We start from the raw sequence: 56398 nt of genomic DNA, 5'->3' as shown, positions 1-56398 counted from the left end.
GAGCCGGACGGCGTGGTCCTGGAGAGCCGCCTGGCCAGGGCGCTGCTGGCCGAGCCCGGTGACACTCTCGTCCTGCCCGGCACCGGGCGCACGCTCAGCGTGGTGGGCATCGCCGACAGCGCCGAGCCCCGCTACGGCCCCGGCGAGCAGCCGGGGCTGGTGTGGGCGCGGCCGTCCGCCGTGCGCGAGCCCGGCGGACGGGTGGTCGGACTGCGGCTGACCGATCCCGACGACACGGACTACGCCGTGCAGCGCGCCGTCACCGTGCTGGGCGCCGGCGTGGTCGGCGAGGTGTCCACCTGGCAGCAGGCGCGGGCCGAGGCGCAGGGCGACAACCGGCTGCTCGGGCAGGTGCTGGGCCTGTTCGGGCTGGGCGCCCTGATCGCGGCCGGGCTGGCGGTGCACGGCGCGATCGGCACTCGCATCCGGGGGCATCTGCGGGACATCTCGGTGCTCAAGGCGATCGGTTTCACACCCGCCCAGGTGGTCCGGATCTTCCTGCTCCAGCATGTGGCGTACGCCCTGCTGGGCGCCGTGGCCGCGGTGGTGCTCACCGAGGGGCTGGGCGCGCGGATACCGGGCCGGCTCGGCGACGCGGTCGGCGTGTGGCAGGGCCTGCCGGACCACACGGTGGCGATGGTCGCGGTCCCGGTGGGAGCGGTGCTGTTCATCGGCGCGGTGACCGGGCTCGCGGCGTGGCGGGCGGGACGGGTGCCGCCGGTCCCGGTGCCGCGCCCCACGGCGGTGCCGGGCGGCAGGCTGACCGCGGCCGCCCGCAGGGCGCTGGGCCTGCGCCTGCCGCCCGCGCTCGTCCTGGGCTGGCACCGGGCCTTCACCCGCCGTCCGCGCACCTTCGCCACGGTGGGACGGCTGGCGCTGCCGCTGCTGCTGATGGTGGTGGCGATGAGTGCCTGGACCACGATCGACCGCTTCCACAGCAGGCCGGAGGAGCTGGGGCTGCCGGCCGCGCTCACCGTCCGTCCCGACAGCACCCTGGACGACCGCGGGGCGCGGGAGCTGCTGGCGCGGGAGCCCGGGGTCGCCGCCGTCTACCCCGGGGTGGAGGTGGCCGCCCTGGTCCCCGGCCAGACGGCCACGATCGCCCTGCGGGGCCTGGGCACCCGCGAGGCCCCCTACCCGTTCGCCCTCGCCGAGGGCCGCCGCGCGAACGGCCCCGACGAGGCGGTGGCCGGGCAGGGCCTGCTGGACCTGCTCGACGTCACGGTCGGCGACTGGGTGCGCATGACGGTGGGCGACCAGCCGCAGATCCTGCACATCGTCGGCCGCAGCATCGAGCCGGAGAACGCCGGCCGGGTCATCTCCACGTCCCTGGACACCCTGCACGAGAACGACCCGAACCTCAGCCCCACCTTCTACCAGCTCCGCCTGGACCCGGGCGCCGATCCGCGCCACGTCGCCACGGCCCTGTCCGCCACCGCCCACGGCCACCTGGACGTCCATCCGGTGACCAACCCGGCCGACGGCCTGTCGTCGATGCGCGCGGTCATCGTGGGCCTGATCTGCGTCCTGGCCCTGATCGGTCTGATCGAGCTCCTCTCCGCGATCGGCGGCACGATCCGCGAGGGCGAACGGGATCTTCTGGCTCTCAAAGCCATCGGTCTCTCGCCCCGCCAGATCACCGCGATCACGGTGACCTCGACCAGCTGCACCGCCCTGGCCGCGGCGGCCGCCGCAACCGTCCTGGCCCTCCCCCTGTCCGACTGGCTGATCAACGCCCAGGGCCACTCCAGCGGCATCGGCGCCGGGATCGCCAGACCCCCTTCCCCGCTCCTGCTCCTCCTCTTCGTCACCGCGGCCACCCTCGGCGCCGCTGCCCTCTCCACCCTCCCCGCCACACGAGCCTCCCATCGCCGCCAGGCAGACACCCTGTCGGCGGTGGCCTGAGCACGCGGGGGGCGGGGGCCGGGCCGGAGCCCCCGGGCCTCGGAGGTTCCGGGCCCGGGGCTCCGCTCCGGCGTGACGGGGTGGGTGGGAGGAGGGGTCACCGGGAGCGAAGGGCGCGGTACTTGGCGACCAGGGTTGTCGTGGAGGGGTCCAGTCCCTCCACCTGCGCCCCCTCCGTCAGCGCCGGTTCCACCCGCTTCGCCAGGACCTTGCCCAGCTCGACTCCCCACTGGTCGAAGGAGTCGATGTTCCAGACGGCGCCCTGGACGAACACCTTGTGCTCGTACAGGGCGATCAGCTGACCCAGCACCGACGGAGTCAGCTCGCGCGCGAGGATCGTGGTCGTGGGGTGGTTCCCGCGGAAGGTCTTGTGCGGCACCAGCTCGGCGGGCACCCCCTCCGCTCGAACCTCCTCCGGCGTCTTGCCGAAGGCCAGCGCCTGGGTCTGCGCGAAGAAGTTGGCCATCAGCAGATCGTGCTGCGCCCGGAGTTCACCGCTCAGCTCGGCCACCGGCTCGGCGAAGCCGATGAAGTCCGCCGGGATCAGCTTCGTACCCTGGTGGATCAACTGGTAGTACGCGTGCTGCCCGTTCGTGCCGGGCGTCCCCCACACCACCGGCCCGGTCTGCCACCCCACCGGCTCCCCGTCCCGCTGCACGGACTTCCCGTTGGACTCCATGTCCAGCTGCTGGAGATACGCGGTGAACTTCGACAGATAGTGGGAGTACGGCAGCACCGCATGCGACTGCGCGTCATGGAAGTTGCCGTACCAGATTCCCAACAGCCCCAGCAGCAGCGGCACGTTGGACTCGGGCGGCGCGGTCCTGAAGTGCTCGTCGACGAGACGGAAGCCGTCCAGCATCTCCCGGAACCGGTCCGGCCCGATCGCGATCATCAGGGACAGGCCGATCGCGGAGTCGTACGAGTACCGCCCCCCGACCCAGTCCCAGAACTCGAACATGTTCTCGACATCGATGCCGAACCCGGACACCTTCTCCGTGTTCGTGGACAGCGCCACGAAGTGCCGGGCGACCGCCTCCGGGCCGGCCTTCAGCTCGCTCAGCAGCCAGTTGCGCGCCGACGTGGCGTTGGTGATCGTCTCGATGGTGGTGAACGTCTTGGAGGCGATGACGAACAGCGTCTCCGACGCGTCCAGATCCCGTACGGCCTCGTGCAGGTCCGCGCCGTCGACGTTCGACACGAACCGCACCGTCAGACCGCGGTCGGTATAGGCCCGCAGCGCCTCGTACGCCATCGCGGGCCCCAGGTCGGAGCCGCCGATGCCGACGTTGACCACATTGCGGATCCGCTTGCCGGTGTGCCCGGTCCACTCCCCCGACCGCACCCGGTGGGCGAAGTCGCTCATCTTGTCGAGGACCGCGTGCACCCCCGGCACGACGTTCTCCCCGTCGACCTCGATCACCGCGTCCCGCGGCGCGCGCAACGCCGTGTGCAACACGGCCCGGTCCTCGGTGACGTTGATCCTCGCACCGCGGAACATGGCGTCCCGCAGTCCGGACACGTCCGTCGCGGCGGCCAGCTCCCGCAACAGCCGCAGCGTCTCGTCGGTGACGAGATGCTTGGAGTAGTCGACGTACAGATCACCGACCTGGAGGGCGTACGCCTCGCCGCGCTCCGGGTGGGCCGCGAACAGATCGCGCAGACCGGTGTCGGCGAGCTCCTCACGGTGCTTGGCCAGAGCGGTCCACTCCGGCCTCTGGTTGAGCCTGGTACGGGCGTCTGCGTTCATTCGGACCTCAGCCTTCTTTCCTAGCTGTCCTGCGTCCTTGCCCCGCTGCCGCTCCAACCTAGTTGATCAGCGGGTGACATGAGTCGTCGTCACGCCGTCGTCCGGCGCAACAACGAGTACGTCGGCACGGCGCACGGGTATCAGCGCGGCCACGGAAAGGACGAAGAAGCCGGCCGTGAGCAGCATCGGCCGGTTCGGCCCCCACACCGCGGCGACGGCCCCGCCGAGCACCGCCCCGAGCGGCGCCCCGGCCACCGCCAGGGTGCGGAAGGCCGCGCTGACCCGTCCCAGCATCCCGGCGGGGCTGCGCTGCTGCATCAGCGTCGTCGTGTTGACGTTCCACACCATGCCCATCAGCCCGAACACGGCCAGCGCGGCCACCGCGACGGCCAGGCTGCGCACCAGTCCCACGACCGCCAGGGCGGCGATCTGCACCCCGCCGGCCAGCAGTACGGCCCGTATCCGCCCGAGCCGGGCGACGATCGGCCGGTTGGCCGCTCCACCGGCCAGGCTGCCCAGCGTGTACGCCGTCAGCACCATGGCGTACCCCTTGGTGCCCGCGCCGAGCCAGCCGGTCACGACGACCACCAGGGTGGCGATGAGCGCGCCCATCCCGACGTTGCACAGCGCGGTGGCCGCGCACAGCGCGCGCAGGGCCCTGTCCCGCCCGAGGGCGCGCAGTCCGTCGGCGATCTCCCGCCGCAGCGTGCTCCCCGCGGGTCTCGGCTTCCGCTCGGGCGCGGCGACCCGCAGGGAGGCCACGAGCGCGGCGGCGGCCAGGAAGGTGACCGCGTCGGCCGCGAAGGGGGCGGCGGCCCCCGCGGCGATCAGCAGGGGCACGACCGGGCCGCCCAGCAGCCCGCCCGCGAGGCGCTGTCCGGTCATCAGACGGGCGTTGGCGGTGCCCAGCGCCTCGGGCCCCACCAGGACGGGCAGCAGGGCCGTGGCGGCGTTGTCGAAGAGTGTCTGGAGCGTGGTCAGCGCGAAGGCCAGGGCGATCAGCAGGCCGATCGAGGCATGCCCGAGGGCCACGGCCAGCGCGAACCCGGCGACCAGCAGGCCCCGTACCGTGTCCGCCGCCCACATCGCGCGCCGCTGGTCCACCCGGTCCGCGACGGCGCCACCGAGCAGCCCGAAGACGATCCAGGGCAGATACCCGCAAGCCGTGACGGAGGCGATGAGCAGCGGGTCGTCGGTCAGGGACAGGGCGAGCAGCGGCAGCGCGACCGTACGCAGCGCGTCGCCGAAGCTGGAGAGCACAGCGGCGCTCCACAGCCGTCCGAATCCGCCGCGCCACTCCGGCACACCCGCGCCGACGGCCTCACGCCCGGCCTCAACCCCCGTCATGGCTCCCCCTCCACTCACGATTCGCCGATGCACAAACCGTAGAGGGCACCACTGACAATCGGTCCGCGACGGCCGGTCCGCCCGGATACGCAGCAGGTCCGGCCCCGCACCCGTGGGCGGCCGACCGGACCTCAAGTCCTAGATTTCGCCCCGCAGTTTGGCGAGCGCCTCGGCGAGGATCGCCTCGCCGTCCGCGTCGCTGCGCCGCTCCCGCACATAGGCCAGGTGCGTCTTGTAGGGCTCGGTGCGCGGCGGGGCCGGCGGGTTGTCCTGGTCCTGACCGGCCGGGAAACCACAGCGCGGGCAGTCCCAGGTGTCGGGAACCTGCGCGTCGCTGGCGAAGCTCGGCTGGGTCTCGTGTCCGTTGGAGCACCAGAAGGAGATGCGCAGACGCGGCGCGGACTCGCCACGCTCGGCCTCGCCCATCGGCCCCGCCCCGACCCGGCTTCCTCGGATCGCGTTGCCACTTGCCACGGTCGTAACTCCCTGCGTGATGGTGCCGCGAAGCGGGTCGGCCTGCCGCTCCGCCGCGAGCGCCTCAGTCTACGTAAGGCCCAACGCGCGTCCAGTGATGGGAGTTACCGCTCCCACACAGACGCAAGCCCCATGATAGGCCGCGCCCGGGAGCGCGTACCGACCATGGGGCCTTACGTACGGAATGTGCGGTACCGGCGCAGCCGCTCGTCAGCTGCTCGTCTTCATCAGGATGCCGAGCACGATGATGCAGGCGAGCCACAGCAGGCCGATCACCACGGTGATGCGGTCGAGGTTGCGCTCGGCGACCGAGGAGCCACCGACGGACGACTGCATGCCGCCGCCGAACATGTCGGAGAGGCCGCCGCCCTTCCCCTTGTGCATCAGCACCAGCAGCATCAGCAGCAGGCTGAAGACGATCAGGGCGATCGAGAACCCCAAAACCACGGCTGGACCAACTTCCTCGGATTCGGATGGACGACAGGGTGTGGCAGGTCGTGCCTACCACGCCCCCGCAAGAGTACGACGGATCGCCGCCCGCGCATACTCACGGCCCGGCCCGCCGTACGCGGCGGGCCGGGCTCACCGCCTGCGGCGGCCCCGGCTCACTGCTCGCCGAAGCGGACGATCTTGACGAACTCGTCCGTGTCCAGCGAGGCACCGCCGACCAGGGCGCCGTCGATGTCCTCCTGCGCCATGATCTCGGCGACGTTGCCCGACTTCACCGAGCCGCCGTACTGGATGCGCACCTGGTCGGCGACCTCCTGCGAGTACAGCTCGGCGAGCTTGCCGCGGATGGCGCCGCAGACCTCCTGGGCATCCGCCGCACCGCAGACCTTGCCGGTGCCGATGGCCCAGACGGGCTCGTAGGCGATCACGATCGACTCGGCCTGCTCGGCCGGGAGGTCCTTCAGGCCCCCCTCGACCTGGGCGAGCGTGTGCGCGACGTGGTTGCCCGCGTCACGGACGTCCAGCTCCTCGCCGACACACAGGATCGGGGTCAGGCCGTGCTTGTAGGCGGCCTTGACCTTGGCGTTCACCAGCTCGTCGGTCTCGTTGTGGTACTGCCGGCGCTCGGAGTGGCCGATCACCACGAAGGTGCACTTCAGCTTGGCCAGCATCGGTCCGGAGATCTCTCCGGTGTAGGCACCCGAGTCGTGCGCCGAGACGTCCTGGGCGCCGTACTTGATCTTGAGCTTGTCACCGTCGACCAGCGTCTGCACGGAGCGCAGGTCGGTGAAGGGCGGCAGGACGGCGACCTCGACGGCGTCGTAGTCCTTGTCGGCCAGGGCGAAGGCGAGCTTCTGGACGTGTGCGATGGCCTCGAGGTGGTTGAGGTTCATCTTCCAGTTGCCCGCCATCAGCGGCGTGCGCGTGCTCATACGGTTTCAGTCCTCCAGTGCGGCGAGGCCGGGGAGCGTCTTGCCCTCGAGGTATTCGAGGGAGGCGCCGCCGCCGGTCGAGATGTGGCCGAATGCCGACTCGTCGAAGCCCAGCGTACGGACGGCCGCGGCGGAGTCGCCGCCGCCCACGACGGTGAAGCCGTCCGAGTCGGCCAGGGCCTGGGCGACGGCCCTGGTGCCCTCGGCGAAGTCGGGGTGCTCGAAGACGCCCATCGGGCCGTTCCAGAAGACGGTGGCGGCGTCGGCGAGCTTCGCGGCGTACAGCTTGCGGGACTCCGGGCCGATGTCCAGGCCCAGCTGGTCGGCCGGCATGGCGTCAGCGGCGACCGCGGTGGGGTGGACGGGGGCCTTGGCCTTCAGGTCCGGGAATTCGGGCGAGACCAGCGCGTCCACCGGCAGGATCAGCTCGACGCCGGTCTTCTCGGCGCGCTCGATGTACTCCCTGACGACCGGGAGCTGGTCCTCCTGCACGAGGGACTTGCCGATCTCGTGGCCCTGGGCCTTGAGGAAGGTGTACGCCATGCCGCCGCCGATGAGCAGGCGGTCGGCCCTGCCGAGCAGCTCGTCGATGACGGCGAGCTTGTCGGAGACCTTGGCGCCGCCGAGCGCGACGACGTAGGGCCGCCGGACGTCCTCGGTGAGCTTCTTCAGGACGCCGACCTCGGTGGTGATGAGGTAGCCGGCGTAGTGCGGGAGGCGGGCCGGCAGGTCGTAGACGGAGGCGTGCTTGCGGTGCACGGCGCCGAATCCGTCGCCGACGTAGACGTCCGCGAGGGCGGCGAGCCGGTCGGCGAACTCGCCGCGCTCGGTGTCGTCCTTGGCCGTCTCGCCGGGGTTGAACCGCAGGTTCTCGATGACCGCGACCTGGCCTGGCTGCAGGCCGTCCACGGCGTCGTGGGCGGCCGGGCCGACGGTGTCCTGGGCGAACGCCACGGGAGCGCCCAGGAGTTCACCGAGCCGCTCGGCGGCGGGCAGCAGTGAGAAGGCCGGGTCCGGGGCGCCCTTGGGGCGGCCCAGGTGAGAGGCGACGACCACCTTGGCGCCGGCCTCGGCGAGGGCCTTGACGGTGGGCAGGACGGCGCGGATGCGGCCGTCGTCGGTGATGACACCGTCGGCCAGCGGCACGTTGAGGTCGGCGCGGACGAAGACCCGCTTGCCGTCCACGCCTTCGGTGAGAAGTTCGTCGATCGTCTTCATTGGGTTGGGACTCCTGAAGAGGGGGCTCTTGATCGTACGAGGGCTGATCGATCCGCACGTGGGCGGGTTGTGGTCGTTCGGCCCGCTGTACGTGCGTCAGGGCCCGGTCGGCGCGTTGGCGCGCCGACCGGGCCCTGCGCTCACATCGAGGTGCCTGCCCTGCCGGTCAGAGCTGGTTGCCGACGAAGACCGTGAGGTCGACGAGGCGGTTGGAGTAGCCCCACTCGTTGTCGTACCAGCCGATGACCTTCACGTTCTTGCCGTCCTGAACCATGGTCAGGGAGGAGTCGAAGGTGCAGGACGCCGGGGCGTTGACGATGTCCGAGGAGACGATCGGGTCCTCGGTGTAGTCCAGCAGGCCCTTCAGCTCGCCCTCGGCGGCCTTCTGGAAGGCGGCGTTGACCTCTTCCTTGGTGACCTCGCGGGAGAGCTCGATGACGAGGTCGGTGACCGAGCCGGTGGGCACCGGGACGCGCATGGCGATGCCGTCCAGCTTGCCCTTGAGCTGCGGCAGGACCAGGGCGGTGGCCTTGGCGGCGCCGGTGGTGGTCGGGATGATGTTCTCGGCGGCGGCACGGGCGCGGCGCAGGTCCTTGTGCGGGAAGTCCAGGATGCGCTGGTCGTTCGTGTACGCGTGCACGGTGGTCATCAGACCCTTGACGATGCCGAAGTTCTCGTCGAGGACCTTCGCCATCGGCGCCACGCAGTTGGTGGTGCAGGAGGCGTTGGAGATGACGTGGTGGTTGGCCGGGTCGTACTGGTCCTGGTTGACGCCCATCACGATCGTGACGTCTTCGTTCTTCGCCGGGGCGGAGATGATGACCTTCTTGGCGCCGCCGGCGATGTGCTTCTCGGCGTCTTCCTTCTTGGTGAAGATGCCGGTGGACTCGATGACGATGTCGACGCCGAGTTCGCCCCAGGGGATGTCGGCGGGGTTGCGCTCGGACAGCACCTTGATGGTGTGGCCGTCGACGGTGATGGTGTCGGCGGTGTGGGAGACCTCCTGCTTGAGGCGGCCCAGGATGGTGTCGTACTTCAGCAGGTGAGCGGTGGTCGCGGTGTCACCCAGGTCATTGACAGCCACGATCTCGATGTCCGCACCCTGCTCAAGGAGCGCGCGGAAGTAGTTACGACCGATGCGGCCAAAGCCGTTGATGCCTACGCGGATCGTCACGAACCGATCTCCTCGTTGGTACGCCGGTTTCGACGCCGGCGAGCTGTATTGGGATGTCCCCGACCACCCACGACCCTACCCCTCCAAGGCCCCCGAAGTGACATCCGGACGCGTCCTGGACAGCACGGCTTCGCCAAAGGTCCGAACCCCTTGCTCCGGGCGCCTGGATCACCCGATTTCGCTATGGATTGCCCATACCAATTGACCACGTTGGTCACTCGTTCGTGAGCCCCCCAGCTCACTTGTGAAATACCCTGATCTCACCCCAATCCGGACTTCCGGCAATCCAGGCAATTCGCCCACGGGGGCGCGGCTGCGGCGGGCCGGCCCATCGCCCCGTCCGCGCCTCCGTGCCACGGCCCGCGACGGTCCCGCGACGCACGGCGCGGCCTGTCAAGCACCGGCGTCGACCGGCGTCGGTCGACGGGTGTCGGTCACTGTCGGTAGTCCTCCATCAAACCGAGCGGCCACCACCGGCCAACCAGCCGATGCTGGTTGGCCGGTGGTGGCCGGTCGGGGTGGGCGAGTCCGGGCGGTCGGCCCGTGGCGGTCAGCCCGCCAGGTTGTCCGCCAGGTCGTCGGAGAGGTTCGCCTCGGTGCCGGGGATGCCGAGGTCGGAGGCCCGCTTGTCGGCCATGGCCAGCAGGCGGCGGATCCGGCCGGCGACGGCGTCCTTGGTCAGCGGGGGGTCGGCGAGGGCGCCGAGTTCCTCCAGGGAGGCCTGCTTGTGCTCCATGCGCAGGCGCCCCGCGGCGGCGAGGTGCTCGGGGACGTCGTCGGCGAGGATCTCCAGCGCGCGGGCCACCCGCGCACCGGCCGCGACCGCCGCGCGCGCCGAGCGGCGCAGGTTGGCGTCGTCGAAGTTGGCGAGCCGGTTGGCCGTGGCGCGGACCTCGCGGCGCATCCGCCGCTCCTCCCAGGCCAGCACGGACTCATGGGCGCCCAGGCGGGTCAGCAGGGCGCCGATCGCGTCGCCGTCGCGGACCACCACCCGGTCCACGCCCCGCACCTCGCGGGCCTTCGCGGCGATGGACAGCCGGCGCGCTGCACCGACCAGCGCGAGTGCCGCCTCCGGGCCCGGACAGGTCACCTCCAGGGAGGAGGAGCGCCCCGGCTCGGTGAGCGAGCCGTGGGCCAGGAAGGCACCGCGCCAGGCGGCCTCGGCGTCACAGGTGGCACCCGAGACCACTTGCGGCGGCAGGCCGCGGATCGGCCGGCCCCGCCCGTCGACCAGACCGGTCTGGCGGGCAAGCTGGTCCCCGCCCGCGACGACGCGCACGACGTAGCGGGAACCGCGGCGCAGCCCGCCCGGCGCCATCACGATCAGCTCGGAGCTGTGACCGAAGATCTCCAGGATGTCCCGCTTCAGGCGCCGCGCCGCCATGGCGGTGTCCAGCTCCGCCTCGATCACGATCCGCCCGCTGACCAGGTGGAGGCCGCCGGCGAACCGCAGAAGGGCGGAGACCTCCGCCTTCCTGCAGCAGGTCCGGGTGACGGGGAGCCGGGAGATCTCGTCCTTCACCGCTGCCGTCATCGCCATGGGCCGATCCTTCCATGCATCCGAAAAATACGGTCGTACGCGGCGGCCAGCAGCTCCGGGTCGTGCCGCGGAGTTCCGTCCCTCCGGGCCACCGGCGCTAGCTCGACCGCGGCGCCGAACCGCTTGGCGGCCTCGGTGAGCACTTCGCGGTCGGGCACGGCGGCCTCGTCGGCCAGCACCACGTCCAGGGCGAGTTTAGGGGCGTGTCGTCCCAAAACCTCCAAATGACGCTGCGGGGAGAAGCCCTCGGTTTCTCCCGGCTGCGGCGCGAGGTTCAGGGACAGGACCCGGCGCGCCCTGGTCTCGGTGAGCGCGTCGAGCAGTTCGGGCACCAGCAGGTGCGGGATGACCGAGGAGAACCAGGAGCCGGGTCCGAGCACCACCCAGTCCGCGTCCAGGACGGCGTCGACGGCCTCGGGCACGGCGGGCGGGTCGTGCGGCACCAGGTGCACGGACTGCACCTCGCCCGGGGTGAGCGCGACGGTGGCCTGCCCGCGCACGGTGTCGACGTGCTCGGGCCGCTCCGGGTCGTGCCCCTTGACCAGCGCCTGGAGCTCCAGGGGCACGGCGGACATGGGCAGCACGCGTCCGTGCGCGCCCAGCAGCTTGCCCACCAGGTCCAGCGCCTGGACGTGGTCGCCGAGCTGTTCCCACAGGGCGACGATCAGCAGATTGCCCACCGCGTGGTCGTGCAGGTCGCCCTGGGAGGTGAAGCGGTGCTGGATCACTCGGGCCCAGGTCTGACCCCAGTCGTCGTCGCCGCACAGCGCGGCCAGCGCCTTGCGCAGGTCGCCGGGCGGCAGCACGCCCAGCTCGTCGCGAAGGCGCCCGCTGGAGCCCCCGTCGTCGGCCACGGTGACGACGGCGGTGAGGTCGCCGGTGATCCGGCGCAGCGCGGCGAGCGAGGCGGACAGGCCCATGCCGCCGCCGAGGGCGACCACCTTGGGCTGGGCGCCGCGGCGGCGCGGACGGCCGCCCCGGGACTCGGCCGGGCGCCCGGCGCGCGCCGCGAGCGCCTGCCGCGCCGAACGCCCCTCCGGCACCACCCGGCGCAGGCTGCTCAGCCGCGGAGTACGTCCTCTCACTCGCGCCCCATGTCCCGGTGGACGACGACGGTCTCCACGCCCTCGGCCGCGAGCCGCGCGGCGAGCTTCTCCGACACGGCCACCGAGCGGTGCTTGCCGCCCGTGCAGCCGATCGCGATGGTCACGTACCGCTTGCCCTCGCGCCGGTAGCCGGCCGAGATGAGCCGCAGCAGCTCGGCGTAGCGGTCGAGGAACTCCTTGGCTCCGGGCTGGTTGAAGACGTAGGCGGCGACCTCGTCGTTCAGGCCGGTGTACGGGCGCAGTTCTGGGACCCAGTGCGGGTTGGGGAGGAACCGCATGTCGGCGACCAGGTCGGCGTCGACCGGCAGGCCGTACTTGAAGCCGAACGACATCACGGTGGCCCGCAGTTCGGGCTCCTCCTCGCCGGCGAACTGGGCGTCCATCTTGGCCCGCAGTTCGTGCACGTTGAGGCTGGAGGTGTCGATCACCAGGTCGGCGTCGCCGCGCAGTTCGCGCAGCAGCGTGCGCTCGGCGGCGATGCCGTCGACGATGCGGCCGTCGCCCTGGAGCGGGTGGGGCCTGCGCACCGACTCGAAGCGGCGCACCAGGGCGTCGTCGGAGGACTCCAGGAAGACGATCCGGCGGGTGACGTTCTTGGCCTCCAGGCCGGCCAGGGACTCGCGCAGGTTGTCGAAGAAGCGGCGGCCGCGGACGTCGACGACGACCGCGATGCGGGCCACGTTGCCCTGCGAACGTGCACCGAGTTCCACCATGGTGGGGATCAGCGCCGGCGGCAGGTTGTCGACGACGAACCAGCCGAGGTCCTCCAGACACTTGGCGGCCGTGGACCGGCCGGCCCCGGACATGCCGGAGATGATCACCAGCTCGGGAATGGCCGTGTCGGGGACGCCGGCCGTGTCGATGCCCGTACTCACCTGTGCTCCGTTTTCCGTGGACGCGCGCTCGTGCTGTTCCTCGCGCGGTCCTTCATGGGACTGATCTCGCTCGGCGCTTCGCCGTGCGTCGTGCTCGGTCATGTCTCCTGCCCCCGTCGGTCGTCCGGGACGCTCGTGGGCACGGGCGTCTCCGCGTCACCCGCCGTCGTCGCCGGTGGCGCCACTTCCACGTCTTCCATGATCTCTCCAGTCGCCGTGTTGACGGCGGGTGCGGCCGGGGCCGCCTGGGCGAGGGCCGCCGCGATGGTCTCGGCCGTTTTGCGGCCTATGCCGGGTACCCCGCAGATCTGGTCGATTGTCGCGGACCGCAGCCGCTTCACCGAGCCGAAATGCTTGATCAGCGCCTGTTTGCGCGTCTCGCCGAGGCCCGGCACTTCGTCCAGGGGCCCGGACCGGAAGCGCTTGGCCCGTCTGGTGCGCTGGTAGGTGATCGCGAACCGGTGGGCCTCGTCGCGCACCCGCTGCAGCAGGTACAGGCCCTCGCTGCTGCGGGGCAGGACCACCGGGTCGTCCTCGCCGGGCAGCCAGATCTCCTCCAGGCGCTTGGCCAGTCCGCACACGGCGATGTCGTCGATGCCGAGTTCGTCCAGGGCCCGCTGCGCGGCCGCCACCTGGGGCTGCCCGCCGTCGACGACGACGAGCTGGGGCGGATAGGCGAAGCGCTTGGGGCGGCCGTCGTCCTCGACGAGGGCGCCGACCGGGCCGTCGGGTGCGCCATCGGGCAAGCCGTCGGGTGATCCGTCCACAGGGACGTCCTCGCCGTCGGCCCACTCGCCGGTCCTCTCCTTCTCGGCGAGGTAGCGCTTGAACCGGCGGGTGATCACCTCGTGCATGGAGCGGACGTCGTCCTGGCCCTCGCCGTGCCAGAGCCGTGTGTCCCCGGCGCGGCCCTTGATCTGGAAGCGGCGGTACTCGCTCTTGCGCTGGAGGCCGTCCTCGAAGACGACCATGGAGGCCACCACGTCGTCGCCCTGGAGGTGGGAGATGTCGTAGCACTCGATCCTCAGGGGGGCGCTGTCCAGGTCGAGGGCCTCGGCGATCTCCTCCAGGGCACGCGAGCGCGTGGTGAGGTCGGAGGCGCGCCTGGTCTTGTGCAGGACGAGCCCCTGCTGGGCATTGCGCTGCACGGTCTCCATGAGGGCCTTCTTGTCGCCGCGCTGCGGGATGCGCAACGAGACGTTCGACCCGCGGCGCTTGGCGAGCCACTCCTGGACCGGCTCGAGCGGGTCGGGCAGGGCCGGGACGAGGACCTCCTTGGGGACGGCGTCCCCGCTCTCCTCGCCGTACAGCTGCTGCAGGGCGTGCTCGACGAGGGCGCCGGTGGTGACGTCCTCCACCTTGTCGGTCACCCAGCCGCGCTGGCCGCGCACCCGTCCGCCGCGCACGTGGAAGATCTGCACCGCGGCCTCCAGCTCGTCCTCGGCGACGGCGACGAGGTCGGCGTCGGTCGCGTCGGCGAGCACGACCGCGTTCTTCTCCATGGCCTTCTTCAGGGCCTCGATGTCGTCGCGCAGGCGGGCGGCCCGCTCGTACTCCATCTCCTCGGCCGCCTCCGTCATCTGCTTCTCCAGGCGGCGCAGATACGTGCCGGTGCGGCCGGCCATGAAGTCGCTGAAGTCCTCGGCCAGTTCGCGGTGCTCCTCGGCGGAGACGCGGCCGACGCAGGGCGCGGAGCACTTGCCGATGTAGCCCAGCAGGCAGGGGCGGCCGGTGCGGGCGGCGTTCTTGAAGACACCTGCCGAGCAGGTGCGCACCGGGAAGACGCGCAGCAGCAGGTCGACGGTGTCGCGGATGGCCCACGCGTGCCCGTACGGCCCGAAGTAGCGCACGCCCTTCTTCTTGTGGCCGCGCATCACCTGCACGCGGGGGAACTCCTCGTTCATCGTCACCGCGAGGTACGGGTAGCTCTTGTCGTCGCGGTACTTGACGTTGAACCGGGGGTCGAACTCCTTGATCCAGGAGTACTCCAGCTGCAGCGCCTCGACCTCCGTGGACACCACCGTCCACTCCACGGACGCGGCCGTGGTGACCATGCTGCGGGTGCGCGGGTGGAGGTTCGCGAGGTCCTGGAAGTAGTTCGCCAGGCGCTGGCGCAGGCTCTTGGCCTTTCCGACGTAGATGACCCGGCGGTGCTCGTCACGGAAGCGGTAGACCCCGGGGCAGTCCGGGATGTCTCCCGGCTTGGGGCGGTAGCTGGAGGGGTCGGCCATGACTCAACCCTACTGTCGAGCACTGACACCGCGGCGGCCCTCCACCACCCCGGCCCCGGCGCGCCCCGGCGAGGGGTGCCTCCACGGCCGGGAACGCACGCCTGTCCGTCCCAGGTGTTGTCGGGGCTTGGTCAACACGCTTCAATGCGGGGGAACTCGGGGCCGCGGACGACGGCGTCCGGACGTGCAGAACCCTGCCTTCGCGCGGGGGCGGCCCCGACGACCCGCGTGAAGGGCCCGCCGAGCCGCTCGCACCTTCACAGAAAGGCCCGCGCATGCCGCACGCCCCACAGCAGGCGGAGGTCGCCACCGCGGAACTGGACACGGCCCTGCGGGGCGGCCCCTTCCACGTGGCGCTGCGCGCCGCGATCGCCGCCCGCGGACTGCCGCTGCAGCGTGTGCAGCACCATCTGACGCGCTACGGGGTGAGGGTCGGCGTCACCAGCCTCAGCTACTGGCAGCAGGGCGCCCGGCGCCCGCAGCGCCCGGAGTCGCTGCGGGCCGTGCGGGCGCTGGAGGAGATCCTGCGGCTGCCGGACGAGTCTTTGATCCGGCTGCTGGCCGAGGCCGACGAGCACGCGTCGGCCGGGCGGCCCGGCGTCCGCTCCTACCGCTCCCTGGTCCGGGCCTCGGACGTGCTGCGCGGGCTGCTGGCCGAGCTGGACTGCCCGCCCGGCGGCGGGCCGCATGTGCTCGGGCACCACGAGCGGGTGCTGATCGGGCCGCGGCGCGAGCTCGCGGGCCGTGAGTCCGAGCACATCGTGCGCGCGCACCGGGACGGCGTGGACCGTTTCGTGGCCGTCCACCACGGCGATCCGGGGTGCGCGCCGGAGCGGATGACCGTGCACGCCCTGGAGAACTGCCGCACCGGGCGGATACGCCGGCACCACGACACCGGGGTGCTGGTCGCCGAGCTGCTCTTCGACACCCGGCTGCGAGCCGGTGACACGTTCCTGTTCCGGCACGCCGTGGAGGACGGAACGGCGGGGACGACGTGCGAGTACATCCGGGAGTTCGCCTCCCCCGGCGGCCAGTACGCGCTTCAGGTGCGGTTCGACGCCGGCACCCTGCCGATGCGCTGCCACCGGTTCACCCAGGCGTCGGCGGCGGCGCCGCGCGGTGGCCGCCGGGAACTGCCGGTGAGTGAACGGCACCGTTCGGTGCACCTGGTGGAGCCGCGTGTGCGCTCGGGGACCGTAGGGGTCGCCTGGGAATGGGAGTGACCAGGGGGAGCGAGCGGGCCGGGCGGACGGCGGCCGTCAGGCGCCGGGTCCGGCGACGAGCCTGCCGCCCTCGGCGCGCACGGGCAGGCCGGGCAGCGGGGTACTGGCCGGGGAGCGTACGACCTCGCCGGTCGTGGCGTCGAACTCGCTGCCGTGGCAGGGGCAGATCAGCTTCGTCCCCTCGAGCTTGTTGATCGGGCACTGCGCGTGCGTGCAGATCGTGCTGAAAGCCTTGAGGGCGCCGTCCGCGTCACGGCTGACCGCCACGTTGTGGTCCCGGTACAGCCTGGCGCCGCCCTTGGGGACGTCGCTCTCGGCGCCGAGGTCGACCGGCGCGGTGGGCGTGGCCGGAGCCGTGGTGCCGCCGCCGATCGGTCCGCAGGCGGTGAGCCCGAGCGCGACGGCGGGGGTGAGGGCCGCTCCCCGCAGGATCGTTCGGCGGCTCGCGGAGGGGCGGCCGGACATGAGGTCCTCCACTGGTCAAGGGGCTGGACGAGGCCGACGATACCCACCGGGCCCGAACCGGGCGGCGGCGGGTCGGCGGACGCGGACGACCCGGGCCGGCGTTTTACCTCCGGCGCGCAATGGGATAGCTTCCCGGCCCGAGCTGTCCGAGAGAGGAACCGACTCGTGATCGTCGTCGCCGGTGAGGCCCTGATCGACCTGGTACCGCGGGAGAGGGGCGCCCTCGCGGATCTCAGACCGGCACTCGGCGGCGGCCCGTACAACACGGCCGTCGCGCTGGGCCGCCTCGGCTCGCCCACCACGTTCTGTTCCCGTACGTCGTACGACGCCTTCGGCGAGGCCCTGCTCGACGGGCTGCGGGGGGCCGGGGTGGACGTGTCCGGAGTGCAGCGCGGCGCCGAGCCGACCACCCTGGCGGTCGCCACGGTCGGCACCGACGGCTCCGCCGCGTACTCGTTCTACGTCGACGGCACCGCCGACCGTCTGTTCACGGCGCCCGCCGCGCTTCCCGCCGGAACCCGCGCTGTGTCCTTCGGTACCTGCTCGCTGGTGCTGGAGCCGGGCGCGAGCGCCTACGAGGAGCTGATGCGGACGGCGTCCGCGCAGGGTGTGTTCACCGCGCTGGACCCGAACATCCGGCCAGGACTGATAGCTGACGCGGACGCCTACCGGGCGCGCTTCGCGAGCTGGCTGCCCTCGGTGTCGCTGCTGAAGCTCTCCGAGGAGGACGCGGGGTGGCTGGGCGGCACTCCGCGCGAGTGGCTGGCCGCCGGACCCGCGGCGGTGGTGATCACCCACGGCGGTGACGGGCTCACCGCGTACACCCGGCACGGTGCGGAGCACTCCGTGCCGGGCGAGAAGGTCGACGTCGTCGACACCATCGGCGCGGGCGACACCGTGAACGCGGCCCTGCTGCACGGGCTGTCCGCCCAGGACGCCCTGTCCCCCGAGGCCCTGGCGGACCTCGGCGCCTCGGGCTGGACCCGGCTGCTGCGATTCGCGGCACGCGCGGCGGCAATCACCTGCTCACGGGCGGGAGCGGAACCGCCGTACGCGTCGGAGGTCGGCGCACCGTAGCGCAGGGCGCGCCAGGCCTTCGGCCTCTGTGTGCCTCAGGTACGAGCGGCGCCCCGCGGAGTGTCCGCGGGGCGCCGCTCGTACTACTGGACGGTGTCTCAGGCCTTGCGGGCCCGGGTCGTCTTCTTTGCGGGCGTCGTCTTCTTGCCCGCCGTGCTGTTGGCGGCCCTGGCCGTCGTCCTGCGGGTCGCGGACGTGGCCGCGACGGCCTTCTTGGCGGCGGTCGCACGCGGGGCCTTGGCCGAGGAGGCGGCGTCGCTGATCCGGTCGGGCTGGAGGATCTCGCGCAGGAACTTGCCGGTGTGGCTGGTCGGGACGCCGGCGACCTGCTCGGGCGTGCCCTCGGCGATGACCAGACCACCGCCGGCGCCGCCCTCGGGGCCCATGTCGACGACCCAGTCGGCGGTCTTGATCACATCGAGGTTGTGCTCGATGACGATGACCGTGTTGCCCTTGTCGACCAGTCCGGACAGCACCTTCAGCAGCTTGCTGATGTCCTCGAAGTGCAGACCGGTGGTGGGCTCGTCCAGGACGTAGACCGTGCGTCCGGTGGAACGGCGCTGCAGCTCGCTGGCGAGCTTCACGCGCTGCGCCTCACCGCCGGACAGGGTGGTCGCGGACTGGCCCAGCCGGACATAGCCGAGGCCGACGTCCTTGAGGGTCCTGAGGTGCCGGGCGATCGCCGGGACCGCCTCGAAGAACTCGGTCGCCTCCTCGATCGGCATGTTGAGCACCTCGGCGATGGACTTGCCCTTGTAGTGCACCTCCAGCGTCTCCCGGTTGTAGCGGGCGCCGTGGCAGACCTCGCAGGGGACGTAGACGTCCGGCAGGAAGTTCATCTCGATCTTGATGGTGCCGTCGCCCGCGCAGTTCTCGCAGCGGCCGCCCTTGACGTTGAAGGAGAAGCGGCCGGGCTGGTAGCCCCGGACCTTCGCCTCGGTGGTCTCGGCGAACAGCTTGCGGATGTGGTCGAAGACGCCGGTGTACGTCGCCGGGTTGGACCGCGGGGTGCGGCCGATGGGCGACTGGTCGACGTGCACCACCTTGTCCACGAGGTCGTCGCCGTCCACGCGCGTGTGCCGGCCGGGCACGTTGCGCGCGCCGTTCAGCTCGCGGGCCAGGTGGGTGTACAGGATGTCGTTGACCAGCGTCGACTTGCCGGAGCCGGAGACTCCGGTGACCGCTGTGAACAGGCCGAGCGGGAAGGACACGTCGATGTCCTTCAGGTTGTTCTCCCGGGCGCCGTGCACGGTGAGCTGCCGGGACGGGTCCAGCGGGCGCCGGATGCCGGGCAGCGGGATCGCCTTCTTGCCGGACAGGTACTGCCCGGTCTGCGACTCGGCGTTGGCGAGCAGTTCCTTCAAAGAGCCGCTGTGCACGACCTTGCCGCCGTGCTCGCCCGCGCCGGGGCCGATGTCGACGATCCAGTCGGCGGTCTTGATGGTGTCCTCGTCGTGCTCCACGACGATGAGCGTGTTGCCCATGTCGCGCAGCCGGACCAGGGTCTCGATCAGCCGGTGGTTGTCGCGCTGGTGCAGGCCGATGGACGGCTCGTCGAGGACGTACAGGACGCCGACGAGGCCGGAGCCGATCTGGGTGGCCAGACGGATGCGCTGGGCCTCGCCGCCGGAGAGAGTGCCGGCCGCGCGGTTCAGCGAGAGGTAGTCGAGGCCGACGTCGACCAGGAACCGCAGCCGCTCGTTGACCTCCTTGAGGACCCGCTCGGCGATCTTCTTGTCGCGGGCGTCGAGCTTCAGCCCGCGCAGGAATTCCGCGCAGTCGCTGATGGACATCGCGGAGATCTCGGCGATCGACCTGCCCATGAGCGTGACCGCGAGGACGACCGGCTTCAGGCGCGTGCCCTCACAGGTGGGGCAGGGCACCTCGCGCATGTACCCCTCGAAGCGCTCACGGCTGGCGTCGCTCTCGGCCTCGCTGTGCCGGCGCTTGACGAACGGCACGGCGCCCTCGAAGGGCGTGGTGTAGACGCGCTCGCGCCCGTACCGGTTGCGGTAGCGGACCTCGATCTGCGTCCTGTGGCCGTAGAGCAGGGCCTTCTTGGCGCGCTGCGGCAGGCCCGCGAAGGGGATGTCGGTGCGGAAGCCCAGGGCGTCGGCGAGGGCGCCGACCAGCCGGCCGAAGTAGTCCTTGGTGTGCCCGTGCGACCAGGGGTGGATGGCGCCCTCGTCGAGGCTCTTCTCCTCGTCCGGGACGATCAGCTCCGGGTCGACCTCCATGCGGGTGCCGATGCCGGTGCACTCGGGGCAGGCGCCGAAGGGCGAGTTGAAGGAGAAGGAGCGCGGCTCCATCTCCTCGAAGGACAGGTCGTCGTACGGGCAGTACAGGTGCTCCGAGTACATCCGCTCGCGCTCGGGGTCGTCCTCGGGCAGGTCGACGAAGTCGAGCACGATCATGCCGCCGGACAGGCCGAGCGCGGTCTCGACGGAGTCGGTGAGGCGGCGCTTGGCGCTGTCCTTCACCGTGAGACGGTCGACGACCACCTCGATGGTGTGCTTCTCCTGCTTCTTCAGCGTGGGCGGCTGCGAGAGCTGGATGGTCTCGCCGTCCACGCGGGCACGGGAGTAGCCCTTGGTCTGCAGGTCGGCGAAGAGGTCGACGAACTCGCCCTTGCGTTCGCGCACCAGCGGCGAGAGGACCTGGAAGCGGCTGCCCTCCGGCAGCTCCAGCACCTTGTCGACGATGGCCTGCGGCGACTGCCGCGAGATCGGCCGGCCGCACTCGGGGCAGTGCGGCTTGCCGATGCGGGCGAAGAGCAGGCGCAGGTAGTCGTAGACCTCGGTGATGGTGCCGACCGTCGAGCGCGGGTTGCGCGAGGTCGACTTCTGGTCGATGGAGACCGCCGGGGAGAGACCCTCGATGAAGTCGACGTCCGGCTTGTCCATCTGGCCGAGGAACTGGCGGGCGTACGAGGAGAGCGACTCCACGTAGCGCCGCTGGCCCTCGGCGAAGATGGTGTCGAAGGCCAGGGAGGACTTGCCCGACCCGGACAGGCCCGTGAAGACGATGAGCGAGTCCCGAGGCAGGTCGAGCGAGACGTTCTTCAGGTTGTGCTCGCGCGCGCCACGGACGATGAGACGGTCGGCCACGCCGGTCCGCACCTTTCTTGAGAGAAGTGACAGGGGCGGGGCCCCCGTGCTTACTCAGACTAGGGGGAGCCACTGACAACGCCGGGCGGGATTCCAGGAGCCGCCCGGATACACAACAATCCCCGGCTCTCCAGCATGCCCGATGCCACACCCGACCTTATAGCACGTATATTCGATTTACGGCCGTCCTTCACTGCCTTCACCCGAACGTGTGGCGGGGCTAGGGTCGGCGTCATGATTGATCACGCGCGCGACCTGGCCTCTGTGCAGGAAGCGACCGAACGACTGCTGACCGCTGCCGGCAAGCTGGACAACGCGGCTGTGACCGACGAGTCACGACTCCCCGGCTGGACCCGGGGCCACATCCTGGCCCACCTCGCCCGCAACGCCGACGCGCTGGTGAACGTCTTCGAGGGCCGTCCCATGTACGCGTCCGCCGAGACCCGGGACTCCGACATCGAACGGGACGCCACGCGCGCCCTCGACGTCCAGCTCGCCGACGTGCGCGAGAGCGCGGCCCTCTTCCAGCGGTCGGCGGCCGGACCCGCGGACTGGTCGCGGACCGTGGAGCTGCGCAACGGCGTCACCGACTCCGCGTCCCGGGTGCCGTTCCGGCGCTGGGTGGAGGTCGAGTTGCACCACGTGGACCTCGGCATCGGCTACGAGCTCGAGGACCTTCCTGCGGAGTTCGTCGAGCGGGAGATCGAGTTCCTGGCCCAGCGGTTCTCCGGACACCCGGACGTGCCGCCGACCCGGCTGACGGACGGCACGCACGCGTGGGACACGGGCCGGCAGGCGGACGAGCCCGCGGTCACCGTGACGGGGGGCCGGGCGGACCTGCTCGGCTGGCTCGCGGGACGCCTCGACGGATCCGCCCTGACCGTGGCGGGCGGAACGCTCCCGGCGCTGCCCCCGCTGTAGGCGCGTGCGCGGTCCCCGGGCGGCTGCCCCCGCTATAGGCTGACGACCATGACGTACAGCGGAGAGGTGAGGGTCGGCGGCCCGGCGGACGTGCACGAGCTGAAGGACCTGATGATCACCAAGATCGCGGTCGGCCCGATGGACAACAACGCCTATCTGCTGCGCTGCCGGGCCACGGACGAGCAACTGCTGATCGACGCGGCGAACGACGCGCACACGCTGCTCGGATCGATCGGTGACGACGGCATCGCCTCCGTCGTCACCACCCACCGGCACGGCGACCACTGGCAGGCGCTGGCGGAGGTCGTGGCGGCCACGCACCCGCGTACGTACGCGGGACGGGACGACGCCGAGGGCATCCCGGTGCCGACCGACGTGCTCCTGGAGGACGGGGACACCGTCCGGGTGGGGCGGGTCGAACTCACCGCGCGCCACCTCGTCGGCCACACTCCCGGTTCGATCGCGCTGGTCTACGACGACCCGCACGGACACCCCCACGTGTTCACGGGCGACTGCCTCTTCCCCGGCGGGGTGGGCAACACCCACAAGGATCCGAAGGCGTTCGCCCGCCTGATCCACGACGTGGAGACGAAGATCTTCGACGTCCTGCCGGACGAGACCTGGGTCTACCCGGGCCACGGCAGCGACACCACCCTGGGCGCCGAACGCCCGCATCTGCCGGAGTGGCACGCTCGCGGGTGGTGAACGGCACGGGCGGACGGCCTCCTGTTCCCGCCCTCGGCCGACGGCCCCGGCCGCACGCGGCGGGCGGCTACGCGTCCGCCCGCTGTGCGCCGGCCAGTGCCGCGACCCGCTCCACCGCGAACGCGTAGCCCTGCAGTCCGCACCCCGCGATGACGCCGTCGGCGCGCAGCGAGACGTACGAATGGTGCCGGAACTGTTCGCGCTGGTGGATGTTGGAGATGTGCACCTCCACCACCGGCAGCCCGTCACAGGTGTTGAGCGCATCCAGGATCGCTACCGAGGTGTGCGAGTAGGCGGCCGGGTTGATGACGATTCCGCAGTGGTTCAGCCGGGCCTCGTGGATCCAGTCGACCAGCTCACCCTCGTGGTTGGACTGGCGGAAGTCGACCGTGCCGTCGTGCGCGGCGGCTGCCTTCGCGCACAGCGCCTCGACGTCCGCGAGCGTGCCGGAGCCGTAGATGTCCGGTTGCCGCTGCCCGAGCAGGTTCAGGTTGGGGCCGTTGAGAATCATGATCGGGGCGTTGGCCAGGGTACGGGGCACGGTTCCTCCGGTCCGTTCGTCCTGCGGTGGCCGATGGGCGACCGCCGCTCGGAACCCCGGTCTATCACGACACCTTGATGCTCCTAGGGGTTGATCGCCAACTCCAGGTAGGCCGCGAAGATCACCAGGTGTACGCCGCCCTGGAGCGGCGTGGCCCGTCCCGGCACCACCGTCAGCGAAGTGACCACCACGGTGAGCAGAAGCAGCAGCATGTGGGTGGAGCCGAGGCCGAGGACGAGCGGCCCGGACAGCCACAGCGACGCCAGCGCGACGGCCGGGATGGTCAGGCCGATGCTGGCCATCGCGGATCCCAGTGCGAGATTGAGGCTGGTCTGCACCCGGTCGCGCCGGGCGGAACGCAGGGCGGCGATGGTCTCGGGCAGCAGCACGAGCAGGGCGATGATCACGCCGACGACCGCATGGTGCAGACCGGCGGCCTGCACCGCGGACTCGACGGTGGGCGACACGCCCTTGGCCAGTCCGACCACGCCGACCAGGGCCATGGCAAGCAGTCCCAGGCTGATCCGGGCGGTGCGGGCGGACGGTGCCGCCGCATGGTCCTCGGAGGTGATCACCTCGCCCTGCCGGGTGATCGGCAGGAAGTAGTCGCGGTGCCGCACGGTCTGGGTGGTCACGAACAGGCCGTACAGAACGAGTGAGGAGATCGCGGCGAAGGTGAGCTGCACTCCGGAGAACCGCGGCCCCGGCTGGCTGGTGGTGAACGCCGGCAGCACCAGGCTCAGCGTTGCCAGGGTCGCCACGGTGGCGAGGGCGGCGCCCGTGCCCTCGGCGTTGAAGACGGCCGTGCCGTGGCGCAGTGAGCCGACCAGCAGGCTCAGTCCCACCACGCCGTTGCAGGTGATCATCACTGCCGCGAACACGGTGTCCCTGGCGAGCGTCGAGGACTTGTCGCCGCCGTCCGCCATCAAGGTCACGATGAGCGCGACCTCGATGACGGTGACGGCGATCGCGAGAACCAGGGAGCCGAAGGGTTCGCCGACCCGGTGGGCGACCACCTCCGCGTGGTGCACCGCGGCCAGCACCGAGCCCGCGAGCACCAGGGTGATCACGCCGACGGCCGCGCCGGGGAGGGAACGCCCCCAGGTGAGGATCAGCAGGACGACCGCGAGTACCGGCACGATGACCGTCCACGCCGTCAAGAGCCCCCTGAGCCGCGTGATCATGCTGCGATCGTCGCAGAGTCCCGGAATGTTCGCATGCGCGATCAGGGGGCGGGTGCGCTCCTGCTCCCGCTCAGGCATCGACCCGGCCCTTCGGCGCGTCCTCGTGGTGCTCGTCCCGCGCCTGCGTCTCGCTCACCTCATCCGCGGCCTGCCTCCTGGCGGCCAGCAGGCTGGTGACGGTGGTGACGGCCAGAACCGCGCAGATCACGCCGAGGGAGACCGGGATGCTGATCTGGGGGACGTGTACGCCGGACTCGTGCAGCGCGTGCAGCACCAGCTTGACGCCGATGAAGCCCAGGATCACCGACAGGCCGTAGGACAGGTGGACCAGCTTCTTGAGCAGGCCGCCTATCAGGAAGTACAGCTGCCGGAGGCCCATCAGCGCGAAGGCGTTGGCGGTGAAGACGATGTACGGATCCTGGGTGAGGCCGAAGATCGCGGGGATCGAGTCGAGGGCGAACAGGATGTCAGTGGTGCCGATCGCGAGCATCACGACCAGCATCGGCGTCATGACCCGCTTGCCGTTCTGCCGGATCCACAGCCGGGTGCCGTGGTAGCGGTCGGCCACGCCGAACCGGCGCTCGGCGGCCTTGAGCAGCTTGTTCTCGTCGAACTCCTCTTCCTCGTCCCCGCCGGATCGGGCCTCCTGGATGAGCTTCCAGGCGGTCCAGATCAGGAAGGCGCCGAAGAGGTAGAACACCCACGAGAAGCTCGCGATGATCGCGGCTCCGGCGGCGATGAAGCCGGCCCGCAGTACCAGGGCTATGAGGACGCCGATCATCAGCACCCGCCGCTGGTACAGCGACGGCACGGCGAACTTGCCCATGATCAGGACGAAGACGAAGAGGTTGTCGACGCTCAGCGACTTCTCGGTGATGAATCCGGCGAAGAACTCGCCGGCCGGCCGGCCGCCGCCGAAGAGGAGCAGGCCGAGCCCGAAGAGACCGGCCAGGACGATCCAGACGGCCGTCCAGATCCCGGCTTCCTTGATCGACACGTCGTGGGGTTTGCGGCCGATGAAGAAGTCGACAGCGATCAGGGCGGCCAGGCCGGCGATGGTCAGGATCCACAGGGACAACGAGACGTTCACAGGACAAAACGGTACCGGAATGACCAAGGAATGGTAAAGAGAAACGCAAAGAAAAGATCAAAGTCGCAGGTCAGGCGAGTTTACGATCCCTTGGGGGAGGTGCTCCGGGACGCATACCCCGGTTCAGCGGTTCCCGTCGCGCGGCTCAGCGGTTCCAGTCGCGACGGGCCGCCGCGACCTCGGCGAGTACCAGCTGAAGCACCTGGCTGCCCGGCGGCACCACCGGCGGTTCGTACGTCCAGGCGTGTCCGACCCAGGGGTCGGCGAGGTGGTCGTCGGGCACCGGGGTCAGTCGCAGCAGCGAACGCCACAGCGGGTCGAGCAACGGGCCGTAGGCGGCGGCGTCCTCACGGTCGGCGACCATCATCAGGTGGACGCCCACGGCCGGACCCTCGTCGGCGAGGTAACGCAGCTGGGTCACGGAGCGGTCGTCGAACCCATGCGGGAAGTCGTTGACGATCAGCAGCTGTTCGCCGGCGTCGAAGCCGGGCGGCAACGCGTCCGGCGCGCCCCCGCGCACGGCCATCTGCACCAGGTCGACCCGCTCCGTGAGCCGGCTCAGGACATCCGCGACCCCGGCCGCGCCGGCCGCGGGCGGTCCCGCGAGCACGCCCGTGCGCACCAGGGGCGCGAGTGCCTGTGCCCCGGATCCGGCCGGGTCGACGACATGGACGCCGAACTCGCCCGGCGGATGGACGGCGATCAGCCGGGCCGCGTGCGCCACGGCCGCCTCCGTCGCCAGGCGGCGCCGTTCGCCCGCGTCGGCGAAGGAGTCGTCGGGGGACGCCCAGCGGCCGCTGTCGATCCACAGGCCGCGCTCCAGCGGCAGCCGGATCAGCATGGGGATGCGCAGGGACGGGTCCTCGGGCAGGTGGAGGTCGCCGAGACGGACCGCCATGGGGTCCTCCATCGGCACGCGGTAGCCGTGCCAGACCGGGTTGTCCCAGCGGGCGTACGCCGCGGGCAGGGCCGGCTCGACGACCTCGGACTCGTCGGTGAGCTGGGCCAGGTCTCTGTCGAGCGCCGCTCTGGCCTGGTCGACGAGCTGCGCGTGCTTGGCACGGGCCGCCTCCCGGGCGGCGTCCCCCTGACCGCCGATGCGGCTGCGCGGGTCGGACAGGACCTGGTCCAGCTCCTTGTCCATGCGCGAGTCGGCGAAGTCGACGGCGCTGCGGTAGGCGGCCGTGGTGCGGGCCAGGTCCTCGAACATCCCCCAGACCTGGTTGTAGAGCCGCTCGTCCATCGACCACCCGGTCGCGTCCCCCGCGACGGGCCGCGCGGGCTGCCCGTCGTGGCCGGCAGGCGCGGCGCCCGCGGGCGGCGGTGCCGCGGGATGTCCGGATGGGGACGGGGATGCGGGCTGTCCGGAAGCGGCTGGGGGTGCCGGCTGTCGCCGCGGGTGCCGGTAGTCGATGGTTCTGCCCGCGGGCGGAGGGGACGGTGATCCGGCCGCGGGGGTCGCGCCTGCGGCTCCCGTCGCACTCGCGGGCTGCTGCACCGTGGGTCCGCCAGTCCCGGAGACCTGTCCCTCGGAGGAGGAACCCTCGTAGGAGGAGGCATTGTGGAGGGAACCGTCGTGGGAGGCGCCCTCGTGGGGGGAAACGGCAGCAGCCGGGTCCGGCCGGGGCAGCGCCGGGACCTGGTGAGAACGGGCGTCGTCCGACGTTCGGGACGGTGGTGCCGCCACCGAGCGGGCCAGCCCCTGGGCCACCGCCTCCTCCGCGGCGGCGGCCAGTTCACCGGCCTCGGCCAGCCCCAGGTCGGTGAGGAGTGCGGTGAGACCACCCGCGTAGCCCTGGCCGACGGCGCGCACTTTCCAGGCGCCCTGTCGGCGGTACAGCTCCAGGGCGATCACGGCGGACTCCGCGTCCAGGCCGGTGATCGTGTAACTGACGAGCTCGGTGCCGTCAAGGCCGGTGACCGCGACGAACGGGGCGGCGACCGCACCGAACCGGGTCGGTCCTCCGCCCGCGGCGGGCAGGGCCAGCAGCACGTCGACGTGGTGCACCGCCTCGGGCATGGCACGGAGGTCGAGCGCGAGCCGGTGGTCGGCGGCGGCCTGGCGGGACACCTCCAGACCGGGCAGGACGGGCGCGCCGGGGTGCACCACCCACTCGGCGCTCCTCGCCCTGCCGCTGTCGTCGCTGAGAGTGGCCGCCGCCACGACCGGCCTGCCGGCCGAGATCCGGATCTCCAGGCGGACCTCGGAGAGCGGGTGGTTCTGCCCCCGCACCAGCTCGGCCGTCATCGCCCTCGTCCCCCTGTAGTCATGTGCCGTGGTGCGCCACTCACCGGACCGCCCGGACTTGTACGGGCTGTCCGGGCCGTCCGGGCCGTCCAGGCCGTCCAGGCCGTCCAGGCCGTCCAGGCCGTCCAGGCCGTCCAGGCCGTTCTACAGGTGCGGCAGGATCGTCGGCATCAGGTCCTGGAAGGTGCGGCCGTTGGCGGGGGCGCCGAGGGCCGTCATCGTCCAGGCGCCGTTCACGCGGTGCACCTTCGCCATGATCTGGGCGGTGTAGTCGCCGCCACCCGCGAGGGTGTAGCGGGCGAGCTCCTGGCCGTTGGTCTCGTCGACCAGGCGGCAGAACGCGTTCTGCACCTCCTGGAAGGTCTGGCCCGTGAAGGAGTTCACGGTGAAGACGATCTGGTCGATGTGGACCGGGACGCGCTGGAGGTCGACGAGGATCGACTCGTCGTCGCCGCCCTGGCCCGCGCCGCCGACCAGGTTGTCGCCGGTGTGGCGCACCGAGCCGTCGTCGCTCACCAGGTGGCGGAAGAAGACGACGTCGACAGGCTGCTTCTCGGCGAAGAGCACGGCGGAGGCGTCGAGGTCGATCTCACGCGTGCGCGAGCCGAACAGGCCCCGGCGCGGAGCGGCCTGCCAGCCGAGACCCATACGGACCGCGGTCAGGCTGCCCCCGTCGTTCTTCTGCAGACTGATGGCCTGACCCTTGGTCAAGTTGACGGTCACGGCTGATTCCCCTCTCCTACTCCCCTGTCGCCGCCGGTTCCGCGGCTGCCAAGAACCCTACGCAGAGGCACTGACATCGCCGCACACGGGTCCGCACTTTGTGTCGGTCTTGCAACACAGCGCAGTCGGTCAGGACAGCCCCGCCTCGCGCATCTGGCGCAGTTCCTTCTTCATCTCCGCGACCTCGTCGCGCAACCGGGCCGCGACCTCGAACTGGAGGTCGGCGGCGGCGGCGCGCATCCGCTCCGTCATCTCCTCGATCTGCCCGGCGAGTTCGGCGGCGGGGCGGTCGGTGGGCACCGTCTCCTTCGCCTTGCCCCTGGCGGACTTCGCGGGCTTGGCGGATGTGGCCGACTTGGCGGCTCCGGCGGCCTTGGCGCCGTTGTCACCGCGGGCCGGCACGGGGGTCTTCGCGCCCTTGCCGTCCTTCCCCTTGCGGTAGCCGGTGCCGAGCAGCTGCTCGGTGTCGACCTCCTCGCGGGCGATCTGCGCGACGATGTCGTTGATCTTCTTGCGCAGCGGCTGCGGGTCGATGCCGTTCGCCTTGTTGTACGCGATCTGCTTCTCCCGGCGGCGGTTGGTCTCCTCGATGGCCTTCTCCATCGCCGGGGTGATCTTGTCGGCGTACATGTGGACCTGGCCGGAGACATTGCGGGCGGCGCGCCCGATGGTCTGGATCAGCGAGGTGCCCGACCGCAGGAAGCCCTCCTTGTCGGCGTCGAGGATCGCCACCAGTGACACCTCGGGCAGGTCGAGGCCTTCACGCAGCAGGTTGATGCCGACCAGGACGTCGTACTCGCCGCTGCGCAGTTCGCGCAGCAGCTCGATCCGGCGCAGGGTGTCGACGTCGCTGTGCAGGTAACGCACCTGGATGCCGAGTTCCAGGAAGTAGTCCGTCAGGTCCTCGGCCATCTTCTTGGTCAGCGTGGTGACCAGGACGCGCTCGTCCTTCTCCACGCGCCCGCGGATCTCGTGCACCAGGTCGTCGATCTGGCCCTCGGTGGGCTTGACGACCACCTGCGGGTCGACCAGGCCGGTGGGGCGGATGATCTGCTCCACCTGACCGTCCGAGCGGGACAGCTCGTATGTGCCGGGGGTCGCCGACAGGTACACCGTCTGGCCGATGCGTTCCTGGAACTCCTCCCACTTCAGTGGCCGGTTGTCCAGGGCGGACGGAAGCCGGAAGCCGTGCTCGACAAGGGTGCGCTTGCGGGAGGCGTCGCCCTCGTACATCGCGCCGATCTGGGGCACGGTGACGTGCGACTCGTCGATGACGAGCAGGAAGTCGTCCGGGAAGTAGTCGAGCAGGGTGTTGGGCGGGGTGCCGGGCGCGCGGTCGTCGAAGTGCATCGAGTAGTTCTCCACGCCGGAGCACGTGCCGATCTGGCGGAGCATCTCGATGTCGTAGGTGGTGCGCATCCGCAGCCGCTGGGCCTCCAGCAGCTTGCCCTGCTTCTCCAGCTCGGCCAGGCGCTCCTCGAGTTCCTTCTCGATGCCGCTGACCGCCCGTTCCATGCGCTCGGGACCGGCGATGTAGTGCGAGGCCGGGAAGACGTACAGCTGCTGGTCGTCGCTGATGATCTCGCCGGTGAGGGGGTGCAGCGTCGACAGCGCCTCGATCTCGTCGCCGAACATCTCGATGCGGACGGCGAGCTCCTCGTAGACCGGGAAGATCTCGATGGTGTCGCCGCGCACCCGGAAGGTGCCGCGGGCGAAGGCCATGTCGTTGCGCGTGTACTGGATGTCCACGAAGCGGCGCAGCAGTTGGTCGCGGTCGATCTCGTCGCCGACCCGGAGGGGGACCATGCGGTCCACGTACTCCTGCGGGGTGCCCAGACCGTAGATGCAGGAGACGGAGGCGACCACGACGACGTCGCGGCGGGTGAGCAGCGAGTTGGTCGCCGAGTGGCGCAGGCGCTCGACCTCCTCGTTGATCGAGGAGTCCTTCTCGATGTAGGTGTCCGACTGCGGAACGTAGGCCTCGGGCTGGTAGTAGTCGTAGTACGAGACGAAGTATTCGACCGCGTTGTTCGGCAGCAGCTCGCGGAACTCGTTGGCCAGCTGTGCGGCGAGCGTCTTGTTCGGCGCCATGACGAGGGTCGGGCGCTGAAGCTTCTCGATCATCCACGCGGTGGTGGCGGACTTGCCGGTGCCGGTCGCGCCGAGCAGAACGACGTCCGGCTCCCCCGCCTTGATGCGCTGGGCGAGTTCGGCGATGGCCTGCGGCTGGTCGCCGCTGGGCTGGTAGGGGCTGACGACCTCGAAGGGCGCCACCGTGCGTTCGATGTGAGAGACGGGCCGCATGACATCCACCGTACGACCCGCCACTGACAACGGGTTCTGATCAGCGGTTCTGCGGAGTGCGGGAGCGTTCGCGGACCGTCTCGCGGGCGGGGTCGCGGTGGGCGCGGACCGGGGAGCGGCGGGCGGAGTGGGCGACGCGTTCGCGCGCCGGGACGCCCGGCTTGTCCTCGACCGGGGTCCAGCCGGACCGGCCTGCGATCATCAGCGGGTCGAACAGGACGACGGCACCGGTGAGCAGCAGGAAGATCAGCGGGCCGATCAGCATCGGCGTGAGCAGGGCCGCCGACGACTCGCCGACGACGGCGCCGCCCGTGTCGTGCAGGTGGACGTCGAGGGCGGCCATGCTCGTGTAGTGCATGCCGACGCCGGCGAGTCCCATCACGAGGCCGGCGCCGACGCTCCAGAGGAACCCTTTCGCCCGTCCGGCGACCCAGAGGGACGCGGTCGCGGCGACGACGGCGATCAGCACGGAGGCCACGACGATGGGAATGTCGTAGTCGACGGTGCCGTCGAGTCGCATCCCGGCCATGCCCAGGTAGTGCATGCTGGCGACACCGAGGCCGGTGATCGTGCCACCGGTGAACAGGGCGGAGCCGGTCGCGCCCCGGTAGCCGACGATGAAGATCCCGATACCCGTCATGACGACGGCGACGGCCAGACTCGCGTACGTCGTCGACCGGTCGTAGTCGATCGAGACCTCTTCGACGGTGAAACCGGTCATCGCGACGAAGTGCATGGTCCAGATGCCCGAGCCGACCGCCGCCGCTCCCAGGGCGAGCCAGCCCGGGCGCCAGGAGCGGGCGACGAGCAGGGCGCGGGTGGTGCAGCGCAGGCCGAGGGCCCCGCCGAGGCAGGCCATGAGACAGGCCACCAGTGGAGTGACGAGCCCGTAGCTGAATCCGTCGACGGTTCCGTGCATGCGGTCGCCCTTCCGCCTCTCAAGTCCCGGAAATCGTGAATGCCCCCGTCCCAGGACCGCCACGCGGTCAGGGTTGACGCTGAGAGTATGACTGCCACCGGAATGGCCGAACGACTTTCCGGCAAAGAAGCACGGCCTCGTCGCAGATGTGCGGCACCCGTGAGCGAGTTCGGCCGGATCCGTACGGCCTGTGATCCCACCCGTGGCCCATCCGCGGGCGCCTCGTTGACCCTGTGCTGTCAGTGTTGTGCTGTCCGTGGTCGTTCGTCGCGAGGAGTACGCATGCACGCGCGCGCAGTCGCCGCCCTGGCCACCGCTCTCGCGGCGGCCGCCGCCCTGTTCCTGCCCGTCTCGGGGACACAGGCCGCCGAGGTCCGACGACCGCAGCCCGTGGTCGTCGCCCACCGGGGCGCCTCCTCCCACGCCCCGGAGAACACGCTGCCCGCCGTCGACAAGGCGGCGGCGCTCGGCTTCTCCTGGGTGGAGAACGACGTGCAGCGCACCAAGGACGGCGAGCTCGTGGTCGTCCATGACGCCACCTTGAAGCGGACGACCAACGTCGAGCGGCTCTTTCCCGGCCGGGCTCCCTGGAACGTGAAGGACTTCACCGCCGCCGAGATCGCCCGCCTGGACGCGGGCAGCTGGTTCTCCCCCGCCTTCGCGGGCACGCGCGTGCCGACGCTCGACCAGTACATGCGCCGGCTCGAGCACAACCACGAGAAGCTGCTCCTGGAGATCAAGAATCCCGAGCTGTACCCGGGGATCGAGGCACAGACCCTCAAGGTGCTCGCCAACGACGGCTGGCTCGACCAAAGGCACCTGGCGAGCCGTCTGATCGTGCAGAGCTTCAGCGCCGACAGCGTTCGGATCGTGCACGCGCTGAAGCCCGCTGTCCGGACCGCCCTCCTCGGCCACCCGGACACGGCCGACCTGCACCGGTACGCGGCCTTCGTGGACCTGGTCAACCCCTCGTACCGCTCGCTGTCGGCGGAGTACACGGCGGCCGTCCGCGCACACCGGGGACCGCACGGCGCCCCGCTGGGGGTCTTCGCCTGGACGGTGGACGACGCAGCCGGCGCCCGGACCGTCGCCGGCTACGGCGTGGACGGCATCATCACGAACAAGCCGGACGTGGTACGCGCGGCGCTCAAAACCGTCTGATCCCACGACGGCGCAGGTCGGACCCGAGTATCAGCATCAATGTCAGTGCTGGGCCGTACCGTAATCGCATGGACAGCCACGAGCGGGACGGGCAGCGGGTCGTGCAGGACGAACAGCGGGTCGTATGGGCCGTCGTCGGTACCGGCATCGGCCCACTGCTGCTGGCAGCGACCCCCGAGGGCCTGGTCAACGTCGTCTTCCACGCCACCGACGCGGTACGGGAGCGCGCGCTGGCCCGGCTGGCGTCCCGGCTGGGCACCGAACCGGTCGAGGCGCCCGACTCCCCCTTGCTCACGGAGGCGATACGCCAGGTGCGGGCGTACTTCGCGGGCGAGCGGCAGGACTTCGAGCTGCCGCTGGACTGGTCGCTGATCTCCGGCTTCAACCGGCAGGTGCTGCGCGAACTGGCGTCGGGTGTGCCGTACGGCTCGGTCGTCGGGTACGGCGATCTGGCCGACCGGGTGGGGCAGCCGGGTGCCGCCCAGGCGGTGGGGGCGGCGATGGGCGCCAATCCGCTGCCGGTGGTCGTGCCGTGCCATCGGGTCGTCGAGAGCGACGGGGGCATAGGCGGCTTCGGCGGCGGCCTGGAGGCCAAGCGCAGGCTGCTCGCGCTGGAAGGCGTGCTGCCCGAGCCGCTGTTCTGAGACGCCGGGCGCGACGAGCAGCGCGTGCGCTGGTGGTGGTGCCCTTGACCACCGGCCGCAGGGGTTTGACCCGGTACGGCGCCCGCCAGAGATGAGGGGAGAGCCCGACAGACGGGAGGCAGGCACGTGCTGGTGGTGTCCGAAGAGGTACGGGAGGCGCTGGCGGCGCGTCGACCCGTGGTGGCCCTGGAGTCCACGATCATCGCCCATGGGCTGCCGCGCCCACGCAATCTCCAGGTGGCGCTGGAGTTGGAGGACGTGGTGCGGCAGGAAGGCGCCGTGCCGGCGACCATCGCGGTACTGGACGGCCAACCCCATGTCGGCCTGGACAAAGGACAGTTGGAGCGGGTCGCGAACGAGGAGGGGATGCGCAAGCTCGGCCACCGCGACCTGCCGCTCGCGACGGCCGCGCGGGCGAGCGGAGCGACCACGGTGTCGGCGACGGCGCTGCTGGCCTCGCTGGCGGGCATCCGCGTGTTCGCCACGGGCGGGCTCGGCGGGGTGCACCGGGAGTGGACGGTGACGCAGGACGAGTCCGCCGACCTCGGGCTGCTGGCGCGCACACGGATCACGGTCGTGTGTGCGGGGGTCAAGTCGATCCTGGACGTTCCGGCGACCTTGCAGCGGCTGGAGACGCTGGGGATCGCGGTGGCCGGGTACCGCACGGACCGCTTCCCCGGCTTCTACCTGTCCGACTCCGGACACCCGGTGGACTGGACGCTGCGGACGCCGGAGGACGTGGCCGAGGTCATGCGGGCACAGAACGCGCTGCGGGCGCCGGAGTCGGCGCTGATCGTCGCCAACCCCGTGCCGCCTCAGGAGCAGTTGGACCCCGAACTGCACGCGCGGGTGCTAGCCGACGCGCTGCACGCGTGCGCGGAGGAGGGCGTCACGGGGCAGGCGGTGACCCCGTTCCTGCTCGACTACCTGGTGCGGCACACCGACGGCGCCTCGCTGCGCGCCAACCTGGCGGCGGTGCGCGGCAACGCACGGCTGGCGGCACTGATCGCGTCGGCGTGGGCCCTGCCGTGACGGCCGCCGGAGCGCTACTGGTGGTCGGGGACGTCGTGACGGATGTCGTCGTACGGCATCGCGGGCCGCTCGCCACCGGCACCGACACCTCCGCCGCGGTCCGGATGCTGCCGGGCGGGGCGGGTGCCAACGTCGCCTGCTGGGCGGTCCACAGCGGATGCCGGGAGGTCCGGCTGCTGGGGCGGGTGGGCGCGGAGTCGGCGGGCTGGCACGAACGGGCGCTGATCGCCTCGGGGGTGCGTCCCCACCTGGTGGTCGATCCCGGGGCCCCGACCGGGACGGTGGTCTGCCTCGTCGACTCCTCGGCGGCGGCCGAGCGCACGTTCCTCACGGACAGCGGGGCGTCGCTTCGCCTGGAGGCGGGCGACTGGTCCGACCCGCTGCTCGACGGAGTGGACCGGCTGCATCTGTCGGGCTACCTGCTGTTCTCGGGAACGGGCCGGGCGCTGGTGGCGCGGGCCGTCACGGCGGCCCGCGCGCGTGGTGTGCCGGTGAGCCTGGATCCCGCGTCGGCCGGATTCCTCGTCACGCTGGGCGTGGACCGGTTCCTCCCGCTCGTCGAGGGCGTGGACCTGCTGCTGCCGAGCCGCGACGAGGCCTGCCTGCTGACGGGCCTGCCCGACCCGGCGGACGCGGCGGCCGAGCTGAGCCGCCACGTCCCGCTGGTGGTCATGAAGCAGGGCGCCTCCGGAGCGCGGGTGGCGTACACGGGCGCCGTCCGCGCCCACGTACCCGCGGTACCGGCCATCACGCGGGACACCACCGGCGCGGGTGACGCCTTCACCGGCGCGTTCCTCGCCGCCCTGCTGGCCGGCGCCACCCCCGAGACGGCGGCGGCCCGGGGCTGCGCGGCGGGCGCGCTCGCGGTGGCGCGGGTGGGCGCGCGGCCGCCGAGAGCCCGGTGCTCTTCCGAGGTTTTCCGAGCCCTGTGACCTTTCGAGGCCTTCAGCGCCGGTGACCTTCCGGTCGGCGGTCCCGAGGTGCTACGGCTTGGTGCCCCAAGCGGAGATCATCGGCGCCGTGGTCAGGTCCATGGTGCCGGAGGCCACGTTGGCCAGGTGCTGGTCGATCTCCTCGTCGGTGGCCAGGCCCGCGGCGACGAGGCGGGCGCGGATCTGCCGGACCGTGGCGGACTCCAGGGCGGTGCAGGCCGGGGAGGTGACCGGGAAGTAGGCGTCGGCCTCCACCTGGTGGAGACCGGCCTCGCGCAGCAGGCGCGGGAGTCTGCGGCCGTAGGACAGGTCGGCGCCGCGGTCGGCCAGCAGGCGGCGGAAGCCGTGGCGCAGCCGGTTGGCCAGTTCCTCCGCGGGGCCGTGCTCGTCCGGGCAGACCAGGGGCTGGAGGGCCGGGTCGGCGTCCTCCAGCAGCAGCCGTCCGCCGGGTCGCAGCGCCTTGATCATGGACCGCAGTGCCCGTTCCCGGTCCGGCACGTGGACGAGGACGAGCCGGGCGTGGACGAGGTCGAAGTCCTCCCCCGGCGGCTCCTCGACGCCCACGTCGTGGACCCTGACCTCCACCGGCGGGCGGGCGGCCCCGGCGATCAGCGAGGTGTCGATGTCGGTCGCGACGACCGTGCCGGTGGGGCCGACCCGCTCGGCCAGCCAGGAGACGACGGAGGTGCCGCCGGCGCCGACCTCCCAGCAGCGCCACCCGGGTCCGGCACCGAGTCCTTCGAGGTGGCGGAATGTCGTGGGGTCGAAGAGGGCCGCGAAGGCGTCGAAGCGCTCGCCCGCCTCGGTCTGCCGGTTGGCGAGCAGATATCCGCCGCCGTCCGTGCCCTCGTGCCGGCCCCCGTCCTGGCTCTCGTTCCGGCCTTCGTGCCCGTCCTCGCCGTGGCCGATGTCGGTGCCCGAGGGCCCGTCCGCTTGCCCGTCGCTGTACCTCATACCGCGATCATCCCAGCCGTCTTCGACACCCGCCGCGTTCGTCCACAGGCGGGAACTCAGCGGAACGTGCGGTTTCCACAGGATTGCCCGGTGCTCACGTGAGCCTGGCAGACTGGCTCGACCAGGCGGCAAAAGGTGCACGCGAGGAGATCCGGATGTCCATGGCGGGGAATCTGCGGAAGGTGGCTCGGCTGGCCCGAGGGCGGCGCCGGGTCGACCTGAGCCATCCCGCCCGGTCCCCGCTGGGCTCCGCCGTGGTGAACTGCGTGGCCTACCAGGACGGCGAGCGGGTCCCGGACGCCGGCGATCTGGTGGAGGCCGTGACGCGGGTGCGCAAGGCCCGTGACGGTTTCGTCTGGCTGGGGCTGCACGAGCCGACGGACGAGGAGTTCGCGGGCATCGCGGACCTCTTCGACCTGCACCCGCTGGCGGTGGAGGACACGGTCAAGGCGCATCAGCGCCCGAAGGTGGAGCGGTACGGCGAGACGCTGTTCGCGGTGTTCAAGACGGTCTGCTACCTCGAGCACGAGAAGCTGACGGCGACGAGCGAGGTGGTGAGCACCGGCGAGATCATGGTGTTCACCGGGCAGGACTTCGTGATCACCGTGCGGCACGGCAGGCACGGCTCACTCGGTCCCATGCGCGAGGAGCTGGAGTCCGATCCGGCGCAGCTCGCCAAGGGGCCGGCGGCGGTGCTGCACGCGATCGCGGACCACGTGGTCGACGACTGTCTGAGCGTCACCGGCTCGTTCCAGGAGGACATCGACGAGGTGGAGGCCGAGGTGTTCGCGGAGGACGGCGAGCGTGTCGATCCGGGGCGGATCTACCAGCTCAAGAGGGAGCTGCTGGAACTGAAGCGGGCCGTCGTGCCGCTGGGCCGCCCGCTGGAGGAGCTGTCCGCCCGGCCGATGCGGGTGGTCGGCCCGGAGATACAGGCGTACTTCCGGGACGTCCTCGACCATCAGACGCGGGCCAAGGAGCAGATCGCCGCCTTCGACGAACTGCTGAACTCGATACTCCAGGCCCACCTCGCGCAGGTGACGGTGGCGCAGAACGAGGACATGCGCAAGATCACGGCCTGGGCCGCGGTGATCGCCGTCCCGACCATGGTGTGCGGGGTGTACGGCATGAACTTCGAGGTGATGCCGGAGCTTCACTGGCGGTACGGCTATCCGCTGGTCATCTGCCTGATATCCGCCATATGCCTGTCGCTGTACCGCGGCTTCCGCCGCAACGGCTGGCTCTGATTCCAGTTGGCGCCGGGCTCAGCCGTTCCAGGCGGGGTGCCGGAGGTCGTCGGCGCGTACCAGGACGTCGGCGGTGCCGGCCGGGTCGGTCTCGGCGTCGTAGCGCTCGAAGGCGGGCAGTGTCCAGTGCTCGGCCTCCGGGGTACGGCGGCGCAGGGCGCCCGGGGAGAGGAGGAGATGGACGGTCAGGTCGAAGGGGAACCAGTGCCGCAGCAGGAGGGGGCCGTGCAGCAACAACAGGGCGCCGGGCGGGAGCTGGACGTAGTCGCTGCGGGTGGCGCGGTCGGTGACCGGGTCCCGCAGGTCGGGCAGCACGCGTCCGTCACCGCCGGGTTCGAGCGGGCCGAAGACCTCGCGCCACAGGGCGCCGGTGTCGATCCAGCCGTTGTAGTAGGACTCCTCGTCCCGGTGGCCGTGCTCCAGGCGGAGGGAGGCCGGGCGCAGGAAGCCCTCGGTGTCCACCACCACCGCGGGGCGGCCGAGCGGCCGAAGTGCCTCGGCGACGCGGTGGGCCAGGTCGCCCGGGAGGGCTGCGGGGGCGCCGTCGAAGGCGATGCGAGGCCAGGGGCTGCCGTCGGCGGGCTCGAGGTCGAGCAGGCGCTCCGCGAGGAGGTCGCCGAGCCGTTCCCACGTGATCGCTTGAAGTCGCACACGCCCATGATGCGCCAGGGCGGGAGCGAGGTGCGGAGGGAAGGGCGTCCGGACACAGGCCCGGGAATGTACGACGTATGGCCCCGCACACGGCCTCACATACGTCCTCGCATATGACTCCGCTGCCCGTGCCTCGGCCGTCCGACGGGCTTCTCGTCGTCCAGCCGGTGCGCCGCAAGCACTGCGCCGCGTGCCGGCGCGGCCCGCTGCCGCTGCTCGTGCTGGAGGAGGGGGTGCCGCGGTGCCTGGACTGCGCCGACCTCGGGCACCTGGTCTTCCTGCCGCGGGGCGACACCGCGCTGACGCGCCGGTCGCGGGAGGAGAGCGCGCTGTCGGCGGTGGTCGTGCGGTTCAACCGGCGCAGGAGCCGTTACGAGCGGCAGGGCGTCCTCGTCGAGGAGGCGGCGCTGGCCCGCGCGGAGCAACGGTGCCTGGCGGACGCCGAGGCCCGGCGCCGTCGCCGGGCGCGCGACGCCCGGCGGCGCGCGGCCGAGGACGTACGCATCACGGACGCGTTCGCGGCGGAGGTCCTGCGGCTCTTTCCCGCCTGCCCGCCGGACCGCGCGCGGGCCATAGCCGCGCATGCCTCTCTGCGCGGCAGTGGACGGGTCGGCCGCAGCGCGTCGGGGCGCGCCCTGTCCGAGGCCGCGGTCACCTCGGCGGTCGCGGCCTCCGTGCGTCACCTGGACACGCCCTACGACCGGCTGCTGATGAGCGGGGTGGCTCGGCCCGAGGCCCGGCGCCGGATCAGGCCCGCCGTTAACTCGGTGCTGCGGGCCTGGCGGGAACCGGAGCCGCACGCTTAGCACCCACCCGGGCCGGCGGCTCCGCGCGTGCCGCACGACGGACGCCTCCTGCGGCGGGCGCACCGCATCACGGACCTCCCCGGCCGCGCGTACCGCATACGTGCCCCGCCCGCGCGCGCCGCGCCACATGGGTGCCCGGCCCGCGTGCGCCGCGCCATGGACACACCCGCCGGACACACCCGCCGGACGCGCCCGCCTGGCGCGCCCGCCTGGCGCGCCCGCCTGGCGCGCCCGGCTCCGGGCGCCCCGCCGCACCGGGATACCGGGCTCTGCGTCTGGTGGGCGGCGGACGTATCGTGGCCGGAAAGAGGTGGTGCCCGAGGCAAGGGGGACGGCCATGGCCGATCCCAGGGGTTTCATGACCACACCCCGCCAGGAATGGCCCCGCAGGCCGGTCGAGGAGCGGGTACGGGACTGGCACGAGGTGTACGTGCCGGGCGGGCTGCTTCCGATCATCAGCAAGCAGGCCGACCGGTGCATGGACTGCGGGGTTCCCTTCTGCCACGAGGCCTGTCCGCTGGCCAATCTGATCCCCGAGTGGAACGACCTGGTGTCCCGGGAGGACTGGCGGGCGGCCGCCGACCGGTTGCACGCGACGAACAACTTCCCCGAATTCACCGGGCGGTTGTGTCCGGCGCCGTGCGAGGCGGGATGCGTGCTCGCGATCAACCAGCCGGCGGTCACCATCAAGAACGTCGAGTGCGCGATCGCCGACCGCGCCTGGGAGGAGGGGTTCACCCCGCCGCGCCCACCGGACCGGTTGTCCGGGCGGACCGTCGCGGTGATCGGGTCGGGGCCGACCGGGCTCGCCGCGGCCCAGCAGCTGACCCGTGCGGGACACACGGTCGCCCTGTACGAGCGGGACGACCGGCTCGGCGGGCTGATGCGGTACGGCATCCCCGCGTTCAAGATGGAGAAGCACCATCTGGAGCGGCGGTTGGAGCAGATGCTGGCCGAGGGGACGAAGTTCCGTGCGTCGACGGAGGTCGGGCGGGACGTAGGGGCCCGGGAGGTGCGGGCGCGCTACGACGTCGTGGTGATCGCCACGGGTGCCACGGCTTGGCGTGAACTACCGGTACCGGGCAGGGAGTTGACCGGCATCCATCAGGCGATGGAGTACCTGCCGCTGGCCAACCGGGTGTGCGAGGGCGATGTGGAGACCTCACCGGTGTGCGCGGCGGGCCGGCATGTAGTGATCGTGGGCGGTGGGGACACGGGAGCCGACTGCCTGGGCACGGCTGTGCGGCAGGGCGCCGCGTCCGTGACCCAGCTCGACATCTACGCCCAGCCGGGCGCGGAGCGCGACGAGGACCTCGAACCGTGGCCGACCTACCCGAAGATCTACCGGCTGTCGCCCGCGCACCAGGAGGCGGGCGACCTGGGCACCGCGCCGGTCGCGGACGCGGACGCGCGGCTGTTCGCCGCGTCGACGCTCCGCTTCACCGGCGACGCCGACGGGCATGTGCGCGAGTTGCACCTGGCCGAGGTGGACGCGGAACGGCGCCCCCGGCCGGGCACCGAGCGCGCGATCCCGGCCGATCTGGTGCTGCTCGCGCTGGGCTTCTCCGGCCCGTCCCAGGAGGACGGCCTCATCGACCAGTTGGGGCTGCGGCTCACTCCCCGGGGCACGATCGCCCGGGACCCCGCCTTCGCGACGAACGTTCCCGGCGTGTTCGCCGCCGGGGACGCCGCCCGCGGCCAGTCGCTGATCGTCTGGGCCATCGCCGAAGGGCGCGCGGTCGCGGCGTCCGTGGACCACCACCTGACGGGCGCCCGGAGCCTCCCGTCCCCGATCGGCCCGTACGACCGTCCGATGCGGGTGTGACATCCGCGGCGCCCCGCCTGGCCGGCAGGGCGCCGCGGACGTCTCACTGCGCCACGACCACCGCAGTCACGACCACCGCAGTCATGGCTTTCGCGGATACGGATTCCGCGGCCGCGGATCCCCTGGTCACGGATCCCGTGGTCACGGCTTTCGCGCCACCGCCCCGTAGCCCGGGATGACTCCGTCGTCCTGGCCCGGGACCGGGTCGCCCAGTTCCGGGTGCCACTTGTGGACGACCTCCACGCCGGGCTCGACGAGTTCCAGACCGTCGAAGAAGCGGCTGAACTCCTCGCGGGAGCGCAGGGCGAGGGTGACGCCCGCCGCCTTCAGCTTGGCCGTGGCCCTTTCGGAGTCCTCCGGAGTGAAGTCCGAGGTGGCGTGGGTCATCATCAGGTAGCTGCCCGAGGGCAGTTCGGCGAGGAGACGGGCGACCAGGTCGTGGGCGCCGTCCTCGTCGGTGATGAAGTGGAGCAGCGCCACCAGGGACAGGGCCACGGGCCGGCTGAAGTCCAGCACCTTCCCGGCGCCCTCCAGGATCGTGGCCGGGTCGCGGACGTCGGCCTGCACGTACTCGGTGATGCCCTCGGGCGCGCTGCGCAGCAGGGCCGCCGCGTGGGCCAGCACGATCGGGTCGTTGTCGCAGTAGACGACACGTGCGTCCGGCGAGACCGACTGGGCGACCTGGTGCAGGTTCGGCTCGGTCGGTATGCCGGTGCCGATGTCCAGGAACTGCCGTACGCCCTGGCCGGCCAGCCAGCGCGTCGCCCGGTGCATGAACGCGCGGTTGACCTTGGCCATCACCGGCACCCGCGGGTCGAGTGCCAGCATCTGCCGACCCAGTTCCTCGTCGACCGGGTAGTTGTCCTTGCCGCCGAGGTACCAGTCGTACATCCGCGCCGGATGCGGCTTGCTGGTGTCGATCTCGGTCATACGGCACCTCGTAAGCGTCTGAAGTGAGCAGTGGTCATGATCAAGTCGGTACCAAGATTAGGGAGTTGAGACAGTCAACAGACAGGGGTCGTTCAAGCCAGCAGGAAGTCCGCCTCTCCCGCCTTCGCGCCCTCGATGAACGCCGTCATCTCGTCGGTCGTGTAGATGAGCGCCGGTCCGTCCGGGTCGGTCGACTGACGGACCGCGATCCGGCCGTCGTCCAGCTTCATGGCCTCCAGGCAGTTGCCTCCGTTGCCCCCGCTCCACGGCTTGTGCCAGCCCTCGCTGCCGAGTTCGCGGGCGGGCATGCCGTTGTAGATGCCGCCGCGCAGCCGCGGCTTGGGCTGGTACGTGATGCGTTCCATTCACAGCTCCTTGCGGAAATCCCGGAGGATCTCCTTCGTGCGATGTGCAGTAGCGGCCTGCGCCGCCATGCGGTCCATGACCTCGAGGTGACTCGCCACCTCCTGACGCGCGTCCAGGTAGACCGCGCCGGTCAGGTACTCGCTGTAGACCATGTCCGGCAGTTCGGGCATGGCGAATCGGAACAGCACGAAGGGGCCGTACGTGCCGGCGTGCGGCCCCGCGGAGAACGGGGCGACCTGCAACGTCACGTTGGGCAGCCTCGCGGCCTCCAGCAGCCTGTCGATCTGGGCACGCATGACCTCGGGACCGCCGACCTGGCGGCGCAGCGCGGTCTCGTCCATCACCACCCAGAACCTGGGGGCGTCCGGGCGGGTGAGCAGGTCCTGGCGTTGCATGCGCAGCGCGACGTGGCGCTCTATGTCCTCGGGGCTGGTCTGGCCGACGGCGCCGGACTTGAGCACCCCGCGCGCGTAGTCCTCGGTCTGGAGCAGTCCGGGGACGAAGTGCGGCTCGTAGGACCGGATGAGCGCGGCGGCGCCCTCCAGGCTGACGTACATCGAGAACCAGCCCGGCAGGATGTCGTGGAACCGCTGCCACCAGCCCGGCTGGTTGGCCTCCTCGGCCAGCCGCGTGAAGGCCTCGGCCTCCTCGTCGGAGACGCCGTAGGCCTTCAGCAGCAGCTGGAGGTACGGGATCTTGAGGGCGACCTCGGCCATCTCCATACGGCGCACGGTGGCGGGCGCGACGTGCAGGATGCGAGCGGCTTCCTCACGCTTGAGCCCCGCGCTCTCCCGCAGGTCCCACAGGCGCCGGCCGAGCACGACCTGCCCGACGGTCGGCGCGGACCGCGGCTCACTCACACTCCACCTCCACTGACCCAGGAGCGAACTGTACGGACGGACGTGAGGATTCCGGAGGTTCCCGTCATGAATCCCGCACGACCCACGGCAACCGCGCGAAAGCCCGTTCGAAAATCCCGGGGCCCGGCGGTCTCAACTGGCGCCGTTCGACGTGCTGTTGCGAGCAGTGTGCCATGGCCGATCAGCGTGACTCCAACACTCTGCAACTTTCAGAGTGCCACTTGCCAAGTGTTCACGGCGGGGCGATAGTGGCAAGCGTGATTCCGTCTCCGCCCTTAGGAACAGACGCCGCCGCGAGCTCGCCGAGCCGCGGCGCGAGTACGAGCGCGGGCCCCGGCGGGGACGTTGCCGAGCGTCGGTTCCGTTTCGAGCTGGCCGCGCACCCCGGCTCCCCCGCGCAGGCCAGACGCCTGACCCGGACCCGGCTGACCGGCTGGTCCGTGTGCGAGGACACCTGCGACGCGGCCGCCCTCGTCGTCTCGGAGCTGGTCACCAACGCCATCGTGCACACCGCCAGCAGGCAGATCGTGTGCGAACTGCACGACGGGGACGAACGAGTGCGCATAGCCGTACGAGACGAGGGGTGCGCGCCGGGCGAGCCCCAGCCGTCGCCGCGGCAGCCCGAGGAGGAGCACGGGAGGGGACTGCTTCTCGTCGACGCCATGTGCCTGGCCTGGGGGGCCCAGGAGCAGGGCACCGGCCTGGTGGTGTGGGCGGAACTGCCGCGCGGCACCTCGCCCGCCCGGAGCGACCTGGGCTGGGGCGCCCGCCCGAAGCCGGTCCCGGCCCGCGACGCCGGCGACAAGAACGGCCCGCAGGTGCACGGCCAGGCGCACCGGCAGACCCACCGGCAGGCACATCACGAAACGGGGACCGCATGGCTGTGACCGACGCCGGCGCCTTGGGCGGCACCGGCCAGTCGCTCAACCTGGACACGCTCGTACACCTGGGCCGCCGCCTGCGCACCCACGGCACACCCCGGCGGCTGTCCCCGCCCGAGGGCATGACCGCCCCCCTGGGCTGCGACGCGGTCGCGGTCCCCGCCCACCTCGGTCCGCAGCTGATGCCCCGGCTTCCCCGCGTGGGCTGCGTCTACGCGGATCGCGCGCACTGGTGGTGGATCGTCCCCGCGGACTCCGACTACGCCCTGCGCTGGCCCGCTCCGGCCCACTACTCCCCGGGTGCGACGCTGCCCGCCTCGCCGACGGCGCCCACGCTCGTCCACCGCCCGGCGGGCACGATCCCCTACACCCCGCCGATCCCCCTCTATCTGGCCCTGTGCCGGATCACGGGGACGACCCCGGCCTGGTCCAGCACGGTCAGCGCGTAAGGAGGCCGGAAGGGCGGGTGAGCCGGCGGCTCACGCCGTGGCGTCACCGCCCGCCTCTCCGCCCCGGACGATCACCAGGAACGTGTCGGTCGCGAGGTCCATGACAACCTCGGCGGGCAAGCCCTCCAGACGTCGCGCATGCGCGAACTCCTCCGCCGGCCACGACCCGCGGGGACCGCCGGCGGGAAAGCGCTCGAGCACCGTTCGCCCGTTCACGCTGCACCTCCACGTTCAATGTCGTACGTGCAGATTTAACCGCCAAGAAGGGGGCGAACGCCTCTCCTGGTGACCCTACTGAGACGTACGTGACACCAGTTCACCGCCCAAGGTGCGTCGCGCCTCACATTTCCGGGCAGCATCAGCACCATCCGCGTCGATCCGCGCACAGCCCGTGTCCAGGGAGATCATGAAGGCCGCCCCCGAGTCGACGACGACCGTCCGCACGCCGCTGAGGCTCGCGGCCTTCCGGCGGTTCGTACTGGCCAACCTCATCTCGGCGACCGGGTCCGCGATGGCCCCGCTCGCACTGGCCTACTCGGTCATCGAGCAGGGCGGCGGAGCAGGGTCCCTCGGCCTGGTCCTTGCCACGAACACCGTCCCCACGATCGTGTTCCTCCTCGCGGGCGGCGTCTTCGCGGACCGCCTGTCCCGAAGCAGGATCCTGTTCCTGGGCAATCTGCTGGCGGCGGGCGCGCAGGGTGCGCTGGCCGTCACCGTGGCCACCGGGCATGCGACGACCGCTTCGATCGCGGCCTGCGGCTTCGTCTCGGGAACCGCGGCGTCCTTCACCGTGCCCGCCACGCAGGGTGCCGTCGCCCAGATCGTTCCCGCGGAGCACCTGCAGCAGGCCAACGCGCTGCTCAGACTGCCGAGCAACGCGGTCAAGGTGCTGGGGCCGGTCGCCGGCGGGCTGATCGTCGCGGCCAGTGGCGCGGCATGGGCCCTGGCCTGGGACGCGTTCACGTTCGCCGCCGCGGCCGTCCTCCTTCTCGGTCTGCGTCTGGACGCCCCGCTCACCAGGGCCGCCGGCGTCCTGGTGGACCTGCGTGCGGGCTGGAGCGGCTTCTGGTCGCGGACCTGGCTGTGGACCTACACGGCGGCCGGGACCGTCCTCGTCGCGGCATGGCTGGCGGGCTTCCAGCTCCTCGGCCCGCTCGTCGCCGCTCAGCGGTACGCGGGGGCACGCGACTGGGGCCTGATCCAGGCGGCCTTCGCCTCCGGCCTGCTGGCGGGGACCCTCGTGTGCCTGCGCTGGAAGCCGTACCGACTGCTCACCGTCGCGGTCGCGGCGGGCGGAGCCCTCGCGCTCCCGCTGACCGCCATGGCCTGCGGCTCGCCGCTGCTCCTCGTCCTGCTGGGCGCTTCGCTGGCGGGCATCGGGCTCGACATCGCGATCGTCGCCTGGACCACCGCGTTCCAACAGCACGTGCCCCGGGCCGAACAGGGCCGCATGAGCGCGTTCAACGGCATTGGGGAACGCCTCGCCATCCCCCTCGGCTACCTCATCACCGCCCTCGCGGCCCGCTCGTGGGACACCCAGGGCGTGCTGCTGGCGTGCGCCGGCCTGATCGCCGCGGCCGCCGTCCTCAACCTGTGCGTCCCGGACGTGTACCGCGTCAACCGCCTCGGGCGAGCCGATCAGTGAGACCGCCGCTGTTCGCGATGCGGACCTGAGTCACGCGCCCGTACCGCCGTACGGGCCTCAACGCGGCTCCGTACGCGACGACTTGGCGTGTAGTTGTCGTGAGCACGACCTTCCTTTCGTTCCATGAGCGTTCAACTCGCCGGTCCTGTGCGCGTCGTGCCGCCGTCCCTACGGTCCTTGAGGGCTGCGAAGGAAGGGACTCATGGACACACTCCTCGCGATCCGGGCCCGCGGGACGACCAAGTGTTTCGGCGACGTCGTCGCGCTCGACGGCGTCGACCTGACCGTGGAGCAGGGAAAGATCCACGGCTTGGCCGGACCGAACGGCGCCGGGAAGACGACACTGCTCGGGCTCCTGCTGGGGCTGGCCGTCGCCGACAGCGGCTCCCTCGAGATCCTGGGGACGCCCGTCGGGCGGGCGCTCACCGCTCCCGACGGCGTCGCCGGGTTCGTGGACGGGCCCGGGCTCTACCCCTCGCTCACCGCCCGGCAGAACCTCGCCGCGCTGGCCGCGCTGCGCGGCCTCGACGCGCGGACGGCGGGGATCGACGACGTGCTCGGCCAGGTCGGGCTCACCGATGTCGCCGACGACCCGGCCCGGGGCTTCTCCCTCGGGATGCGTCAACGGCTGGGACTCGCGGCGGCCCTGCTCACCCCACCCCGGCTGCTCGTGCTCGACGAGCCCGCCAACGGCCTCGATCCGGCCGGCAAGAGGCATGTGCACGGCGTCCTCACCCGGCTCGCGGCGGACGGCACCTGCGTCGTGCTGTCGAGCCACCGCATGGAGGACCTGGAGGCACTGTGCTCCGAGGTCACCATCCTGGCCACCGGACGGGTCGTCTTCTCCGGTCCGTTGAGCAAGCTGGCCGCCGAGAACCCCGAACTCGACTACCGGCTGCTCACCTCCGATCCGCGGGCCGCCCGCCGGCTGGCCGACGGCACGCCCGGGATCCGCGTCGTCGACGACGCCGTGGCACGGCACGGCGCCGAGACGCTCGTCGTACGCGCGCCGGTGCCCGCTCTCGACGAACTGGTGGTGCGGCTCGTGGGCGCGGGCATCGCGTTGCGTGAACTCGCCCCCGTGGTGTCGCCGTTGGAGGCCGCGTTCCTCGCCCTCACCGAGCAGCGGGAGGACGGCCGATGACCGCGACCACCGTCGCCCACGAGCACGCCGCCGTCGCCCGCCGCGTCCCGGTGGCCCGCTGTTACCGCTTCGAACTGGTCAAGCTGGTCTCGCAATGGCGGATCCGCCTGCTGGTTCTCGCCTGCTGGACCGTGCCGGGGCTCTTCGTCGCGGCGGTGAGCCTGCAGAGCACGCTTCCCTCCGACACCCTCTTCGGCCGCTGGATGCACGCCACCGGGTGGGCCGGTCCGCTGGTGATGCTCGGTTTCGCCGGCACCTGGGCGCTCCCGCTGCTGACCTCGGTGGTCGCGGGCGACGTGTTCGCCTCCGAGGACCGGCTCGGCACCTGGCGCCATCTGCTCGTCGCGGTCCGCTCGCCCCGGCAGATCTTCGCGGCGAAGGCGCTGGCCGGCCTCACCGTCATCCTGCTGCTCGTGGCCGGGCTGGCGTGTTCCAGCACGGTCGGCGGCGTCCTCGCGGTGGGCAACCAGCCACTGGTCGGCCTCGACGGCCACCTGCTGACGCCGGGGGACGCCGCCGGCAAGGTCCTGCTCGCCTGGCTCTGCGTGCTCGCCCCCACCCTGGCGCTCGCCGCGATCGGACTGCTCGGGTCCGTCGCGCTGGGGCGGTCCCCGATGGCGCTGCTGCTGCCCGCGCTCGCCGCGCTCGCGACGCAGCTCGCCCAGATGCTGCCGCTGCCGGTCGCCGTACGTCTCGCCCTGCCCGGCTACGCCTTCATCGCCTGGAACGGCCTGTTCACCGGCCCGGCGCAGCTCGGCCCGCTGCTGATCGGTGTCGTGGTCGCCCTGGTGTGGGCGGTGGCCGCCACGTCCCTGGCGTATCTGCTCTTCCTGCGACGCGACTTCACCAACCCGGCCCACGACGGCTCCGGACGGCACGCGATCACCATCGGACTCCTGCCGCCGGCCGGACTGACCGCCCTCACGGTCGCGGTCATCGCCGTGGCGACACCGTCCACGGGCTCCGGGATCGAGCAGGACAAGGTGCAGCGGTCGGTCGCCACGGCGTTCGCACACCTGTACCGCATGCAGACCGAGCAGCTCAACCGCCCGGCGGTCACCGAGGCGCGGCTCCGGGCCACTGCGGCGTGCGACAAGGGTTCCGGCCAGGTCGCCGCGCAGGGGCCCGGCAACGACTGGCGCTGCGTCGTCACCTGGCATCTCCCCGGCGTCGAGGCTCCGGGGACGGCCATCTACCAGCTCGACGTCACCGCGGACGGCCGGTTCGTGGCCGACGGCGACGGACCCAAGGAAGTGAACGGCTACTTCCTGGTGCGGTCCCCGACCGGGGACACACCGAACCCGCTCTGGCAGTTCGACGGCAACGTCGAACTGCTCGCGACCACTCCGAAGGGATGATCCATGCAGGTGACTCGGCGCCGTCGGCATGTCGAGAAGGGGCAGGCCGGCCTGTTCGGCAGACGCTTCAGCCGCCGCACCTCGCTGGTGACGGCGTGCATCGCCACGGCCGCGCTGGTGGTCTCCGGTACCGCTTTCGCCGAGACGCACCAGTTCGGCACCCGGCAGGTCGGCCAGATGACCGATCAGGGGCTGGTCGTCTCCAGCGACCAGTACGTCGCCCCGTACGGTGACCGCCTCGTGATCGACAACGGCAAGATCATGTCGTCCTCGGTCAGCCCGGACGGCACCCACCTCGCGGCCTCGGTCACCGACGGCGGGATGGCGCTGTCCATCGTGAACCTGAAGAACTGGAAGGTGCAGCAGCTCGTCGGCAACAGCGCCTCGGCGGACCTGCGCATCAGCGGCAACGACGTGGGCCAGGAAGGCCCCGCGTACTCGCCCGACGGCTCGCAGCTGTGGCTGGGCCGGACCGACGGCTACACCAGGTTCACGGTGCGGCCGGACGGCAGTGTCGCGGACCCGACGTTCATCGGGGTCCCGGCGGACGGGTCCAGGCACGCGCTGGTGGGCGCGGCGGTGTTCTCACCCGACGGCTCCACCGTGTACTCCGCGGTCAACGGCCAGAACCGGGTGGTCGCCATCGACGCGGCGACCGGCGCCGTCCGGCGCAGCTGGGCCGTGGGCAACGCGCCCCGTGGCATCGTCAGGGTCGGCGACAAGCTGTACGTCAGCAACGAGGGCGGGCGTCCGGCGAAGCCCGGTGACACCACGATCAACTCGTACGGCACCCAGGTGCCGGCCGACCCGGTGACCGCGGCCACCACCACCGGCACGGTCAGCGTCATCGACCTGGCGCGCCCCGACTCCGCCGCCAAGAGCATCGACGTCGGTCTGCACCCGACCGCCCTGTACGCCAGGAAGGGGGCGGTGTTCGTCACCAACACCGCCACCAACGACGTCTCGGTCATCGACACCGCCCGCGGCAAGGTCGTGCAGACCATCGCCACCCGGCCGTGGCCGGAGGCGTCGGTGGGCTACGAGCCCGACGCGGTGACGCTCACCGGCGACGGCCATCTGCTGGTGACGCTCGGCCGCGCCAACGCGGTCGCCGTCTACCGGTACACGACCCCGCAGGAGCCGGTCAGCTACGTCGGCCTGCTCCCGACGGACTACTTCCCGTCCGAGATCGCCACCGTCGGCAACGAGGTGGTGGTCTCCAACACCCGTGGCATCGACGCCCGCCGCCCCACCACCGCGGCCGGGCACGGCACCCACGACACGACGTCGAGCCTCCAGCGGTTCAGGCTGCCGAACGACCACGTCATCAAGTCCTGGACCAGGAAGGTGTTCCGGCAGAACGGCTGGACAAGCGGCTCGGTCGAGCTGACCCGGGGCAAGGGCGGCGGCAAGGCGAAGGCGGTGCCGGTCCCGGACCGGATCGGCGACCCCTCGACGATCAAGCACGTGTTCCTGATCGTCAAGGAGAACCGGACCTACGACCAGGTCTTCGGTGACCTTCCGCAGGGCAACGGCGACCCGGCCCTCGCGCAGTTCGGCGAGAACGTGACGCCGAACCAGCACGCGCTGGCGAAGCAGTTCGGGCTGTACGACAACACGTACGACATCGGCACGAACTCCGCCGAGGGCCACAACTGGCTGATGCAGGCGGACAACCCGGAGTACACGGAGTCCTCCGCCGGTGAGTACGCGCGCAGTTACGACACCGAGGACGACGCCCTCGGCCACCAGCGCAGCGGGTTCCTCTGGACCGGCGCGCAGGCCGCGGGCAAGTCCGTGCGGAACTTCGGCGAGTTCCAGCAGTTCCTGACCAAGCCGGCGGACGCCACCTGGCAGAACCTGTACTGCGACGCCAAGAACATGGACGCGACCGGGCAGGACACCGCCTACACCCTGCACTCGTCCTCGCCGATACCGTCGCTCAACGACGTGTCGGTGCACGGCTTCCCGAAGTACGACCTCAGTGTCCCGGACCTCTACCGGTACGAGATCTGGAAGCGTGACTTCGAGAAGAACGGGCCGGCGAACCTGAACATGTTCTGGCTCTCCAGCGACCACACCGGCGGACCGGCGAACGCGTCCGCCCAGGTCGCGGACAACGACCTCGCCACCGGCAGGATCATCGACAGGATCTCGCACAGCCCGTACTGGAAGGACTCGGCGATCTTCGTCGTCGAGGACGACTCCCAGGCCGGCCTCGACCACGTCGACGGCCACCGGGCCCCGATCCAGATCATCAGCCCCTGGGCCCGGCACGGAGTCGTCGACAGCCGCTACTACTCGCAGATCACGATGGTCCGCACCATCGAGCAGATCCTCGGGATCCACCCGATGAACCAGAAGGACAGCGCGGCCAGCCCGATGACCGGGGCGTTCACGCAGAAGCCGGACCTCACGCCGTTCACGGCCGTGCCCAACCGGGTCCCGCTGACGGCCGGCCTGAAGACCCCGCCCGCCTGCGGGGTGGACACCCCGGCGCCGCAGAACCCGCGTGCCGCGGCCGCGCCGTCGGTGACGGTTCCGGCGGACAAGCGGGCGGTCGCGGCGAAGTGGGACGCCTGGAAGTCGAAGCAGCGTCTGACCGGGCCCGACGCCAGGCCCGATTTCGCGAACCCGGCTCAGATGAACCACTTCACGTGGTACGAGACGCACGGGTGGAAGACGCCGTACCCCGGCGAGAAGAAGGTCTTCGCACCGGACGACGTGCCCGGCGCCTACCTCCCGTCACCGGAGTCCGACGGCTGACGGCTGCTGCCCCGCTGACGGCTGCGTCGTCAGCGGGGCGGCATGGGCGGGCGGGGTCGGGCCAGGCCGTGAAATTGGGCTGCGACATCGGGGACACGCGTGGAGGATGGAGAAGTTGCCCGGCCCCGTCCGTCCAAGGGACTCCCGTGATCCGACGCGTCGCCACAGCCCCCGGTGTTGTTCCGCCGCCCGTGTACACGAGCGCTGAGAGCACCGTCGCTCTGCGCCGGGCGCGTGCCACGGATGCGCGGGCCGTCGCAGATGTCTGGCTGCGGTCCTTCGCCGCCGCGCTGCCGAGTGTCGTCCGGCCGCACTCCGACGACGCGGTGCGTGCCTGGTTCCGTGATGTCGTGGTGCCCCGCCAGGAGACCTGGGTCGCCGACGCGGGCGGTGACAGCGGCGTCGTGGGCCTGATGGTGCTCGGCGACGACGTGCTGGAGCAGTTGTACCTCGCCCCGGACTGGCGCGGGCAGGGCCTCGGCGACCGCTTCGTCGCCCTCGCCAAGGAACGCGGGCCGCGGGGCCTTTCCCTGTGGACGTTCCAGGTCAACCGGCCCGCCCACCGCTTCTACGAGCGCCACGGCTTCGTGGCCGCCGAATACACCGACGGCAGCGGGAACGAGGAGCGGGAGCCGGACGTGCGGTACGTGTGGAAGCCCTGAGACCGGGCCGGGCGCCTGGGGCCTCTCGTTTGGATCAGGCCGGGCTGATCCGGCCTGATCCAAACGAAAGACCCTAGTACCGCGACCGGGCGTAGTGACCGCGGGCTACCCGGTCGGCGGCCTCACTGGCAGCCCCGCCGTTCGGGCCGCCGTCCGCAGCACGTCTCGGAGCATGGTGGGGGTGAGTCTGCCGGTGAAGGTGTTGCGCTGGCTGACGTGGAAGCAGGCGAAGAGGTCGAGGCCGTCGAGGGACACCCGGGCGCCGTGGGCGAAGGGCGGGCGGGGGCGGGGGACGGGCCAGCCGGCTTCGGCGAAGGCAGGGAGGGCGGCCTGCCAGCCGAAGGCGCCCAGGACGACCACCGCGCGGAGGGTGGGGCGCAGCAGGGTGAGTTCCTGGACCAGCCAGGGACGGCAGGTGTCCCGTTCGCCGGGGGTGGGCTTGTTGGCGGGTGGTGCGCAGTGCACGGGGGAGGACACACGTATCCCGTACAGTTCCAGGCCGTCGTCGGCGGAGGTGGAGGTGGGCTGGGAGGCCAGCCCCAGCTCGTACAGGGCCTCGTACAGCACGTCGCCCGAGCGGTCGCCGGTGAACATGCGGCCGGTGCGGTTGCCGCCGTGTGCCGCCGGGGCGAGTCCGACGATCAGCAGACGGGCGTCCGCCGGTCCGAATCCCGGCACCGGGCGGCCCCAGTACGTCCAGTCGGCGAACGCGGCCCGCTTGGTGCGTGCCACCTCCTCCCGCCAGGCGACCAGCCGCGGGCAGGCCCGGCAGTCGGTGATCCGCCCGTCGAGGGCGGCGAGGCTGCTGCTCTCGTCCATGGCTCCACGGTAATTACCTCCGGGTCGAGGCCGTCGGGCCGCTAAGGTCGGATGCATGGCTTCGCAGGACGACCAGGACCGAGACGTGGATCCGAAGACGACCGCCGCTGTCGCCGCCGCCGAGGCGGCCGGCCCGGCGAGCGGGGAGAACGTAAGGATCGACAGCTGGATCTGGGCCGTCCGGCTGGTCAAGACCCGCTCCATCGGCGCCACCGCGTGCCGGGGCGGGCATGTCCGGGTGAACGGGGAACGCGTGAAGCCCGCCTACTCGGTGCGCGTCGGCGACGAGGTGCGGCTGCGGCACGAGGGCCGCGAGCGGATCGTCGTCGTCAAGCGGCTGATCCGCAAGCGCGTGGGCGCCCCCATCGCGGTCCAGTGCTACGTCGACAACTCCCCGCCGCCCCCGCCCCGCGAGGCCGTCGCCCCGATCGGCATCCGCGACCGCGGCACCGGCCGCCCCACCAAGCGCGACCGCCGCGAGCTGGAGCGCCTGCGGGACCTGGGCGGGCCGGGTGGCTTCGGAGGCGGACCGGCGGGCCGTCCCAAGGAGCGGTGACACCGGTCCGGGCGGTCACGTCCGTCACGGCTGCCGCCGCACCAGCCGCAGCAACCGGGAGTTGTGGTCCCGCCGCGCCCAGGCGATGACCGCCAGCGGCACGATCACGACGACCGGGGTCGCCGCGTTCTGCCCGTCGAAGGCGGTGAGCTGCACGATGAACGCCCCCACCATCAGCGCGCTCAGCGCCATCGCCGACACCGACTGGAGCACTGGAATCAGCAGCGCCACGCCTCCGGCCAGCTCCAGCGCCCCGATGCCGTACATGCCCGCGCTGCCCCAGCCCATCCGGTCGAAGCTCTCGACCGCCGTCGGGTGCGCGATGAGCTTGGGCAACGCGCTGGCGAACACGAAGAACAGCGCGAGCAGCACCTGCACGGCGCGCAGTGCGATACGAGCGGCGCGGCGGCCGGAGGCGGACGCCGGCGACGTGGTGGGTGCGGTGGGCGCGGTGGGTTCGGACACGGACATAAGGGGTCTCCTGTGTGTGGCGATGAGGAACGGCCGTGGTGCTTGAACGCCGTCGTGCTTTCACAGAGGCAGACCGGTCCGCGCTCCCGAACTCATCGCTGTCCGGGCTCCGTCAAAGACGCTTGTCCGGTACCGCCCGCGCCCATACCCCGTCCTCGGTCAGATACCTGTCCACCCTCAGACCCGCCTCCCCCAGCGCCTCCTCGAACTGCTCGCTGGTCAGCGGCCTGGAGCGGAAGGTCTGGGTCCAGGTCGCGTCCGGGAAGACGTACTCCGCGCGCACCGCGTTCACCCCGCCCCCGACCGGCTCCGCCGACAGGATCCGCACCGTGAAGGCCACCGGGTCCGCCTTCTCCCCGCCTTCGGCCGGGGGGACCCACATGTCGCTTCGCTCCCGCGGCAGATTGATGTGGTAGTCGCCGCCCTCCCGCTGGATCAGTACGCAGCCGTCCTCCGCCACGTGCCGCGCGCAGGTGCGCAGCAGTCCTCGCCGTACCTCCGGGTCGCCCGTGTGCACCAGGAACGAAGCGAGGATCACCGCGTCGAAGGTCTCCCCCGTCTCCAGCTGCTCGATCGGGCTGCATATGGTCCGCGCCCCGCGCACCCGCTCCAGCATGTCCGGTGACTCGTCCACCGCCGTGACGGTGAAGCCGCGCTCCAGCAGTGGACGGGTCACGCGGCCCACACCGCAGCCCAGCTCCAGGATGTGCGCTCCCGCGGGCACGGCCGCGGCGATGATGTCCGGCTCGCTCCCCACGGGCAGCCGCGCGTACAGCTCCACCGCGCAGCCGTCCGGCGTGATCGCTCCCGGTCCCGTCCCCTGATGACCCTCGCGCATTCTCAGCTCCATGCCCGGACAACGGCCCGCCTCCGCACTGCCGTTCCCCTCCCGGCGCGGTTCACCCGTTCGAGTGAGGCCGGCGCTGCTTTGGCGTGCGGGCCGGGCGAGAGTACGTTGCAAGGAGGAGTGGTGATCGGCGATGCGTACAGGCAGTGAACCCACCACCGCGCGCAGTGCCCTGCGGGCACGGCTGTGGCTGTGCGTGTGGGGACTGGTCTGGGCGGGCTTCGGCACAGTGGTGTTCGTGCTGGTCGGACGACCCGGATGGGCGGCGGCCTGCGGCGTGCTGTGGCTGGTGATGGCCGTCGACTTCATGCTGGTCGTCCGGCATCTGCGGCAGGGTCCGCACTACCAGCCGGGGCGGGACGTGCCGCCGTACTGGCCTCCGGACGACCGGCGGCGGTAGCAGGAGCGGCGGCAGCCGTCGGCGAAGCCGCCCCTGACGGCGGCGGGAGTGCCCGGACGGTCCGTGGGCGTCAGGAGCCGAACTCGGCCCGTTGCAGGTACTCCGGGTTCGGGTCCAGCGCGGCGGCCAGCCGGAAGTGGCGCCTGGCCTCGTCGGGCCGGCCCTGCCGCTCGTAGGTGCGGGCGAGCGCGAAGTGCGCGTACGCGTTGTCCGGTTCGCGTTCCAGCACGATGGTGAACTCCAGCTCCGCGGGCCGGAGCTGGGCCGCCGCGAAGAAGGCACGGGCGCGCAGCAGCCGGGCCGAGGTGTTCTCCGGGTGGGCGCCTATGACCCGGTCGAGCAGTTTCACCGCGCCCCGCGGATCCCGCGCGGCGAGCAGCTTCTCCGCGGCGCGATAGTCGATGATGTCGGTCTCCGGAGTACGTTCGGGCACGACTGCTTCCTTCCCATGCCGCAGTGGTTCAACGCCCCGGGCCGGGCAGCCCTTGTCACCGGAGCCCTCCCCTATGCCTGCGGGCCCTGCTGCTCCTGGGGCCTCTGATGCTTGTGCGGCCGACGGGGCCCGTGCGCCCTGCGGACCGGCTCCATGCGGACCAGCTCCGCCCACACGTCCCGTACCCGCCGCTCGAGGCGGTCCAACGGTACGTCGTTGTCGATGACGATGTCCGCGATCTCCAGGCGCTTCTCCCGGGTCGCCTGCGCGGCCATGCGCGCGCGTGCGTCCTCCTCGGTCATCCCGCGCAGTCGCAGGAGCCGGTCGAGCTGGGTCGCCGGGCTCACGTCCACGACGATCACGAGGTCGTAGAGCGGAGCAAGGCCGTTCTCCGTGAGGAGGGGGACGTCGTGGACCACGACGGAGTCCTCGGCGGCCGCCTGCTCCAGTTCGCGGGAGCGGGCGCCCACCAAGGGGTGCACGATCGAGTTCAGGACGGCCAGCTTCGCGGAGTCGGCGAAGACGATGGAACCCAGCCTGGGCCGGTCCAGGCTCCCGTCCTCGGCCAGCACCTCCGGACCGAAGGCGTCGACCACCGCCGCGAGGCCGGGCGTGCCCGGAGCGACGACCTCGCGCGCGATGCGATCGGCGTCGATCAGCACGGCCCCGCACTCCACGAGCAGCCGCGACACCTCGCTCTTACCGGCACCGATGCCCCCGGTGAGGCCCACTTTCAGCATGAGCGGCAGCTTAGGCCCTGGCTCCGGCGGCCCGCCCGGCGGGCGGGCGGCACCTCCGCCTCGTCAGTTCTCGCCCTCGCGCTCCGCCAGGAAGCGTTCGAACTCGCGGCCGATCTCGTCCGCCGACGGGATCTCGACGGGCTCGGCGAGCATGTTGCCCCGGGTCTCCGCGCCGGCTGCGGCGTCGTACTGGTGCTCGAGGCCCTGGACGAGGGAGGTGAGTTCCTCGTCGCCCTCGCGGATCTGCCGGTCGATCTCGGTCTGGGTGCGGTGTGCCTCGTTGCGCAGGGAGTGGGCGATGCCCGGCAGG

Annotated in this window: 53 protein-coding genes (2 of these 53 only partly in view); 21 read left to right on the top strand and 32 right to left on the bottom strand. The window is 71.5% G+C overall.

The genetic code is table 11. From position 1 onward, the window contains the following. Positions 1-1905: the 3' portion of an FtsX-like permease family protein gene (locus ACIOWN_RS03105; RefSeq protein WP_401980027.1), read on the top strand. The gene continues 378 nt to the left of window position 1, outside the view; 1905 of the gene's 2283 nt are visible here — the last part of the coding sequence; its start codon lies beyond the left edge, outside the window; it ends in the stop codon at positions 1903-1905. 97 nt (positions 1906-2002) lie between these two features. On the opposite strand, the gene pgi is transcribed toward ACIOWN_RS03105, so the two are convergent. The 11 genes from pgi to uvrC all read right to left on the bottom strand — a co-directional run bounded on the left by pgi (position 2003) and on the right by uvrC (position 15002). Beyond that, positions 2003-3655 (bottom strand): glucose-6-phosphate isomerase, encoded by a 1653-nt coding sequence (gene pgi, locus ACIOWN_RS03100; protein ID WP_362355548.1) that lies wholly within the window; start codon positions 3653-3655, stop codon positions 2003-2005. Positions 3656-3721: 66 nt separating this feature from the next. Further along, positions 3722-5002, bottom strand: coding sequence for an MFS transporter (locus tag ACIOWN_RS03095; protein WP_362355550.1), 1281 nt, complete (start codon positions 5000-5002; stop codon positions 3722-3724). 138 nt (positions 5003-5140) lie between these two features. Then, positions 5141-5476, bottom strand: coding sequence for an RNA polymerase-binding protein RbpA (locus ACIOWN_RS03090; protein ID WP_073952427.1), 336 nt, complete (start codon positions 5474-5476; stop codon positions 5141-5143). Between the two features lie 210 nt (positions 5477-5686). After that, on the bottom strand, positions 5687-5923 hold the full coding sequence (gene secG, locus ACIOWN_RS03085; protein ID WP_100569504.1) for a preprotein translocase subunit SecG: 237 nt from the start codon (positions 5921-5923) through the stop codon (positions 5687-5689). A gap of 158 nt (positions 5924-6081) precedes the next feature. Further along, the gene (tpiA, locus tag ACIOWN_RS03080) at positions 6082-6858 is read right to left on the bottom strand and encodes a triose-phosphate isomerase (RefSeq protein WP_362355552.1); all 777 of its coding nucleotides are present in this window, start codon (positions 6856-6858) and stop codon (positions 6082-6084) included. A 6-nt stretch (positions 6859-6864) separates the two neighbouring features. Continuing rightward, positions 6865-8076 carry a phosphoglycerate kinase gene (locus ACIOWN_RS03075; RefSeq protein WP_401980024.1) on the bottom strand — a complete coding sequence of 404 codons (1212 nt, stop codon included), beginning with the start codon at positions 8074-8076 and terminating at the stop codon, positions 6865-6867. A gap of 166 nt (positions 8077-8242) precedes the next feature. Further along, positions 8243-9250 carry a type I glyceraldehyde-3-phosphate dehydrogenase gene (gene gap, locus ACIOWN_RS03070; RefSeq protein ID WP_100569507.1) on the bottom strand — a complete coding sequence of 336 codons (1008 nt, stop codon included), beginning with the start codon at positions 9248-9250 and terminating at the stop codon, positions 8243-8245. A 550-nt stretch (positions 9251-9800) separates the two neighbouring features. Next, positions 9801-10790, bottom strand: a complete 990-nt coding sequence (gene whiA, locus ACIOWN_RS03065) for a DNA-binding protein WhiA (RefSeq protein WP_362355556.1) — start codon at positions 10788-10790, stop codon at positions 9801-9803. Continuing rightward, positions 10781-11875, bottom strand: a complete 1095-nt coding sequence (yvcK, locus tag ACIOWN_RS03060; protein WP_362355557.1) for a uridine diphosphate-N-acetylglucosamine-binding protein YvcK — start codon at positions 11873-11875, stop codon at positions 10781-10783. Before yvcK ends, whiA begins: the two co-directional genes overlap by 10 nt. Further along, positions 11872-12873, bottom strand: a complete 1002-nt coding sequence (rapZ, locus tag ACIOWN_RS03055; RefSeq protein WP_362355559.1) for an RNase adapter RapZ — start codon at positions 12871-12873, stop codon at positions 11872-11874. Before rapZ ends, yvcK begins: the two co-directional genes overlap by 4 nt. Next, positions 12870-15002 (bottom strand): excinuclease ABC subunit UvrC, encoded by a 2133-nt coding sequence (gene uvrC / locus ACIOWN_RS03050; RefSeq protein WP_401980021.1) that lies wholly within the window; start codon positions 15000-15002, stop codon positions 12870-12872. The genes rapZ and uvrC overlap by 4 nt, the downstream gene beginning before the upstream one ends. 275 nt (positions 15003-15277) lie before the next feature. Between uvrC and ACIOWN_RS03045 the strand changes: the two genes are divergently transcribed. Further along, a complete protein-coding gene (locus tag ACIOWN_RS03045; protein ID WP_362355562.1) occupies positions 15278-16225 on the top strand; it encodes a hypothetical protein in 948 nt (315 codons plus the stop codon). A 36-nt stretch (positions 16226-16261) separates the two neighbouring features. Here the strand turns inward: ACIOWN_RS03045 and ACIOWN_RS03040 are convergent, their stop codons facing one another. Then, a complete protein-coding gene (locus ACIOWN_RS03040; protein WP_401980018.1) occupies positions 16262-16690 on the bottom strand; it encodes a Rieske (2Fe-2S) protein in 429 nt (142 codons plus the stop codon). A gap of 165 nt (positions 16691-16855) precedes the next feature. Between ACIOWN_RS03040 and ACIOWN_RS03035 the strand changes: the two genes are divergently transcribed. Further along, entirely contained in the window at positions 16856-17767 is a 912-nt protein-coding gene (locus ACIOWN_RS03035) for a carbohydrate kinase (RefSeq protein ID WP_401980015.1), read from the top strand. Positions 17768-17865: 98 nt separating this feature from the next. Here the strand turns inward: ACIOWN_RS03035 and uvrA are convergent, their stop codons facing one another. After that, positions 17866-20874 carry an excinuclease ABC subunit UvrA gene (uvrA, locus tag ACIOWN_RS03030; protein WP_362355568.1) on the bottom strand — a complete coding sequence of 1003 codons (3009 nt, stop codon included), beginning with the start codon at positions 20872-20874 and terminating at the stop codon, positions 17866-17868. Between the two features lie 234 nt (positions 20875-21108). Here uvrA and ACIOWN_RS03025 point away from each other — a divergent pair, with 234 nt between their 5' ends. Next, positions 21109-21795: a maleylpyruvate isomerase family mycothiol-dependent enzyme gene (locus ACIOWN_RS03025; RefSeq protein WP_362355570.1), complete on the top strand. Its 687-nt coding sequence runs from the start codon at positions 21109-21111 to the stop codon at positions 21793-21795. 48 nt (positions 21796-21843) lie between these two features. Continuing rightward, positions 21844-22500 carry an MBL fold metallo-hydrolase gene (locus ACIOWN_RS03020; RefSeq protein WP_401980014.1) on the top strand — a complete coding sequence of 219 codons (657 nt, stop codon included), beginning with the start codon at positions 21844-21846 and terminating at the stop codon, positions 22498-22500. Positions 22501-22567: 67 nt separating this feature from the next. Here ACIOWN_RS03020 and aroQ read toward each other — a convergent pair whose 3' ends face one another. The 7 genes from aroQ to ACIOWN_RS02985 form a co-directional block, all read right to left on the bottom strand. Further along, positions 22568-23041, bottom strand: coding sequence for a type II 3-dehydroquinate dehydratase (gene aroQ, locus ACIOWN_RS03015; protein WP_362349486.1), 474 nt, complete (start codon positions 23039-23041; stop codon positions 22568-22570). 83 nt (positions 23042-23124) lie between these two features. Further along, the gene (locus ACIOWN_RS03010) at positions 23125-24225 is read right to left on the bottom strand and encodes an ionic transporter y4hA (RefSeq protein ID WP_362349485.1); all 1101 of its coding nucleotides are present in this window, start codon (positions 24223-24225) and stop codon (positions 23125-23127) included. A gap of 70 nt (positions 24226-24295) precedes the next feature. Continuing rightward, positions 24296-25315 (bottom strand): TerC/Alx family metal homeostasis membrane protein, encoded by a 1020-nt coding sequence (locus tag ACIOWN_RS03005; protein ID WP_401980011.1) that lies wholly within the window; start codon positions 25313-25315, stop codon positions 24296-24298. A 145-nt stretch (positions 25316-25460) separates the two neighbouring features. Then, positions 25461-27563 (bottom strand): TerD family protein, encoded by a 2103-nt coding sequence (locus ACIOWN_RS03000; protein ID WP_401980008.1) that lies wholly within the window; start codon positions 27561-27563, stop codon positions 25461-25463. A 144-nt stretch (positions 27564-27707) separates the two neighbouring features. After that, positions 27708-28286: a TerD family protein gene (locus ACIOWN_RS02995; protein ID WP_362349480.1), complete on the bottom strand. Its 579-nt coding sequence runs from the start codon at positions 28284-28286 to the stop codon at positions 27708-27710. Between the two features lie 129 nt (positions 28287-28415). After that, positions 28416-30590, bottom strand: coding sequence for an excinuclease ABC subunit UvrB (gene uvrB, locus ACIOWN_RS02990; protein ID WP_100569523.1), 2175 nt, complete (start codon positions 30588-30590; stop codon positions 28416-28418). A gap of 40 nt (positions 30591-30630) precedes the next feature. Then, positions 30631-31509, bottom strand: a complete 879-nt coding sequence (locus ACIOWN_RS02985) for an MHYT domain-containing protein (RefSeq protein ID WP_362349478.1) — start codon at positions 31507-31509, stop codon at positions 30631-30633. Positions 31510-31791: 282 nt separating this feature from the next. Between ACIOWN_RS02985 and ACIOWN_RS02980 the strand changes: the two genes are divergently transcribed. The 4 genes from ACIOWN_RS02980 (at position 31792) to ACIOWN_RS02965 (ending at position 35278) form a co-directional block, all read left to right on the top strand. Beyond that, positions 31792-32670, top strand: a complete 879-nt coding sequence (locus ACIOWN_RS02980; protein WP_401980005.1) for a glycerophosphodiester phosphodiesterase — start codon at positions 31792-31794, stop codon at positions 32668-32670. Positions 32671-32738: 68 nt separating this feature from the next. Next, complete coding sequence (locus ACIOWN_RS02975; RefSeq protein ID WP_362349474.1) at positions 32739-33314, top strand: methylated-DNA--[protein]-cysteine S-methyltransferase; 576 nt, start codon at positions 32739-32741, stop codon at positions 33312-33314. Positions 33315-33440: 126 nt separating this feature from the next. Then, on the top strand, positions 33441-34346 hold the full coding sequence (locus tag ACIOWN_RS02970; RefSeq protein WP_362349472.1) for a pseudouridine-5'-phosphate glycosidase: 906 nt from the start codon (positions 33441-33443) through the stop codon (positions 34344-34346). After that, positions 34331-35278: a PfkB family carbohydrate kinase gene (locus ACIOWN_RS02965; RefSeq protein WP_362349471.1), complete on the top strand. Its 948-nt coding sequence runs from the start codon at positions 34331-34333 to the stop codon at positions 35276-35278. Before ACIOWN_RS02970 ends, ACIOWN_RS02965 begins: the two co-directional genes overlap by 16 nt. A gap of 51 nt (positions 35279-35329) precedes the next feature. Here ACIOWN_RS02965 and ACIOWN_RS02960 read toward each other — a convergent pair whose 3' ends face one another. Further along, complete coding sequence (locus ACIOWN_RS02960) at positions 35330-36232, bottom strand: methyltransferase domain-containing protein (RefSeq protein WP_362349469.1); 903 nt, start codon at positions 36230-36232, stop codon at positions 35330-35332. Between the two features lie 155 nt (positions 36233-36387). Between ACIOWN_RS02960 and ACIOWN_RS02955 the strand changes: the two genes are divergently transcribed. Continuing rightward, positions 36388-37479: a magnesium and cobalt transport protein CorA gene (locus ACIOWN_RS02955; protein ID WP_362349518.1), complete on the top strand. Its 1092-nt coding sequence runs from the start codon at positions 36388-36390 to the stop codon at positions 37477-37479. 18 nt (positions 37480-37497) lie between these two features. On the opposite strand, the gene ACIOWN_RS02950 is transcribed toward ACIOWN_RS02955, so the two are convergent. Then, a complete protein-coding gene (locus tag ACIOWN_RS02950; protein WP_362349467.1) occupies positions 37498-38130 on the bottom strand; it encodes a uridine kinase in 633 nt (210 codons plus the stop codon). A gap of 113 nt (positions 38131-38243) precedes the next feature. Between ACIOWN_RS02950 and ACIOWN_RS02945 the strand changes: the two genes are divergently transcribed. Both ACIOWN_RS02945 and ACIOWN_RS02940 read left to right on the top strand, forming a co-directional pair. Further along, positions 38244-38936, top strand: coding sequence for a DUF2293 domain-containing protein (locus ACIOWN_RS02945; RefSeq protein WP_401980001.1), 693 nt, complete (start codon positions 38244-38246; stop codon positions 38934-38936). Positions 38937-39273: 337 nt separating this feature from the next. Then, entirely contained in the window at positions 39274-40761 is a 1488-nt protein-coding gene (locus ACIOWN_RS02940; RefSeq protein ID WP_362349464.1) for a glutamate synthase subunit beta, read from the top strand. 141 nt (positions 40762-40902) lie between these two features. On the opposite strand, the gene ACIOWN_RS02935 is transcribed toward ACIOWN_RS02940, so the two are convergent. From ACIOWN_RS02935 to ACIOWN_RS02925, 3 genes are all read right to left on the bottom strand, one after another. Continuing rightward, positions 40903-41691, bottom strand: a complete 789-nt coding sequence (locus ACIOWN_RS02935) for an SAM-dependent methyltransferase (protein WP_362349462.1) — start codon at positions 41689-41691, stop codon at positions 40903-40905. A 92-nt stretch (positions 41692-41783) separates the two neighbouring features. Continuing rightward, positions 41784-42056: a DUF397 domain-containing protein gene (locus ACIOWN_RS02930; RefSeq protein WP_100569534.1), complete on the bottom strand. Its 273-nt coding sequence runs from the start codon at positions 42054-42056 to the stop codon at positions 41784-41786. Beyond that, positions 42057-42917 (bottom strand): helix-turn-helix transcriptional regulator, encoded by an 861-nt coding sequence (locus tag ACIOWN_RS02925; RefSeq protein WP_326802031.1) that lies wholly within the window; start codon positions 42915-42917, stop codon positions 42057-42059. Between the two features lie 248 nt (positions 42918-43165). On the opposite strand from ACIOWN_RS02925, the gene ACIOWN_RS02920 reads away from it, so the two are divergent. Then, positions 43166-43804 carry an ATP-binding protein gene (locus ACIOWN_RS02920; RefSeq protein ID WP_401980241.1) on the top strand — a complete coding sequence of 213 codons (639 nt, stop codon included), beginning with the start codon at positions 43166-43168 and terminating at the stop codon, positions 43802-43804. Then, positions 43795-44247: a hypothetical protein gene (locus tag ACIOWN_RS02915; protein ID WP_362349460.1), complete on the top strand. Its 453-nt coding sequence runs from the start codon at positions 43795-43797 to the stop codon at positions 44245-44247. The genes ACIOWN_RS02920 and ACIOWN_RS02915 overlap by 10 nt, the downstream gene beginning before the upstream one ends. A 30-nt stretch (positions 44248-44277) precedes the next feature. On the opposite strand, the gene ACIOWN_RS02910 is transcribed toward ACIOWN_RS02915, so the two are convergent. After that, a complete protein-coding gene (locus ACIOWN_RS02910; RefSeq protein WP_159024888.1) occupies positions 44278-44463 on the bottom strand; it encodes a hypothetical protein in 186 nt (61 codons plus the stop codon). A gap of 190 nt (positions 44464-44653) precedes the next feature. On the opposite strand from ACIOWN_RS02910, the gene ACIOWN_RS02905 reads away from it, so the two are divergent. The 5 genes from ACIOWN_RS02905 to ACIOWN_RS02885 all read left to right on the top strand — a co-directional run bounded on the left by ACIOWN_RS02905 (position 44654) and on the right by ACIOWN_RS02885 (position 51822). Further along, on the top strand, positions 44654-45892 hold the full coding sequence (locus tag ACIOWN_RS02905; RefSeq protein WP_362349458.1) for an MFS transporter: 1239 nt from the start codon (positions 44654-44656) through the stop codon (positions 45890-45892). 202 nt (positions 45893-46094) lie between these two features. Beyond that, positions 46095-47036 carry an ABC transporter ATP-binding protein gene (locus ACIOWN_RS02900; RefSeq protein WP_362349456.1) on the top strand — a complete coding sequence of 314 codons (942 nt, stop codon included), beginning with the start codon at positions 46095-46097 and terminating at the stop codon, positions 47034-47036. Continuing rightward, the gene (locus ACIOWN_RS02895; protein WP_401979998.1) at positions 47033-48394 is read left to right on the top strand and encodes an ABC transporter permease; all 1362 of its coding nucleotides are present in this window, start codon (positions 47033-47035) and stop codon (positions 48392-48394) included. The genes ACIOWN_RS02900 and ACIOWN_RS02895 overlap by 4 nt, the downstream gene beginning before the upstream one ends. 3 nt (positions 48395-48397) lie before the next feature. Then, complete coding sequence (locus ACIOWN_RS02890) at positions 48398-51160, top strand: alkaline phosphatase family protein (protein ID WP_401979995.1); 2763 nt, start codon at positions 48398-48400, stop codon at positions 51158-51160. A gap of 191 nt (positions 51161-51351) precedes the next feature. Then, positions 51352-51822, top strand: a complete 471-nt coding sequence (locus ACIOWN_RS02885) for a GNAT family N-acetyltransferase (RefSeq protein WP_362349450.1) — start codon at positions 51352-51354, stop codon at positions 51820-51822. Between the two features lie 105 nt (positions 51823-51927). On the opposite strand, the gene ACIOWN_RS02880 is transcribed toward ACIOWN_RS02885, so the two are convergent. Beyond that, the gene (locus tag ACIOWN_RS02880) at positions 51928-52641 is read right to left on the bottom strand and encodes a uracil-DNA glycosylase (RefSeq protein ID WP_401979992.1); all 714 of its coding nucleotides are present in this window, start codon (positions 52639-52641) and stop codon (positions 51928-51930) included. 55 nt (positions 52642-52696) lie between these two features. Here ACIOWN_RS02880 and ACIOWN_RS02875 point away from each other — a divergent pair, with 55 nt between their 5' ends. Beyond that, positions 52697-53197 (top strand): RNA-binding S4 domain-containing protein, encoded by a 501-nt coding sequence (locus ACIOWN_RS02875; RefSeq protein WP_362349446.1) that lies wholly within the window; start codon positions 52697-52699, stop codon positions 53195-53197. A 24-nt stretch (positions 53198-53221) separates the two neighbouring features. Here ACIOWN_RS02875 and ACIOWN_RS02870 read toward each other — a convergent pair whose 3' ends face one another. Together ACIOWN_RS02870 and ACIOWN_RS02865 are read right to left on the bottom strand one after the other, a co-directional pair. Next, positions 53222-53668: a DoxX family protein gene (locus ACIOWN_RS02870; protein ID WP_362349445.1), complete on the bottom strand. Its 447-nt coding sequence runs from the start codon at positions 53666-53668 to the stop codon at positions 53222-53224. A 112-nt stretch (positions 53669-53780) separates the two neighbouring features. Beyond that, positions 53781-54506, bottom strand: coding sequence for a class I SAM-dependent methyltransferase (locus tag ACIOWN_RS02865; RefSeq protein ID WP_362349443.1), 726 nt, complete (start codon positions 54504-54506; stop codon positions 53781-53783). A 142-nt stretch (positions 54507-54648) separates the two neighbouring features. Here ACIOWN_RS02865 and ACIOWN_RS02860 point away from each other — a divergent pair, with 142 nt between their 5' ends. Further along, positions 54649-54915, top strand: a complete 267-nt coding sequence (locus ACIOWN_RS02860) for a DUF6343 family protein (protein ID WP_362349441.1) — start codon at positions 54649-54651, stop codon at positions 54913-54915. Between the two features lie 70 nt (positions 54916-54985). Here the strand turns inward: ACIOWN_RS02860 and ACIOWN_RS02855 are convergent, their stop codons facing one another. From ACIOWN_RS02855 to ACIOWN_RS02845, 3 genes are all read right to left on the bottom strand, one after another. Beyond that, complete coding sequence (locus tag ACIOWN_RS02855) at positions 54986-55348, bottom strand: tetratricopeptide repeat protein (protein WP_362349439.1); 363 nt, start codon at positions 55346-55348, stop codon at positions 54986-54988. 71 nt (positions 55349-55419) lie between these two features. Beyond that, positions 55420-56088: a dephospho-CoA kinase gene (gene coaE, locus ACIOWN_RS02850; RefSeq protein ID WP_362349437.1), complete on the bottom strand. Its 669-nt coding sequence runs from the start codon at positions 56086-56088 to the stop codon at positions 55420-55422. A 63-nt stretch (positions 56089-56151) separates the two neighbouring features. After that, positions 56152-56398: the 3' portion of a PAC2 family protein gene (locus ACIOWN_RS02845; protein WP_362349435.1), read on the bottom strand. Its footprint extends 692 nt past the window's final position; only the last 247 of its 939 coding nucleotides appear in the window; the start codon falls outside the window, past its right edge; it ends in the stop codon at positions 56152-56154.

This window comes from Streptomyces sp. NPDC087787 (assembly GCF_044743035.1).
Taxonomy (GTDB): Bacteria; Actinomycetota; Actinomycetes; order Streptomycetales; family Streptomycetaceae; genus Streptomyces.
The sequence above is the reverse complement of the archived record's forward strand: the minus strand, read 5'-3'. Positions and strand labels throughout refer to the sequence as shown.

What these genes read in the sequence shown, in the direction of transcription:
- ACIOWN_RS03095 (WP_362355550.1), bottom strand. Translation starts at nt 5,002, where the DNA reads ATGACGGGGGTTGAGGCCGGGCGTGAGGCCGTCGGCGCGGGTGTGCCG.
- uvrB (WP_100569523.1), bottom strand. Translation starts at nt 30,590, where the DNA reads ATGCGGCCCGTCTCTCACATCGAACGCACGGTGGCGCCCTTCGAGGTC.
- whiA (WP_362355556.1), bottom strand. Translation starts at nt 10,790, where the DNA reads ATGGCGATGACGGCAGCGGTGAAGGACGAGATCTCCCGGCTCCCCGTC.
- ACIOWN_RS02905 (WP_362349458.1), top strand. Translation starts at nt 44,654, where the DNA reads ATGAAGGCCGCCCCCGAGTCGACGACGACCGTCCGCACGCCGCTGAGG.
- ACIOWN_RS02880 (WP_401979992.1), bottom strand. Translation starts at nt 52,641, where the DNA reads ATGGACGAGAGCAGCAGCCTCGCCGCCCTCGACGGGCGGATCACCGAC.
- rapZ (WP_362355559.1), bottom strand. Translation starts at nt 12,873, where the DNA reads ATGACCGAGCACGACGCACGGCGAAGCGCCGAGCGAGATCAGTCCCAT.
- ACIOWN_RS02875 (WP_362349446.1), top strand. Translation starts at nt 52,697, where the DNA reads ATGGCTTCGCAGGACGACCAGGACCGAGACGTGGATCCGAAGACGACC.
- ACIOWN_RS02960 (WP_362349469.1), bottom strand. Translation starts at nt 36,232, where the DNA reads ATGAGGTACAGCGACGGGCAAGCGGACGGGCCCTCGGGCACCGACATC.
- ACIOWN_RS02935 (WP_362349462.1), bottom strand. Translation starts at nt 41,691, where the DNA reads ATGACCGAGATCGACACCAGCAAGCCGCATCCGGCGCGGATGTACGAC.
- ACIOWN_RS03075 (WP_401980024.1), bottom strand. Translation starts at nt 8,076, where the DNA reads ATGAAGACGATCGACGAACTTCTCACCGAAGGCGTGGACGGCAAGCGG.
- ACIOWN_RS03000 (WP_401980008.1), bottom strand. Translation starts at nt 27,563, where the DNA reads ATGACGGCCGAGCTGGTGCGGGGGCAGAACCACCCGCTCTCCGAGGTC.
- ACIOWN_RS03040 (WP_401980018.1), bottom strand. Translation starts at nt 16,690, where the DNA reads ATGTCCGGCCGCCCCTCCGCGAGCCGCCGAACGATCCTGCGGGGAGCG.
- uvrC (WP_401980021.1), bottom strand. Translation starts at nt 15,002, where the DNA reads ATGGCCGACCCCTCCAGCTACCGCCCCAAGCCGGGAGACATCCCGGAC.
- ACIOWN_RS02985 (WP_362349478.1), bottom strand. Translation starts at nt 31,509, where the DNA reads ATGCACGGAACCGTCGACGGATTCAGCTACGGGCTCGTCACTCCACTG.
- tpiA (WP_362355552.1), bottom strand. Translation starts at nt 6,858, where the DNA reads ATGAGCACGCGCACGCCGCTGATGGCGGGCAACTGGAAGATGAACCTC.
- ACIOWN_RS02975 (WP_362349474.1), top strand. Translation starts at nt 32,739, where the DNA reads ATGGACAGCCACGAGCGGGACGGGCAGCGGGTCGTGCAGGACGAACAG.
- pgi (WP_362355548.1), bottom strand. Translation starts at nt 3,655, where the DNA reads ATGAACGCAGACGCCCGTACCAGGCTCAACCAGAGGCCGGAGTGGACC.
- ACIOWN_RS02890 (WP_401979995.1), top strand. Translation starts at nt 48,398, where the DNA reads ATGCAGGTGACTCGGCGCCGTCGGCATGTCGAGAAGGGGCAGGCCGGC.
- ACIOWN_RS02895 (WP_401979998.1), top strand. Translation starts at nt 47,033, where the DNA reads ATGACCGCGACCACCGTCGCCCACGAGCACGCCGCCGTCGCCCGCCGC.
- ACIOWN_RS02980 (WP_401980005.1), top strand. Translation starts at nt 31,792, where the DNA reads ATGCACGCGCGCGCAGTCGCCGCCCTGGCCACCGCTCTCGCGGCGGCC.
- ACIOWN_RS02860 (WP_362349441.1), top strand. Translation starts at nt 54,649, where the DNA reads ATGCGTACAGGCAGTGAACCCACCACCGCGCGCAGTGCCCTGCGGGCA.
- ACIOWN_RS02930 (WP_100569534.1), bottom strand. Translation starts at nt 42,056, where the DNA reads ATGGAACGCATCACGTACCAGCCCAAGCCGCGGCTGCGCGGCGGCATC.
- coaE (WP_362349437.1), bottom strand. Translation starts at nt 56,088, where the DNA reads ATGCTGAAAGTGGGCCTCACCGGGGGCATCGGTGCCGGTAAGAGCGAG.
- ACIOWN_RS02915 (WP_362349460.1), top strand. Translation starts at nt 43,795, where the DNA reads ATGGCTGTGACCGACGCCGGCGCCTTGGGCGGCACCGGCCAGTCGCTC.
- ACIOWN_RS02900 (WP_362349456.1), top strand. Translation starts at nt 46,095, where the DNA reads ATGGACACACTCCTCGCGATCCGGGCCCGCGGGACGACCAAGTGTTTC.
- ACIOWN_RS03025 (WP_362355570.1), top strand. Translation starts at nt 21,109, where the DNA reads ATGATTGATCACGCGCGCGACCTGGCCTCTGTGCAGGAAGCGACCGAA.
- ACIOWN_RS02955 (WP_362349518.1), top strand. Translation starts at nt 36,388, where the DNA reads ATGTCCATGGCGGGGAATCTGCGGAAGGTGGCTCGGCTGGCCCGAGGG.
- ACIOWN_RS02945 (WP_401980001.1), top strand. Translation starts at nt 38,244, where the DNA reads ATGACTCCGCTGCCCGTGCCTCGGCCGTCCGACGGGCTTCTCGTCGTC.
- ACIOWN_RS03020 (WP_401980014.1), top strand. Translation starts at nt 21,844, where the DNA reads ATGACGTACAGCGGAGAGGTGAGGGTCGGCGGCCCGGCGGACGTGCAC.
- ACIOWN_RS02870 (WP_362349445.1), bottom strand. Translation starts at nt 53,668, where the DNA reads ATGTCCGTGTCCGAACCCACCGCGCCCACCGCACCCACCACGTCGCCG.
- ACIOWN_RS02940 (WP_362349464.1), top strand. Translation starts at nt 39,274, where the DNA reads ATGGCCGATCCCAGGGGTTTCATGACCACACCCCGCCAGGAATGGCCC.
- ACIOWN_RS03045 (WP_362355562.1), top strand. Translation starts at nt 15,278, where the DNA reads ATGCCGCACGCCCCACAGCAGGCGGAGGTCGCCACCGCGGAACTGGAC.
- ACIOWN_RS03010 (WP_362349485.1), bottom strand. Translation starts at nt 24,225, where the DNA reads ATGATCACGCGGCTCAGGGGGCTCTTGACGGCGTGGACGGTCATCGTG.
- ACIOWN_RS02865 (WP_362349443.1), bottom strand. Translation starts at nt 54,506, where the DNA reads ATGCGCGAGGGTCATCAGGGGACGGGACCGGGAGCGATCACGCCGGAC.